The sequence below is a fragment of the Sphingobium sp. FW305-3-2-15-F-TSA7 genome (assembly GCF_058787155.1).
Genome location: NZ_JBYSZM010000004.1, coordinates 60782 through 118452, shown reverse-complemented (window position 1 = coordinate 118452; position 57671 = coordinate 60782). Strand labels below are relative to the sequence as shown.

The following is a 57671-nucleotide window of genomic DNA, read 5'->3' as shown; positions in this document are numbered from 1 at the left end:
ATCGGCGGCCGGCGGACCTGAAAATGTCATTATTGCGAGCGATTCCTAAACATGGCCCGATCACGATAGCATTAGACCTATGGTGAAACGCAGCCCGCCCGCGTCGGGAGTAATCTTTCCGTCATGATCCGGAGAGGTCTTCTAACAACATTTCGTCAAAGGGGGTTGGCATGGCTGTTTATTATCGAGCATCGAGGATGTTGCTGCTGAGCGGGGTCGCATTTGCCGGTTTCGCAGTTGCGCCGGCGATGGCGCAGGATACGGAGACGGCGAAGAGCGGGTCTGCGCTGGAGACGACGCGAACGACCGTCGACGGCGAGGATGTGATCGTCGTGACCGCGCGCAATTACGTGCCCGAGGGCAGCGCGACGGCGAGCAAGACCACCATCCCCCTGATCGAGACGCCGCAGTCGATCTCGGTCATCAGCCGAGACCAGATCGACCTGCTCAACTTCATCGATGCACAGCAGGCGGTGCGCTACACGTCCGGCGTCTTCGGCGAGAATTACGGGCCCGATCTCCGCTTCGATTTCTTCACCGTCCGCGGTTTCACGCCCAAACAATATATTGACGGACTGGCCGCGCCGATCTCGACCTCGATCTTCTCGGTCGGCGTCGATCTCTATGCCTTCGAATCCTTCGATGTGCTCAAGGGGCCGGCCTCGGTGCTTTACGGCAACGCACCCCCTGGCGGCATCTACAACCAGACATCGCGGCGTGCATCGAACCGGTTCGGCGGCGAGATCAGCCTCAAATATGGCGAGGATGATTACAAGCAGTTTGGCACGACGATCACCGGCCCGGTTTCGGACTCGCTCGATGCGCGCTTCACATTGCTCTATCGCGACCGGGACTCCGAACGCGATCTCGTCTCCGCGCAGCGCCTGACTGCGGCGCCCACGGTCACCTGGCATCTGGGGGATCGCACGACACTGACCGGGCTCGCCTATTACCAATATGACAAGGTGAAGGGCGATACCAACGGCTTCCTGCCGGTCTTTGGCACGCTGCTTCCCAACCCGGTCGGCAAGGTCAAGCGCCGCACCAATCTCGGCGATCCCGCCAATCTCTACGAGCGGCGTCAATATGCGCTTGGCTGGGACTTTTCGCACGCCTTCTCCAGCGCGATCGCGTTCAAGTCCAACGCCAAATGGAGCGCGTATGACGAAGATACGCCGATCGGCATCTATGGCGGCGGTGGCCTCGTCAACACCACAGACTCGACGCTGCCCAGCTATTACCGCACCGTCCAGCAGTATAATTTCAGCTATAAGGAGCATGTGACGAGCTTTGCGACCGACAACCGGATCGACGCGAAGTTCGAGACCGGCAGTGTCGGGCACAAGATGCTGCTGGGCGTCGATTATCGCAATGTCTTCAATAAGGCGGATTTTGGCTTCATCTTCGCCAACACGATCGACCTGTTCAATCCGGTCTATGCCCCGCAGGCGACCTATGAGCCGGGCTATGGCTTCGCGTTCAACAACCAGCGGCTGAAGCAGACCGGCATATACGGCCAGGATCAGCTCCGTTTCGGCGATCTCTACGTCACGCTGGGCGGCCGGTACGACTGGGTGAAGATCGCCAATCTGGCGACCAGCCTGACCACCAAGCAGGACAAGTTCACCTGGCGGGTCGGTGCCAATTACGTCACCGAAAGCGGCTTCGCACCCTATATCAGCTATGCGACCTCGTTCGAGCCGGTGCTCGGCATCGACAGCGTGACCAATCAGGAATTCAAGCCGAGCAGCGGCAAGCAGATCGAAGGCGGCATCAAATATGATGCGCGCGGGCTTGGCGACGGCGTCAGATTGTTCGTCACCGCGGCGATGTTCGACATCAAGCAGAAGAATGTCGTCACCACCCAGCCATCGGTCACGCCCGTGTTCGGCACGCAGAGCGGCGAAGTCGAAGTCTGGGGCGGGGAGATCGAACTGGTCGCGCGCATCCGCGATCAGATCTCGATCAACGGATCGTACAGCTACAACCACAGCGAAGTGAAGAAATCGAATTTCGCCGGAGAGGTGGGTGCGCCGTTGCCGACGACGCCCAAGCACAAGCTGTCGCTGTTCGTCGACTATACCATCCAGCAGGGCGGACTGGGTGGCCTGGGCTTCGGTCTTGGCGGCCGCTACACCAGCAAGAGCGCGGGCAGCCTGCCGGGCGCCTTCAATCCGGTGGTCTATTATGGCGAGAGCGCGACCCTGTTCGATGCGATCATCCATTACGACACGCCCGAATGGCGTTTCGCGATCAACGGATCGAACATCCTCGACAAGAATTATGTCGCGCGCTGTGCCGGCCCGGCCGGATGCAATTACGGCGCCGGGCGACAGGTGATCGGCACGGTGACGCGCAAATTCTGATCGACGAACCTCCGCCGGAGCCCTGCACCACGGGTTCCGGCGCCTCGTCCGCAAAAGGGGAATGATGGTCATGCGCTTCGCCGCAATTCCGGCGCTTGCCGTCCTCATGCTCGCCGTACCCGCAGCGGCGCAAACCGCTGCACCGGCCCGGGAGTTCCCGAAGAGCCTGGTCGAGATTTATCGCATCGCGCCCGGCCAGCAACAGGCATTCCTGGAATTCATCGCGCGCGCCGATGCGGTGAATGTCGAGGCCGGCCTGCCGCCCCGTCAGCTCTATGTCCATAGCGACGGCGAGAGCTGGGATTTCATGCTGATCCAGCCCGCGGAAACGCCCAAGGACAAGGCGGCCGCGCTCGACAAGGCGTGGGAGAAAAGCGGCCTGCCATCGGGCGCCGATTTCTTCTTCGAGATCCGCAAATATATCGCGGAACACAGCGACACCTTCGCCAAAGGGCCCACGACTGCGGCCGATTATCTGGCGTCGAGAAAACCCTGATCGGAGCGGGCCGGTTTGCCGTGATCGTGTCGTCCGCTGCTTGGAGCGATTTGTAGTTCGATGGAATCATCGAACGACTCGAAAATCGCGTTTAAACAACACCTAGAGCAGGCTGCGATCCGCTTCCGTCGGATCACAGCCTGCTCTAGGACGGATCGAACAGCGACGCATCCGGGCCGCGCCAGCCGGTGATATACTGGCTGGGCGGCACGCCGAAGGATCGGTGGAACATCGCGGTGAACGCGCTCGGGCTTTCATAGCCGATATCGAAGGCCACTGTCGTGATCGACGTGCCCGATGCCAGCAGCGACAGCGCTTCCATCAGGCGAACCTGTTGCCGCCAGGTCGCCAGCCCCATGCCGGTCTGCTGCTTGAACAAACGAGTGAATGTGCGTCGGCCCATGCCGGCGACGCTTGCCCAGTCGTCGATGTCGCGCGGGTCGGCGGGATTGTCGAGAATGGCCTGGCAGACGCGCACCAGCCGGCGGTCGTCGGGCATGCGGACGCTGACCGAGATGTTGGGCATGCGCTCGATCTCCTCGAGCAGCAATCGCACGATGCGCCCTTCGCGCCCCGCTTCGTCATAGGCGGGATCGAAACCGAACACTTCCCCGATCAGCGCGCGGACCAGCGGCGATACCTCGAACACGCGGCATTCGTGCGGCAGGCTCTCGATTTCGGGATCGATGAAGAGCGTGTGGATGTTGACGGGGCCGCGGCAGATCGCCTTGTGCGTCATGCCGGCGGGCAGCCAGATCGCGCGGCGCGGGGGCAGCACGAAGCTCGATTTCTCGGTGACGACCAGCATCACGCCCGAATTGGCGTAGGAAAGCTGCGCGCGTTCGTGCGAATGGAAGGGGTCGACGAAGCCCGCCGGATAATCGTCTTCGAAGCCGACGACCGGCCGGATCTGCAAGGGATAATCGACGCTTCGTTTCATCGGCCCATATCCAATAATGAAGGCCTGTATAACGCGTTCGGGCCATGATGTCATCCGGCCCGAGCGCAACGCCAATTGCCGCTCGGGCCATCGATATCAGCGTGTTCCGGCATGGCATGAAATTGGCCGCCGGCTGCGATCCTTGCCCAGGTCCCGCGCGAGGTCGGCAATGGTGATGGCCACCAGATCGGGTTCGTCATCGGGGATCATATGACCGCTCTTCGCGGCGTAGATCAGCTTTCCGCTTGTGCGTGCCGCCAATTCCAGATGGCCATCCCTCCAGAGCTTCAGTGCCGGGCTGGTCGTTTTGCGATCCTCAGCGCCCTGGGTCAGGACGACGACTGGTACGCCGCATGGGGCGGGGTGCTCCATCATCGTCTTCATCGTCCGCACATAGCCTTCCGCCAGCCGGATATCGTTGAAGCGGTTCGTGCCGTCGCGCACCGCCGCCAGCGTGGAATCCCTGAAGCGTTCGGCGCCGCCAATGCCGTCCAGACCGATGACCGTGTTGGCATCGACATAGATCAGGGCGGCGACCTCCTTGGGGTACAGCCGGGCGTAGAGCTGGATGAGGAAGCCGCCATAGCTGTGACCGGCCAGCACCAGATTGTTTGCGAAGCCGAGCCGGCGAAGGCCGCGCCGCAATCGTGAAACCTCTTCACTGATGTCATAGGTCGTGTTCAACGGCTGGCTGCGCCCCATGCCGGCGCGATCATATGCGACGATGCTGCTGTCGGTCTGCGCCGAGAGCCGCTCGATCACCGGTTCCCATTCGCGCGAATCCAGCGTGGCGCCTGCCTCAAGGACGATGACGGGCGCATCCGCCCGTCCACGGCGAATCTCGAAATGCAAGGTCCGGCCGCCGATCGCGATATCATGCCGTTCGGGCCGGGGCTGTTCGGGCCGGGCATTGGCTGGGTTACGCGAAACCACGCACAGCAGGAGAGCCGCGAAGATGGCCGGTACGATCTTGTGTGCATGCGGCATTCGTCACCTCGCAATCCCGTCTGAATGCAGACTCTAGCGGAGATTTTGAACCCGGCTTGATCGAAGCGTGACCGGACTTGACCTGCAAGGCGGAACGGGGGCGCCCGTTTGTGCTCTTGTCCCGGGGCAAAGCGCTAAAATCGATCCCCAATCCGAGAAGCGGCGCGACGCCGCATTGCTCACATACCGCAGACTGCGGAATGCTGTGGAGGGGCTTGGTATGAAGAGCGGGTTTTGGACTGCAACGGCGTTTCTGGTCCTCGGGTCGGCGGAAGCGGCATATGCGGCTGAATCGGAAACCGCCGCGAGCATCACATTGGTCAGCGATCGGGTCTGGCGCGGTCTTTCGCAGACCGCCGGCGATCCCTCGATCACGGGCGAGGCCAAATGGAATCATGCGGATGGGCCGTTCGTCGGGATATTGGCATCGAATTACCGATCGGATCAGACCGGTGATTCCGGTATCGCGCTGACGCCCTTTTTCGGAATCAACCGCACCGTCGGAGCCGTCAATATCGACGTCGGATATCTGTATCGCGCCTCGATCGGGGCGTCGGACCGGGATTTCGGGGAAGCGACCATCTCCGCGGGATACAAGATCGGCCCGCTGACGGCCCGCGCCGGCATATTCTATTCCTGGCAGCATTACCTGCTGGGCCAGAATACATATCTCTATCTCGACACCCGCATGCCGGTCGGAACGGTGCGCGGCGTGCCCGTCTCCCTGTCCGGGCATGTCGGCGCGTTCGATGCGCGCGGCACGGCCGACGATTACCGGGATTGGAAGCTGGGCCTGTCTGCAAAGCTGCGCCGGATAAGCCTGAGCGCAAATCTTTCCGATGCGAATGTGGATGCGGGCCGGTCCCGGCTCGAGGGCGCCCGCCATGGCGGAACCCGCTTTGCCCTGTCGGCCTTCATGCTGTTCTGAACGGATAGGGCGGGACGAACCCTCCGCCTTGCGGACGACAAAGCGCGCAGCGATCGGGTGATCGCTGCGCGCTTCGTGTTTCCGGCCAAACGGTCTCTCAGAATTTCCAGCCGAATGTCGCGCGCCAGATGCGCGGTTCGCCCGCGACCACGAACAGATCACCGAACGCGCCCGAGATATATTTCTTGTTGAAGATGTTGTTGACGTTGAACTGCACCGAGAACGGCCCGCTATTATAAGCGATGTTGCCGTTCACCAGCGCATAGGATGGAATGGTATAGGTGTTCGGCAGCGAGCCCTGCTGCTTCGAATAGGCGCTGCCGCCCAGGCTGACGCTCAATCCCTTCAACTGCCCGTCGACAAGGGCATAGCGCGCCCACAGGCTCCCCTGATGACGGGGGACGCCGATCACGGTCTGTCCGGCCGGGACGGCGTTGTCGGAGACGACGACGGCATGGGTATAGGCATAGCTTGCGATAAGCTGCAGGCCGGTCATGACCTCGAACTGGCCGTCGAGCTCGAAGCCTTTGCTGCGCTGCTTGCCCGTCACCGCATAGACGCCCGGCGTGCTCGGGATCGGCGTCGCGACGTTCGAACGCGTGATCTGGTAGATCGCGGCCGTGCCGCTCATCCGGCCACCGGGCGCCGCGAACTTGATCCCCGCTTCATAGGCTTCGCCATTCTCGGGGGCGACCGGATCTCCGGCGAGATCATAATAGCCCGGCTGCGGCAGGAAGGAGCGTGCGAAGCTGAGATAGGCCGAAACGCCCGGATGGAATTCATAGGTCAGGCCCGCGCGCGGCGAGAATTTGTTATAGTCCAGATCGTTGATCTTGACGGTGTCGTAGCGGCCGCCGAGCGTCAGGTTGAGTTTCGGGGCCAGCGTGACGGTATCCTGCAGGTAGAATCCGAACGCTTCGGATCGGGTATAGGCGCTGGAATAGCTTCGCGGCTGCGCCACGAAGACGCTGTAGTCGGGATTATAGACGTTGAAGGTGAACAGCGGCGCGAAGCCGAGGGCGAGACGCGACGGCAGTTCGCGGCGCTGAAACTCCGCGCCGATGGTGACGCGGTGCCGCAAGGGGCCGGTCATCGCATCGATCTGGAAACCGTTGTCGATCGAATAGATCCGCCGCTTCTCGAAGGAATCATTCCCATATTGGGTCTGAAGCCCGGTGGTGGGGTCATAGGACAGCGGCTGGTAGAGATTGAGATAGGCCAGATCGAGATCGGAGTATCGGGCGTTGGCATAATAGGACAGCTTGTCGCTGAAGCTGTGCTTGAATTCGAACCCGGCGGTGATGAAGGTCTGCTCGATCTTTCCCTTGTTATCGGGGTCGCCGATATAGACCGACCTGTCGTAGAAGCCGAGCGGACCTTCATAGACGAGACCGGCGGCCGGCTGATCGGGAATGAGCTCGCTCCAGTCCCGTGACAGCGACGCCAGGAAGGTCAGGCTCGTCGACGGGCCGATGTCCCAGGTGAGTGATGGCGCGATATACAGGCGCCGTGTCGCGGGATGGAAATCGATGAAGCTCCGATCGTTGCGATAATTGGTGACGATCCGTCCATAAAGATTGCCGCTATCGGTCAGCGGTCCCGAAACATCGACCATGGTCGAGTAGGACTGATAGCTTCCATAGCTACCGGTGACTTCGACATGCGCGTCGCGCGTCGGGCGCTTGCTGACCAGATTGACGAGGCCGCCGGGCGAACCCTGGCCGAACAGCACCGAGGACGGCCCCTTGATGACTTCGACCTGCTCGAGGCCGGCGAGTTCGATGTTGATCGCCACGCCGCGCGGCAGGCCGTCGACATAGGTGTAGCTGCTCGCGTCGAAGCCGCGGATGCGGAAGAAATCATAGGATCGTGCGTAGCTGCCGGTCATGACGCCCGCCACGTTCTGCAGGGCGTTCTCGAGCAGGTTGGCGCCCTGGTCGCGCAGCAGCTTGGCGGACAATATCTGGATATTCTGCGGCATTTCCAGCAACGACACATCGGTCTTGTTCGCCGTGGTCAGCCGTGAGCCGGTAACGATGATATCCTGTGCCGCAGGCGCTCTGTCCTGCGACGCGTCATCTTCCTGTGCCATTGCCGGCAGTGAGGTGCCCGCCGCAAGCATTGCGAGCATCCCGGCGACCGAAGAACGAACAACCATCTTTTTTCTCCCCCTGATAGGCACGGCCGCCCATTCCCCCTTTTCATTGATTGAGTCGGGATGGGCGATGGTCGGAGATTGAGCCGCTATCCCGTACCCCGCTTTGCGGATGCGTGCGCAGGATTTGCTGCACAGCACAGCCGCTCGCATCCGGCACAGCCGGCGACCGGATCCGTTAAGGCCGACCGCCCGATCGTTGAAGCATGCCGGGGTCGGACCGCCGGTGCGGGCCCGATCGGCAAAGTGTGCGACCCTTCCGGTTAAGTTGTCGCGCGCGGTGTCCTTATTCTGTAACATGGATCGAGCCCCGCTGGAGAGCGGGACATGATCGTGCCCGCCGGTGATACCGGCGGTTGCGGGAGAGAGTTTATGGCGAGTCTGGACGTTCGCACCCGGATACCGATCACGCGCAGTATCGAGGATATGAAGCGCATGTATCGCTCGATCCACGATACGGGCGGGCGAACACCGGTCCCCGACGACGGTTGGTTCAAGCCGCTGGGCGAGGCGGGCTTCCGCTACGATTATGATATCAACATCGCGCGCGGCGGCTGGGAGTTTCACGAACTCGGCGCCGGGCTCAGCCTGATCGTCACCGATATGGTCGCGGTGATGCCGACGCCCCGTTGCCACCACATGACCGATCATCTCGTCATGTCGATCGTCGTCGATGGCGTGATCCCCTTCGCCGATCCCCGCGGCATCACGCCGGCCGATCCGATGAGCAGGGGCTTCTGCACCGTTTACGGCCTGCGCGAGGGCAGCGTCGTGGAGACCTTCTACGAGCCCGGCAAGCATTTGCGCTGGCTCAGCATCGTCATCGAATGCGAACGTTTCCACGACGCGACGGGAATCGATCCGCGGGAACTGCCGCTCGATCTGCAGGCCTTTCTGACGGAAGGCGCGGAGCTTCGCGCGCGCCATGTGCCCGTTACCCATCCCGCCGTCTCCCTGGCCGCCGTCCACCTCCTGGAATGTCCTTATGAGGGTACGTTCCGCAGCGCCTATATGCGGTCGAAAGTCACCGAGCTGATCTGCCATGTGCTGGCGGCGATGGCGGATTCGGCGCATGTCCATCTGGGCGAGCATCTTTCGTCGGCCGATCTCCGCAAGCTGGAACGCGCCATGCAGATCCTGCGCGCGAGTCCGCAGACGCCCGTGCGCGTCGACGATCTGGCGATGGAGGTCGGACTGTCGCGACGCCGGCTCCAGCACGGTTTCCGTCAGCTCTATGGCGATACCGTCTGCAATGTCCGCGATCGCCTGCGCATGGATCTTGCGCTCGACCTCGTCGTCGATTCGAGCATGTCGATGATCGAAATCGCGATGGAGACCGGATATGAACATCCGGCGAGCTTCACCCGCGCGTTCAAGGCGACGTTCGCATCCTCGCCCATCGCCACACGCAATGCCGCACGGGCGGGGCGTGTCGCGCGCAGGCGACAGGATGTCGCGCGGGCGCGGGCCGTCACGTCCTGACGCGACGGCCCCCCGGACATTGCGGCCTGAACGATCCGCCCCGGCCCGATCAGTCGAGCAGCCTGTCGACGATCCTTGCCGGACCGTGCAGCAGGGGATCGCAGCATGGCAGCCCCGTTTCCGCCTCGATCCGTTCGATCAGCGGCATGACCTCATCGGCGGGAAGCGCGCTGCTGTTGATGCTCACGCCGACGACGCGCACGGCCGGATTGGTCAGGCGCGCTGCGGCCAGCGCCATTTCGGCCAATTCCATGATGCCGGGCACGGGATAGTCGAGCCCGAGCAGATTCGGCCGTGTCGGTTCGTGGCAGATGACCAGGGCGTCGGGCTGGCTGCCATGGACGAGCCCGAGAGTCACGGCGGCATAGGCCGGATGCGAAAGCGATCCCTGACCCTCGATGATATCCCAATGATCGGGATCTGCGTCCGGGGACAGCCACTCCGCGGCGCCGGACACGAAATCGGCGATGACGGCATCGATCACGACGCCGCGGCCGGCGATGAGCAGGCCTGTCTGTCCGGTGGCGCGGAAATCCGCCGCAAGCCCGCGTGCGCGCATTTCGCGCTCGATCGCCAGCGCCGTATATTTCTTGCCCACCGCGCAATCCGTGCCGACAGTCAGCAACCGTTTGCCGGTCCGCTTGACGCCGGTCCCCGGCGCGAAGCTGCGCGTGGGCGCGCGGACGTCGTGGATTGTCCTGCCCAGCCGCGCCGCGGCATCGGCGACCGCCGGAATGTCGGCGAGCCGCTGATGCATGCCCGATGCGACATCGAGCCCCGCTTCCAGCGCCTCGATAATGCTGGCGAGCCATTTGTCGGGAAGGATGCCGCCGACATTGACGACGCCGACGATCATCGTCCCTGCGCCTTTGGCGAATGCCTCGGCGGGATTCATCTCGGGCAGGCCGAGATCGGACGTGCAGCCGGGCAGCCGGAACTGCCCCAGGCACAATTCCCCCCGCCACTGGCTTATGCCCGCGCCCATCTTGTCCATTCCGACGAGATTGGCGTCCCCCAGGAAGAGGAGATAGGGGCTTTTCATGGTTCGAATCCTCGGCTGAATGTGATCGTGCCCGTTGGTGGCCGAGCCGGAGGCGGGGTGCTTAGCCGTATGGAGCCGAATCTGTACGGTTCAGGCACCGGGCGAGCATGACGATCCGCGATGAGAAGACGGCGCCCGTTCCTGCATGGTCGCGATTGCCGGCGACGCTAGAGTAAGCGGACAATGGGCGGAGACGGGACATGGGTGCTGCGATTTCGAACGAAGGCGGGCATCCGCAGCGCGCCATGCTGCTTGTGCTGCTCAGCGCGACCTATGCCGTCAACTATGTCGATCGCCAGATCCTCGCCATCCTGCTCGAACCGATCAAGCATGACTTCGGCTTGAGCGATGCCATGCTCGGTCTGCTGGCTGGGCCGGCATTCGCGCTGTTCTACGCCACTATGGGCGTTCCGATCGCGATCCTGGCGGACAGCCGCAACCGCGCGCATATCATCGGCGCCGCTTTGCTGTGCTTCAGCCTGGCGACGGCGGCTTGCGGACTGGTCGTGCAGTTCTGGCAACTCGTGGCGGCACGCGTGCTGACCGGCGTGGGAGAGGCGGGGACGGGCCCGGCCTCGCAATCGATGATCACCGACCTTTTTCCGCCGGAAGCGCGCGGCCGGGCACAGGCGCTCTACGCCGTGGGCGTCAATATCGGAATCATGGTCGCATTCCTCGCCGGCGGCTGGATCGCCCATCGTTTCGGTTGGCGTGCCGCGTTTCTCTGGGCGGGAGTGCCCGGGCTGGTGCTGGCGCCGCTTTTCTTCATGAAGGGGCGCGAACCGGCGCGCCAGACATCGCCCCAGGACGGCGATACGCCATCGCTGGCCGCCAGCGTGCGGTTTCTGCGCGGGCAGCGCGCCTATTGCTGGCTGGTTCTGGGCAGTGGTCTCAGCGCGTTCGCCGGATATGGCGTCGCCACCTTCGTTCCGGCGTTCCTGATGCGCTCGCACGGCCTCGATACGCAGCAGGTGGGAACCATCTTCGCCTTGATCCTCGGGGTGGGTGGCGGATTATGCACTTTCGGCGCGGGGATGATGGTCGATTGGCTCGGCCGGCGGGACGTGCGCTGGTATATGCGGGTGCCGATCGTCGGCATCCTGCTCGCGCTGCCGTTCTGGCCGCTGTTCCTGCTCGCGCCGAGCATCACGGTCGCGGTTGCGGCGGCGATCGTGCCGCTGTCGGTCAGCGCCGTCTATATCGGCCCCTGTATCGCGACCATCCAGATGGTGGCGCCGCCCAAGATGCGCGCCCGGGCGGCGGCGATCCAGCTTTTCATCGGCAATCTCATCGGATTGGGGCTGGGGCCGCAAGTGATCGGCATCCTCAGCGACACGCTCGCGCCGCGCTACGGCAATGATTCCCTGCGCTATGCGCTGCTGGCCGGCGTCGGCGCCAGCATCTGCGCGATTTTCGCCTATTGGCGGGCCTCGCGCAATCTCGTGGCCGATCTCGCTCGGCTCGAGGCGCGGCGGGGTTAATGCTTTCGGTATGCGCGGGCGGCGGCTTCGAGTCCGTGAGCGACACGCGGTCCGGATCGGGCCGCCTTATTCGATTCCCCCGGAAGCGGTCAGCTTGTCATGGCGACATCCTGCGCCATCCGCCCCGCGAGTTCCTTGACGAGCTTGGCCGCGACCGCTGCGGTCATGCCGTTGATGTCGTGGACTGGATTGAGCTCGACGATGTCGACGCCGATCACGGGCCCGGAAAGCCTGTCGATCAGGTCGAGCACCTCGCGCACCGAAAGCCCGCCCGGTTCATGGTGCGAGACGCCCGGCGCGTAGGCGGGATCCAGGCTGTCGAGATCGATCGAGACATAGGTCGGGCCGGCGGGCAGCGCGGCGATCGCTTGGCTATATTGGCGCGCGGTGAAGGCTTTGACGCCGTAGCGCTCGATCTGCGCCTTTTGCGTGGCGTTGATCGTGCGGACGCCGATCTGCGTCAGGCTTGCAGCCAGGCCGCGTTCCTTGATCCGCGCCATGGGCGAGGCGTGCGAGTGCGGATTGCCGTCGAAATCGGGATAGAGATCGGGATGCGCATCGATATGCACGAGATGCGGGGCGGGTGCCCCGCGCAGCGCAGGCCTTCCAGGATCGGCCAGGTCACGAAATGGTCGCCGCCCAGGAAGATCGCGGGACCGTCCGCGAACAGGCCGGCCGCCGCGTCCGCGATCCCGTCGAGATCGGCCGGGGTTTCGGTGAGCGCCGCATCGCCGCGATCGCGCAGCAGCCCGTCGCTTTCCAGGTCCCAGCCATTTTCGGACCACATATTGGACGATCCGGACGTGAGGCTCGCCCGGATCGCGGCCGGTGCCGTCGCGGGCCCGCGCAAGTGCGACGAGTTGACGTCGGTCGGAAGGCCCAGAAGCGATATCCTGACGGACATTGGGTTGCGATCCTCGGCTGGAGTTGATGACGATACACCAATGGCGGATCAAGCGCCCGCAGCTACGCCCTTATGCTCGGCGATCTTCGCCTGATAGGTCGCGACCGCCGCTTCCTTGACCGGTCCGAAGCCCCGGATCATGTCCGCCAGGCTCAGCAATTGCGTCGCCGATCCGTGGGTGTCTGGCGTCAGCCGCTGCAATGCGGTTTCCACCAGTGCTTCATAATCGGCGATCAGGCGCCGTTCCATACGGCGTTCGGCGGTGCGGCCGAACGGATCGAAGGCGGTGCCGCGCAGCCCCTTGGCGGATGCCAGCAGCTTCAGGAACGGTCGCAGCTTCGCCGCACCGAATTCGCGCTTGCGCGGGCGACCGTCGGGTGTGCGGCCCGGCAGCATTGGCGGTGCCAGGTTGAACGACAGTTTCGCGCCATCGGCGAAGGTCCGGTCGAGTTCGGCCCGAAGCGACGGATGCGTCAGCAGCCGCGCCACTTCATATTCGTCCTTGTAGGCGAGCAATTTTGCGTAGTTGCGCGCGACCGCCATGGTCAGCGCGTCGCTCTCCGGCAGGGTGGCCCGCTCGATCTGGCGAACGCGGTCCACCAGGTCGCGATAGCGGCGGGCATAGGCTTCGCCCTGATAATCGGTCAGATGCGCGCTGCGGGCCGCGATGACCGCGTCGAGCGAATGATCGGGTTGCGGTGCCGCTTCGCTACGCCGCATCACCGCCACCCGATCGGGCTGCTCGGCATAGAGGCGGCCGAGCCGGAACGCCATCAGGTTGAACGCCACCGCGGTGTTGTTGAGCGTGACGGCCTGTTCGATCGCGGCGGTGCCCACGGGCAGCAGGCCGCGCTGCGCGGCGACGCCGACCATGAACATATTGGCGGCGATGCTGTCCCCAAGGATCTCGGTCGCCAGTGCGGTCGCATCGATTCGCTGGATCGCGTCCTCGCCGATCAGCGCGGTCAGCCTTTGCACCAGCGCGCCGCTGTCGACCGTCGCGTTGCGATCGAACTGGAACGCCACTGTCGAGGTGACATCGCTATTGACGAGCGCGCGGCTGCGGCCAGGTTCCAGCGTGGATGCCGCTTCGTCGGAGAGCGCGGCGACGAGATCGAAGGCGAGCAGGACGTCGGTTTCGCGCCGGCCGATCTTCTGGCTGGAGATGCGTTCGGGCGTGTCGGCCAGGCGGATATGGCTGAACACGGCGCCGTTCTTCTGCGCCAGCCCGGTCATGTCGAACATCGATGCCGCGCGCCCTTCCAGATGCGCGGCCATGCCGATGATCGCGGCGACGGTAATCACGCCGGTGCCGCCGATGCCGGCGACCATGATGTTGTAGGTGCCGCCCGCGATCGGCGCGATCGGCGTGTCGGGCAGGCTGTCGAGCAGGGTCGTGTCGAAATCGAGCCGCTCGCGCTTGCGCGGTTCGGCGCCATGGACGGTGATGAAACTGGGGCAGAAGCCGTTCAGGCAGCTATAGTCCTTGTTGCAGCTCGACTGGTCGATGCGGCGCTTGGTGCCGAATTCGGTTTCGACCGGCGCCAGGCTGACGCAGGTCGACTGGACCGAACAGTCGCCGCAGCCCTCGCACACCGCCTTGGAGATGAAGAGCCGCTTGGGCGGATCGGGATAAAGGCCACGCTTGCGCCGCCGCCGTTTCTCCGCCGCGCAGGTCTGTTCGTAGATCAGCACGGTGCAGCCGGGAATCTCGCGCAGCTCGCGCTGGACGCTGTCCAGGCTGTCGCGATGCTCGATCCGGATGCCGGCGGGCAACTCGGCATTGCCGCGATGCGCGTCGGGATTGTCGCTGACCAGGATGATCGTGCGCACGCCTTCATGCGCCACCTGCTGCGCGATCTCGGCCACCGAGATCGGGCCATCGACCGGCTGCCCGCCGGTCATGGCGACGGCGTCGTTGTAGAGGATCTTGTAGGTGATGTTGACGCCCGAGGCGATCGCGGCACGGATGGCGAGCAGGCCCGAATGATAATAGGTGCCGTCGCCCATATTCTGGAAGATATGCTTGGTCTCGCTGAACGGGGCCATGCCGATCCAGTTGGTGCCTTCGGCACCCATATGCGTGGGGAGAAGCGCCTCTTTCGGCCGCACGAAGGTCGCCATCGTATGGCAGCCGATGCCGGTCATGCTGATGCTGCCGGCGGGGATCTTGGTCGATCGGCTGTGCGGGCAGCCGGAGCAGAAATAGGGCGCGCGCCGTGGCAGCGCGGCATTGCCCGTGCTTGTCGCCGCCCTGGGCGCCAGTGCCCTGCGCGCGGCGCGGATAGCGCGATCGTCGATCCCCAGCCGGTCCAGCCGCTCCGCGATCGCCAGCGCGATCGCGATCGGTTCCAATGGCATGGCGGACGACATCAATATCGCCCCGTCCTCGTCACGCTTGCCGATCAGGTGCGGGCGTTCGGGCCGGTTGACCAGGATCGATGCGATCTGCGCCTCGACGAAGCTCACTTTCTCCTCAACGACGAAGATGGTTTCATGGCCGGTGGCGAATTCGGCGATGCCCTCCGGTTCGAGCGGCCAGATGCAGCCGACCTTGTAGAGCGACAGCCCCAGCCGTGCCGCCGATCGGTCGTCCAGGCCCAGAAGCTCCAGCGCCTGGCGGGTGTCGCTATAGCTTTTGCCCGCGGTGACGATGCCGAGGCGCGGCGATTTGGCGCGGAAGAGCGTGCGATCGATGCGGTTGGCGCGGACGAAGTCCTGCACCAGCGGCAGCCGGTGATCGGCGACGATCAGTTCCTCGCCCAGCGGATTGAAGACGCCGGACTGGGCATGCACGCCTTCGGGCGGCAGCGGGGGATAGGGCGGGGTGACGGGCGCGAAGCCGGGCAGGTCGATATCGGCCGACACCGTCTGTTCAACCACTTCGGTTACGCATTTGATGCCCACCCATGATCCGCTGTAGCGCGACATGGCATAGGCGAGCAGGCCGTAATCGAGGATCTCGGCGGCATTGGCGGGATAGAGTGAGGGGATGAAGGCGGCCGCCATCGCCTGTTCGCTGTGATGCGCGATCGTCGATGATTTGCCGGCATGATCGTCGCCGTAGAAGATGGCGACGCCGCCATGGCGGTGCGCGCCGCCGAAATTGCCGTGCTTCAGCGCATCGCCCGACCGGTCGACGCCCGGCCCCTTGCCGTACCAGGCTGCGAAGACGCCGTCATATTTCTGGCCGGGCACCGCGCCGATCTGTTGCGTGCCGCGCACCGCCGTCGCCGCGATATCCTCGTTCACGCCGGGCTGGAAAACCACGTTCGCCGCCTCGAGCCGCCTGGCGACCGACCAGAGCGTGGTGTCGACATTGCCGAGCGGCGACCCGCGATAGCCGGAGATATAGCCTGCGGTGTTCAGCCCGTTCGCCGCATCGATGGCGTGCTGCGCCAGCAGCACGCGCACGATCGCCTGGGTGCCGTTGAGCAGGATACGGCCCCTGTCGACGGTCCATCGGTCGTCCAAGCTGGCAGGACGTTGTCCCTGCGGATCCTTGGCTGCGGATGCCATTTTTTCTCTCTCCAACTGTCCTGCGGTTCCCAAACGCCGCTCGTCGTCACCCTGATCGCGCTACCGGGCGTGGATGTGCGCAACAACCATGCAAAACACCATAGAGGTAGCGGCCCGGCGCGCGCCAGCCGCCCCGAAACCCCTGCAATCTGTGAGATTGTCGATCATCGCCGCCATCGGGAAGATCGGCACCGGGGGATGCCGCAACCGGCCGATAATCGATCCGGGCCGGAAGCGGCGATCGGGAGGCGATCAACCAAGAGGGAGGAACGAATGCACGGGTACAAGGCATTGAGCATTTGGGGGCGGGGCGCCAGCATGCTGGCGCTGGCGACGGCGGCATCGCTCGCATGGGCGGGCGGCGCGCTGGCACAGGCGGCGCCGGACCAAGGGAATGCGGCGAACGAGGGCGATAGCGAGATCGTCGTGACTGGTTCGCGTATCGAACGCGCCGGCTTCGACCAGCCGACGCCGACCACTGTGATCGGCACGACCGAGCTTCGTCAGGGCGCGCGGCCCAATCTGCAGCAGGTCCTCAATGACTCGCCGCAGTTCAGGCCGACCACGACCCCGCAGGTTTCGGTGGGCAACACATCCAGCGGCAATGCGCCCGTCGATCTTCGCGGCCTGGGCGCCGCGCGGACGCTGACATTGCTCAACGGACGCCGCTTTGTCGGCAACAACAATCTCAACTATCTGCCGCTCAACATGATCGAGCGGGTCGAAGTGGTGACCGGCGGCGCGTCCGCCGCCTATGGCTCCGACGCGGTCGCCGGCGTCGTCAACATCATCCTGAAGGATAAGCTGGAAGGCCTGAGTATCGGCGGGCTGACCGGCATCTCGTCGCGCGGCGACGGCATGCGCTATGGCGCGGACCTGAGCTACGGCACATCGTTCGCTGGCGGCAGGGGCCATGTCATCTTCGGGGCCGAATATGTCAATGACAAGTCGATCCCCGATCGCAATTCGCGCCGCAATCTGGGCAGCGCGCAGATCGTCCGCATCAATCCGCTGAGCACGACCGATCAGCGGACGATGCTGGTTCGCGACGTGAATTTCGGCGACCGCGCGTCCGCCGGCCTGATCACCAGCGGGATCCTGGCCGGACAGGTATTCAACGAGGATGGCACCCTTCGCGCCTTTCGCGGCGGCACGCTGGTGCCCAGTTCAGCGAACCCGACATCGCGCTTTCCCGCGCAGATGATCGGCGGCGAGGATGGCGTCGGAACCTATGACGCGATCGCGGTGACCACGCCGGTCGAGCGGATCAGCGCCTTTGGCCAGCTGAGCTACGATCTTGGCGGCGTACGCGTCTGGGCGCAGGGCAGCTATGGGCGATCCGCGTCCAGTTACGGGCTGCTCGCCGATTCGGGCGTGGCGGCGACGACGACGATCCAGGCGACCAACCCGTTCCTGTCCCCCGCGATCCGCGCCCAGCTTGCCGCAGCCGGGGAAACCAGCTTCACGCTCGGCAAATTCTACGATGGCGCCTTCGAACTCGGCTATCACGGCGTTCGCGAGCAGAAGGAAGGGGCGATCGGGATAGATGGCGATATCGGCCGCTGGAAGTTCAACGCTCACTACAGCCACGGTCAGGTCGATTTCCGCCCCTATGTAACCAATGCACGCGTGGTCTCGCGATACAATGCGGCGATCAACGCAGTGTCGAGCGGTGGGCAAATTGTCTGTGCGATCAACGCGGACGCTAATCCTGCCAACGATGATCCTGCGTGCCGACCGCTCAACCTGTTCGGGCGCTATGGCGCTTCGACCGAGGCGCTCGACTATGTCATGGACACGCAACGCACCCATATCCGCACCAAGCTCGATGCGATGGCCGCGCAAATCCAGGGCGATCTGTTCTCACTCTGGGCTGGGCCGATCACCGTGGTAGTCGGCGTTGAAGCGCGATTCGAGGAACAAGTGCAGGAAAGCGGCACGCTCGATCGCGCTGGTGCGTTCGGGCCGCTCAACCTTTATGGCAATCCGGTCAATGGCGGCTTCAACGTCAAGGAAGGCTTTGGCGAGATCGCGGTGCCGCTACTCGATGTTGAGGGCACCGCGAAAATCGATCTCAATGGTGCGGCGCGTTATTCTGATTATAGCCGCAGCGGCGGAATCTGGTCATGGAAGGCTGGCGGCACCGCGCGGCTGTTCGATACGCTGACGCTACGCGCCACGCGATCACGCGATATTCGTGCACCATCCATCACCGACCTGTTTTCCGTCCGCAGCATCGGCATCGGTTCGGTCAACGACCAGGATTTCGTGGGACGTCAGGGCGTGATTCCCGGCTATATCCAGGCACCGGCGCAGGTGACGAGCTATTCGGGCGGCAATCCGGACCTGAAGCCGGAGATCAGCAAGACGATCACCTTCGGCGCGGCCTTCACGCCATCGTTCATCCGCGGCTTCAATCTTTCGGTCGACTATTACAATATCAGGATCGCCGGCGCGATCGCCACGCTGTCGCCCTCGAACCTGACATTGGCGTGCCGGAACGGCAGCACGGCCGCGTGCGATCGGATCACCCGCGATCCGACGACGCAAACCGTGATTGAAGTGCGATCGAACGCGCAGAACATCGCGTCGTTCCAAAATAAGGGCTTCGATTTCGAAGCGTCATATGTGCTGCCGATGAACGCGATCGCACAGGATATGTCGGGCTCGCTGCGCATCCGTGCGCTGGCCACCTATGTGAAGACCTTCATCTTCGATACCGGCGTTGCGCGCGTCGATACGGCCGGTGACGTGAATGCGGCCAATTCCACGCCGAAATGGCGCGGTACGCTCAGCCTCAACTATCAGGGCGAGTCGATCGGCCTCGATGCGCGGGTGCGCTATGTCGGCGGCGGTCTCTACGATCATCTCAACGTCAACCTCGTGAACAACAAGGTGAAGTCCAGAACCTATCTGGATCTTGGCGCGCAGTTCAGGATCGCCGGGAAATTCACGCTGTTCGGAAATGTGAACAATGTGTTCGATCGCGCACCGCCGATCAGCACGGGTGGCCCGATCTTCTACGACGCCGTGGGCACATATTTCAGCGGTGGCGTGCGCGTGAACTTCTGAAGGCCGCCGCCTTCCCGGTTTCGATCGGGAAGGCACGCGCATCGCGCGATGGATCTGCTCCAGGTTGCCCTTTTTTCCTGGAGCAATGGCTCGGGGTATCGGTCCCCGGCGCCGGTTGGCCGGCTCGTGTATTCCTCTTCACGAGCCGGCCTTTTTTGGTTTAGCGCCCGCACGATCCGGCCGGGCCGGGATCGAGATCCAGGCAGCGGCCGTCTATCTCTTCGCCGGCGATGTCGAGGCCGATCAGCGCTGCGAGCGTCGGCAGGATATCGACGGTCTCGACCGACAATGGCTGCTCGAACCCGGTCATGCCCGGGCGGTAGAAGAGGATCGGCACGCGGCGGTCGTAGCCCCAGGGCGAACCATGCGTCGCGACGGCGCCCATCGCCGGATCGGCGATCGGCGTCACATGCGGTTTCAGCAGCACGACCAGATCGCCCGACCGTTCCGAATCGAACGAGGCGCGGGCGCGTTCGGCCAGCGTCCATTCCTCCACCGGCGGGGCAGGGTTCGGCATGCGCCTCAACTCATCCGCGCTGAACACGGTCGCGACCTGCGGATGGGCGAGCAATTTCGACCGGGCCAGCGCGATCGCGCGCGCGCGCATCTCCGCCGGCACTTTCCGCGACAGATACCAGTCGCCGAACGGGCCGTCCGAATAGAAGAGCGGTTCGGCGATGCCCAGTTGCAGCGTGTCGGCAACCGCCTTGCCGATCGCGTCGGTCGAAAGGTCGCGCGCCACCCGCTGTGCACCCGCAAAACCGCGCGCCACATTGCGCTCGGGAAGGTCATGCCCGCCATGGTCGGCGGTGAGGACGACGACATAGTCAATCTTGCGTGCATCGAGCGCGGACAGGATCCGCCCGATATCGGCATCGAGGCCGAACATCCGGGCGCACATCTCAGCGCCCTCCGTCCCGAAGATATGGCCGACATAGTCGGTTGCCGACAGGCCGATCGTCAGCAGGTCGGTCGAGGGCCCCTGGCCGAGCTTCAATTCGTCGAGCAGGCCGATTGCGAGATCGGTGGTTGCCGCGTCGAACGCCGCCGTCGCGCGGAACAGGCTGGCATCCCCGGCCTTGCGTTCGGTGAGCATGCCCACCTGCTGCCCGTTGCCGAGCGGCACCGGTGCGGAATAATGCGCGCATTGCGCGGGCAGCGTCGCCCGGCCCGGCCTGGCGAGAATGGCTGCGACCTGCGCGTTGATCCGCCCGACGGTCGCGGGCGCCGGCCCGGTGCTATCGGCGAGCGTGACATAGCTCTTGCCGCCCCAGAACCACATCTGGTCGGTGCGGTGCCCGCCCATCATCACCGCCGCGCGATCCTTGCCGGCGACCGCGACGACCCGGCTGGCGGGATCGGCTGCCTTCATGCGATCGCCAAGCGTCGGCGCCTTGAGCTGGGCCGGGCTGACGGTATAGCCGCCAGCCGCGTCGCGGGCGATCGCGGGATCCTCGGCGCAATAGACGAGCTTGCTTGCCCGGGGCGACGACAGGTCATACCAGAAATTCGCGATGATCCCGGTTCGCGCGGGATGCGATCCCGTCAGGATCGTCGAATGGCCGGGGCAGGTTTCGGTTGCGGCATGGCTTTGATAGCCGGACGGAAACACCGCGCCCTCCGCCAGGCGCCGCATGCCCTTTGTATAGAGCTGCCGATATTCCGCGAAGAGATCGGCCGAGAACTGATCGACGGATATGGCCACGATCAGCCTTGGCTTCTCCGGAGCACGGGCATGGAGCTGCGAGGGCAGGACGGCGGCGATCGCGATTGTCGTCATCAGAGATAAGCGGTTCATTATACTGGATTCTTTCTGAATCTGGATGGAATGGCGCTCCACGAGCGCTATCGGGCCGCGGATCGCGCAACAACCGTGCAAAAAACCATAGAGCCGCCATCGGCGGACGCGTCCGGACCCTGCAATCTGTGAGATTGTCGATCGCCGGCCGCGCCGGGAAGATCGGCCCTTCAGGAGGGCCCAGGTGACCGCGACGATAGAAGCATTTCATACCATCGATATCAGCCGGCATGCCATCGCGCTGCGCTCGGCGGGCCGTTCGATCATTCATATGGAGTTCGGCCAGCCTTCGACGGGTGCGCCGCAGGCCGCGATCGACGTCGCGCACCGCATCCTCGATACCGATCCGCTCGGCTATTGGGAAAGCCCGGCGCTCAAGGAACGCATCGCGCTCCATTACCGCCAATCCTATGGCGTCGATGTCCGCCCCGAACGGATCATCCTCACCTGCGGGGCGTCACCTGCGCTGATCCTGGCGCTGAACATCGCCTTCGCCCCCGGCGCGACCGTCGCGACCGCGCGTCCGGGCTATGTCGCCTATCGCAACAATCTGCGCGCGCTGCATATGTGGGTGCAGGAGATCGAGTGCGGCGCCGAACAGCGCTTCACCCTGTCGGCCGATGCGATCGCCGCGCTCGATCCCGTGCCCGACGGCATCATCGTCGCCAGCCCCGCCAATCCCACCGGAACGATCATCGCGCCGGACGAGATGGCCCGCATCGCGCGGCTGTGCGCGGACCGGAACATCCGCGTGATCTCCGACGAGATCTATCACCGGCTGAGTTTCGGCGAACCCGCCAATTCGATGCTGCAATATCTCGACGATTGTTTCGTCGTGAACAGCTTCTCCAAATATTTCAGCATGACGGGCTGGCGGCTGGGCTGGCTGGTGGTGCCGGAGGACCAGGTGGCCGCCGCCCGCGCGCGCATGGGCAACATGTTCCTGACGCCGCCCTCGCTCAGCCAGCATGCCGGGCTGATGGCATTCGAATGTACCGAGGAACTCGACGAGCATATCGAAACCTATCGGCGAAACCGCCAACTCTTGCTCGATGCGCTGCCGTCACTCGGGCTGGGTTCGATCGCGCCGCCGGATGGCGCATTCTACATCTATGCGTCGATCGCACATCTGACCGACGACAGCCTGGGATTCTGCATGAGAATGCTCGACGAGATTGGAATCGCGACCGCGCCGGGCGTGGATTTCGATCCGGTCCACGGCAACGGCTTCATGAGGATCAGCTTCGCTGTGGCGACCCCCTTAGTTGAGGAGGCTATTGGCCGGATGAAGACGTGGTTCCCGAAGCAGGCCCGATGCGAAGCGGATGATGTTGCGATTGCAAATGGAATCGGTCGATGGGCCTGACGCTTCATCATCTCGATGATTCCCGGTCGCAGCGTATCCTCTGGGCGTTGGAAGAGATTGGCGTTCCCTACGATGTCCGGCATTATCACAGGGATCCGGAAACCAATCTTGCGCCTGCCGATCTTCGCGACGTGCATCCGCTTGGAAAGTCACCGATCATCGAGGATGACGGTCGAATAATCGCTGAATCCGGCGCGATCGTTGAATATCTTTGCGCGCGATATCGCTCGAATGGCTTGGTGCCGCCCCCCGGCTCCGACGATCATGTTAGGCACCTTCAGCTCATTCATTTCGCCGAAGGTTCGGCTATGCTGCCTATTCTGCTCGAGTTGTATGCGGGACGGCTTGGGCACGCTGCCGCGCCTTTGCGGGCAGGCATCGACCGTGAACTGAATCTCCACTTCGATTTCCTCGAAGCCGAGCTTCGGCCCTCGGGCTATTTTATCGGCGAAACATTGAGTGCGGCCGATATCCTCCTGAGTTTTCCGGTCGAAATAGCGGTCAAGCGGGGCTGGTGTGGTATGCGGCCGAGATTGTCCGCTTTTGTCGCGATGATCCAGGCGCGCCCTGCCTTCAGGCGGGCGCTTCAGATCGGTGGCCCTTACCGCTTCACTCTTGATCAAGCGACACCCTGAAGGTGCGGCAACCGGATACGCCGCACAACAGCTTGCCTAGCTGCTTCGATCCACTCCCAGCCTTCACGCCTGGTGGAGATCAATTCGCACATGAACGACGAACGGACCGGGAAAGGTCTCGCCTATCCAAGGGGAAGAAGAATGAGAATGATCAAGACTCTGTTGTCCGCCTCGATGCCTCTGGGCTGGCTATTGTGCGTGGCGCCAGCCCACGCCCAGCAACCCGACACTGACGCGGAGCACGATACGATCATCGTCACCGCGCAGAAGCGCGAACAGACATTGATAGACGTGCCGCAATCGGTGTCGGTCGTCTCGTCCGACACGCTCGAGCGCCAGCAGGCGACGAGCTTCCGCGACTATCTGAAGCTCGTTCCCGGCCTGCAGCTCAATGGCGGCAGCGCGGGGCAGGGGCGGCTGACCCTGCGCGGCATCAACACCGGCGGCGGTGGCGCGACGGTCGCCACCTATGTCGACGAGACCCCCTATGGATCGAGCACATCGCTGGTCGATGGCGGTTCCTATGCCGCGGATGTCGATACGCTCGATATCGCGCGGGTGGAGGTGCTGCGCGGACCGCAGGGCACGCTGTACGGCGCGAGCTCGCTGGGCGGCGTCGTCAAGTTCGTGACCGAGGCACCCGATGTCAGCCGGCTCTCCGCCCGGGCGCGGGCGACGGCCGAGACCACCGATGGCGGCGACATGAGCTATGGCGCGGCGGGCGTGCTCAACCTGCCGCTCGGGGACACCTTGGCGGTGCGCGGCTCGGGCTTTTACCGCAAGACCGGCGGCTATATCGATTCCGTCGGTACTGCGGGCTCGGACGTCGCGAAGAACATCAATGGTTCGGCAAGCTATGGCGGCCGCATCTCCGCGCTGTTCAAGCCGAGCGAGGCGCTGTCGATCCGCGCCTCCGCCGTGCTCCAGGATATCCGGAGTGACACCGACAATGTGGTCGAGGCGAACCCGAACGATCTTTCGCCGCTTTATGGCGGGCTGACCCAGGCGCGCTATGTGCCGGCCTTCACCAACCTGTCCTACCGCATCTACAATGCCACGATCACCCTCGATCTCGGCTTTGCAGACCTGCTCTCATCGACGAGCCGTTCGACGCTCGATGTCGACAACCGGCAAGAGCTGACCCCGCAATATGGCGCGCTGATCGGCGCGGTGTTCGGCGTGCCCGCCGATGTCTATGCGCACAACGTGACCAGGCAGCGCAAATTCACGCAGGAAGTGCGGCTGTCGTCGCATGCGAACGACAGCATCGAATGGCTGGTCGGCGGCTATTATACGCGTGAGACCGGATTGCTCGACCAGACCTATGTCGCAGCGAAGCCGGGTACCGTCGATCAGATCGCCGGCATTCCGCTGCTCGCCAAGGCGCGGCTCGCTTCGATCTACAAGGAATATGCGGGCTTCGCCAATGCGACCGTCCATTTCGGCGATCGCTTCGACATCACTTTAGGCGGACGTTATAGCCGCAACGAGCAGAGCGCGAGCCAGGATCTCGAAGGTGCGCTGGTCGGCGGTTCGATCGGCTATCCCGAAGAAACCTCGGCGCAGAATGTCTTCACCTATTCGGTGGCGCCCAAATTCAAGATCAACGATCATGTCTCGCTCTATGCGCGCGTTTCCAAGGGCTATCGCCCTGGCGGTCCCAATGTGCTGGCACCGGGCACGCCGGCGGGTACGCCCACCCAGTTCAAAGCGGATACTTTGGTCAGTTACGAGGCCGGGGTGAAGGCGGAGACCGCCGATCGCCGCTTCACCATCGATCTCGCCGCCTTTCATCTCGAATGGAAGGACATCCAGCTTTTCGCGCGCGTCAACGGCGTCGGTCTGACCGCCAATGGCGGCCGCGCCGAAAGCGACGGTTTTGAATTCACCTCCACCTTCCGGCCCGGCCCGGGCTTCGATATCTCGGTCAACGGCGCCTATACCCGCGCGCGGCTGAGCGACGATACCGATCCGGTCGTCGGCGGCCGATCGGGCGATCGCCTGCCGTTCACGCCCAAGGTCAGCATCGGTCTGGACGGCCAATATGAATGGGCGGTCGGCGGCGGCGCCAATGCCTATCTTGGCGGTTCGCTGCGCTTCCTCTCGAAGCAGCCGGCGGATTTCGATCCCGCCTATATCGCCGCCACCGGCCGCCAGCGCATGCTGCCATCCTATGAGGTGATCGATCTGCGCGCGGGCGTCCGCTTCGATCGTTTCTCGATCGAGGCCTTCGCCAAGAATCTCGGCAACAGCCGTGGCATCGTCGATGTCGCGGGCGTCGGCCGCTATCCCAATGGCGCGATGGGGACGGCGGTGCTCAGGCCGCGCACGATCGGGCTGACATTGGGCGCGGAGTTCTAGACAAGTGCGCGAAGTGGCCGAGACACGACTCCGATCCGCGGATGCGTGTCCGGCACTCAGCCATTTTGTCGAGGGGAATGCCACATGAAATCCAGCCTGATAGCGATGGCCAGCCTGATCGCGATCGCGGCCGCGCAACCGGCGGCGGCTGCGGAAAAGCCGGCCTATGACCTGCTCATCACCGATGCCATAATCTATGACGGATCGGGCAAGGCGCCCTTTGCCGGGGAAGTCGCGGTCAAGGGCGATCGCATCGTCTATGTCGGTCCGCGTGCGCCGCGACGGGAGGCGGCACGGACCGTCCATGTCGATGGGCAGGCGGTCGCGCCCGGCTTTATCAACATGCTCGCCCATCCCGAGGAATCGCTGTTCGCCGATGGGCGCGCGCTCAGCGACATCACCCAGGGCGTCACGCTGGAAGTGATGGGTGAGGGGAGCATGGGGCCGCTTTCGCCCGACATGATCCGCCTGGGCCAGCAGCGCCAGGGCGACATCAGATATCCGATCACCTGGACCACGCTCGATGGTTATCTGCGCACGCTGGAGAAAAAGGGCATCGCGCCCAATATCGCCAGCTTCGTCGGTGCGGGCACCGTCCGCGTCAACGTCATGGGCGAAGGCAGCGGCAAGCCTTCGGACGAACAACTCCGGGCCATGCAGGGTCTGGTTCACAGTGCGATGGAGGATGGCGCGCTCGGCTTGACCACGGCGCTGATCTACACGCCCGATTCCTACGCGACGACGCCCGAACTGATCGCGCTGGCGCAGACCTCCGCTCAATGCGGCGGAATGTATATCGCGCATATGCGCAGCGAGGGCGATCGCATCCTGGAGGCCGTCGACGAGACGATCGAGATCGCCAGGGGCTCGGGTGCGCCCGCAGAGATTTATCACCTGAAACAGTCGGGCCGCGAGAATTGGGGCAAGCTGGATGCGGTGATCGGCAAGGTCGAGGCGGCGCGCGCGGCGGGCACGCGGATCACCGCCGACATGTACACCTATACTGCGGGCGCGACGGGCCTCGATGCGGCGATGCCGCCCTGGGTGCAGGATGGCGGGCTTGAGGCATGGATCGCGCGGCTGAAGGATCCGCAGATCCGCGCACGCGTGGCCGCCGAGATGCGCGTGAAGCCGAAGGACTGGGAAAGCGCCTATTTGGCCGCCGGGCCGGACGGCACGCGCCTGCTTGCCTTCAAGTCCGAGAAACTGAAGCCGTTGACGGGCAAGACGCTGAGCGAAGTCGCGGCGATGAGAGGCGTCACCCCCGAAGAGGCGGCGATCGACCTGGTCGTCGAGGACGGATCGCGCGTCGAGATCGCCTATACGATGATGTCGGAAGACAATGTCCGCCGCCAGACCGCGCTGCCCTGGGTCAGCTTCGGATCCGACGGTGCGGCGCCGGCGCCCGAGGGCGTGTTCCTGAAATCGAGCGATCATCCGCGATCCTATGGCAATTTCGCCCGGATCTTCGCCAAATATGTGCGCGAGGATCGGACGATGACGGTCGCGGAGGCGGTGCGCAAACTCACATCGCTGCCCGCAGCCAATCTGTCGATCTCCGATCGGGGCAGCCTGGCGCCCGGCAAGTTCGCGGACATCGTCATATTCGATCCGGCGACGATCCAGGATCATTCGACCTTCGCCGATCCGCACCGGCTTTCGACCGGTGTTCGGCACGTCCTGATCAACGGGCGCTTCGCGCTTGAGGACGGCAAGGCGACGGGGGCGGCGACCGGTCGCGTGGTGCGCGGCCGGGCATGGACCGGAAACAAGGATGGCGGCTGCCGCAAATCCGCGACCGACTGGACCTGGTCGGGGTGAGAGGGGAACGATGAGGGAGACGGAATCGATGTGGATGCGAAAGCTGGCGGGCCTGCTTGGCCTGCTATCGGCAGCGATGGTGCTGATGGCGCAAGCCCCCGCCGGTGCGCCGCTGCCCGCACCACAGGGCGCTTTGGCCACGGCCGCTCCGGTGCCAGCGGCTGGAATCACCCCGGTGCTCGACACGCAGGATGCGTCCGCGTTCCTCGACGGGCTGGTTCCCGCATTGATCCGGCAGGGCAATATCGCCGGCGCCGTCGTGGTCGTCGTGCGCGACGGCAAGGTGGTGACGCAGAAAGGCTATGGCTATGCGGATGTGAAGCGCAAGATCAGGGTCGATCCGGAGACGACGATCTTCCGGCCCGGATCGATCTCCAAGACCTTCACCTTCACCGTGCTGATGCATCTCGTCGAGACCGGCCGTGTCGGCCTGGACGACGATGTGAACCGCTATATCGATTTCCGCATTCCCGATCGCGACGGAAAGCCGATCACGATCCGTAACCTGATGACGCACACGCCCGGCTTCGAGGAAGCGTTGATCGGGCTGGGCACCAACGATCCGAAGAAGCTGCTCTCGGCCGAGGCCTATCTGAAGCGCTGGATCCCGCGTCGTATCTATCCCGCAGGTACGACGCCGGCCTATTCCAACTATGGAACGACGCTCGCCGGATACATCGTCCAGCGCGTCGTGGGGAAGCCGCTCGAGCAATATCTCGAGGAACGCATCTTCACGCCTTTGGGCATGACGCGCTCCACCTTCCGCCAGCCCTTGCCTGCGCATCTGCGTCGCGACATGTCGCAAAGCTATGATGTGGCGACAGGCGAGCCCCAACCCTACGATCTGATCGGCGTTGCGCCGGCAGGGGCGCTCGCTGCCTCCGGCGGGGATATGGGCCGCTACATGATAGCGCAGCTTGCCGGCAATGTGCTGCTCAAGCCCGAGACGACGCGCGCCATGTTCGGCACGACGTTGCGCCTGTTCCCGCGCGTGAACCCGGTCGCGCTCGGCTTTTTCCGGAGCGACACGAACGGGCAGATGATCGTCGAACATGGCGGGGACACGCTGACCTTCCACAGCCGGATGTTCCTACTGCCCGAAAGCCGGACTGGCGTGTTCGTATCGTTCAACAGCAGCGGCCGCGATTATGCGGCGGGTCCCGCACGCGAGGAACTCTTCGACGCGTTCATGGATCGCTATTATCTTGCAACCCCCGCGCCGGTAAAAGCATTGCCGAAAGCGGTTGCCGCCGAGCACGCCCGGATGATGGCGGGCAGCTACATGACGAGCCGCCGGTCGGAGAGCAGTTTCCTCGAGGCGCTGCAACTGGTGCAGCAGCAGAGCATTTCGGTACGCGACGGAACGATCGACGCGCCTTTCCTCGAGGGGGCGGGTGGGCGACCGCGCACCTGGGACGAGATCGCGCCATTCGTATGGAAGGATCGCGATGGCCCCACATTGCTCGCGGCGGACGTGCAGGGCGGTGAAGTGCGGCGTTTCGGCGTCGATCCCTGGGCCGGCATGCTCGTTTTCATCCGCGTGCCCTGGCATGAATCGGCGGTCTGGCTGCGCCCCGCCTTGCTCGCCAGCTTCGCGCTGCTTGTGTTCACATTGCTTGGCTGGGCGGTCGCGGCGCTGGTCCGCCGCTATTATGGGGTTGCCGCGAAGCATCCCCCGGCGCGCATGCTGCCATGGCGGATCACCCGTCTCGCCGCGATCCCGGTGCTGGCGGTGCTGACCGGGTGGGCGATGCTGCTGCCCGCGATGATGGCGAATATCGCCAAGCTCGACGGCCGGCACGATCCGATCCTCCATGTCCTGCAATTCGTCGGCACGCTCTCCTTCGTGACGCTGTTCGCCGGCACCGCGTGGAACCTGGCGGCCAACTGGAAATCGGCGCGCTGGCCGGCACGGTTGTGGAATATCGGCTTGGTCGCCGCGGCGGTGATCATCCTGTGGGTCGCGATCGTCTTCCACCTGATCGGCTGGAGCACGGCCTTCTGATGCCGGCTCTCGATGGCGCGGCTCGTTGGCCGCCCATCGAAATCTCCCTGGCGCGGAAAGCCATTCTTCCGCGCCCACTCCAGGCTCGTACCGGTTCTGCCTGAACCGGCGCGGGCCTGGATTTTTCAGGCGCCAGTCAGGCTTTCCAGGAACAGGTTGAAGAGCTGCGCCTGCGAATGGATGTTCAGCTTCTGATAGATGTTGCGCTTGTGGTTGGAGACGGTGCCGTCGTCGATGTTGAGCACCCGCGCGACCGATTTCGTCGAATGGCCCTTGAGCATCAGTTCCACCGTATCGATCTCACGCGCGGTCAGTTGCGCGCCGGGCAGGGCGGCGATCTTGTCCCGCAGGTCGAAGGTGTCGGCGCGGTTGGGCGTTTCCTGATATCTTTGCCCGGAACGATCGAGATGCATCCGGCAATATTCGGAGACCAACGGCTGGAAGGCGCCGAGCAGGTCCAGCTCGAAATCCTGGAAGCCGGATGAATCGCCCGCTCGTGCCGCCAGTATCTGGATCGATCCTTGGCCATCATCGTCGAGCGGCACGATGAAGCGCGTCTCGTCGACGATGTTCGTGTGCTTGTAGAAGTGATTATAATATTCGGAGTCAAAATACTCCTCCGGGCTGATGTCGGACAGCCGATGAAAGCCGCTCTCGCGGGTGATCGCCTTCTGGTAGAAGGGATCGAGCAGATACAGGCCCCCACTATATTCGGACAGGCGATCGGTCAGCCATTCCATGCCGAGATTGGTCGTCAGGATCAGCGGTCGCGAATGGCGTCGGTACAGGAAGACGATGAAATCGCTGAACGGACAGATTTTCTGAAGCGCTTCGCCCAATCCGTCGAGCGCGCCGTCGGTGGCGGCATTGCGGAAAAGGTGGACGGAAATATCGACGATATCGGCGATGAGCGCGGTGCCGCTGTCGGTCAGTTTCTTCGCTATCATGATCGCCTCCGCGAATCCCCCTCGCCCAGGCTTTCCTTACGTCGGATGGTCGCGCCGCAACAGGCGGCCCGAGCGGACCGGGGCGACGCCCAATGTCGGCGAATAGCTGCTGACGCCGTTGACCCAGACCTCGACGATGCCCGTCGCGGGCTGGGCAGGATCGGCATAGGTCGCGCGATCGATCACGGTGGCGGGATCGAAGAGCACCAGATCGGCGAATGCGCCGGTCCGGAGGATACCCCGATCGGGCAGGCCGAAGACCTTTGCGGACAGCCCGGTCATCTTGTGGATCGCCGTCTCCAGCGGGAACAGCCCGACATCGCGTGCATAATGGCCGAGCACGCGCGGGAAGGTGCCCCAGAGACGCGGATGCGGAATCTGGTCGTGCGGCAGGCCGTCGCTGCCGATCATCGTGCGTGGATGGGCCAGGATCCGCCGCACATCCGCCTCGTCCATCGAAAAATAGACGGCGCCGGCGGGCTGAAGGCGGCGGGCCGCATCGGCCGGCGAAACACCCCATTCTGCGGCGAGATCGGCCAGCATGCGCCCCGCCGCTGCCGGCTCCGCGAGCGACCAGGTGATCTGCACCGGCAGATCGTCATGCAGAAGCTCGACGAGCAGGGCGGTCGAGGATGCGGCATAGGGATAGGCATCCAGGTCGACGGGCTGATCTGCTGCCGATCGTTCGATCAGCGCAAGCGTTTCGATCGACCGGCCGAAATTCTCGCGCAGCGCGCATTTGTGATGGCTGAGGACGACCGCGCAGTCGAGCGCCCGGCCGATGGCGAGCGCCTCTTCGATGCTTTCCATGACGCGCGGACCTTCGTCGCGCAGATGCGTGACGTACAAGCCGCCGGCCGCGCCGAGCGGCGCGCCGATGCCGATCACCTCTGCCGTCGTGGCGGCCGTCGCCGGCGGATAGGCGAGCCCCGTGGAGAGGCCCGCCGCACCCTCTTTCAGCGATGTTTCGAGCAGCCCGCGCATGGCGGCGATCTCGGCCGTGCTGGCCTCGCGCGACAGGTCGGCGCCCATCACCGCGACGCGCAGGCTGATATGCCCGACGAACACCAGCGCATTCACCGCCGGTGCGCGGGCGTCGAGCGCATCCCTGTATTTGGCGAAGCTGTCGAACACCCACCATCGTTCGTCGCCGAGCAGGTCGAGCGGCGCGATCGGGCGGGTTTCGGAGAAAAGCGGCGCCAGGCTGACTCCGCAATTGCCCGCGATGACGGTGGTGACGCCCTGGGACAGTTTGCAGGCCATGTCACCGGGGTCGCCGAGCAGTGCGCGGTCGTCATGCGTATGGGAATCGATGAAGCCGGGGGCGACGGCAAGCGCGCGGCAATCGATCTCCCGATCGGCGGACCAGCGGAACAGATCGCCGATCGCGACGATCCGATCGCCCGCGACCGCCAGGTCGCCGCGCGACGGCGGTGTTCCCGATCCATCGAACAGCTGTGCGTTTCTGAAGATCGTGTCGGCGTGGTCCATGGTTCATCCCGGTCGTTTCGAAAGGCACCGGCGTTGCAAGGGTGCCCATTTTGATCCGCGACGTTCCAGGATATCGGGCCATGTCGTCTTAACCCATCAGGTCGCACGATTCGCTTTCGGCCCAATCCGGCGATGATATTGGCGATGTCGCGTCATTTTGCCAATGCGATGTCCGTTTCCGCAAAGCGCATCGACGGCCCTGACGGCGGAGGTCTATTTCCCCTGACAGCCCATGCGCATGTCGGACGGAGTCATGCCGAAACGGCGGCGGAACACCAAATTGAACCAGGATATGTCGCCGAAACCGGCCATCAGCGCGAGGGTGGCGATGTTGCGATCGGCAAGGCGAAGATCGGTCAGCAACCCGCACACATGATCGAGCCGTGCGTTCATGAGGTAGTCGGTCAGGCTGGTGCCTTCGTCGTAGAATAATGTCCGGATATAGGAAGTGCTCACGCCGTGGCGTTTCGAAAGCCAGTTGAGCGACAGTTCCGGCGCGTTGAGATTGGCCAATATATCCGCCTTGATCGTCTGGCGCCGCGCCGCACGGGCGCCGTTGCGCCGGGCATGTTCGCCGGCATCGCGCGTGGCGCCGAGCATCAGCGCGACAAGATCGACGATATGGGCGGAGAAGGTCGTCTGCTCGTCGGCGGTGAGCGCCCGGCCATCGTCGAGCAGGGTCATGACGTGATTCTGCAACAGCCTGGCCGCGGGCAGCGAGGACGACAGCGTCTGCAACAGGCTGTCGCTGCTCGCCAGGCGGGGGACGATGCGGGCGCGGGGAATCGCGATGCTCAATATCGTGCTTGGCCGGTCAGCGATCGTCACGCATTTCCGCTCGCGGCGCATCACGTTGATGTCGCCCGCCTTGACCGTCCGGCCTTCGCCCAGCGCATCGATCACGCCGCCGCCCGCGGCGGCGATGCCCAGATAGAGTATGCCGGTGTCGTCGGGCGGCGTGACGATCCTGACGGGGGAAGTCTCGACCGAGGCGAGATGGATGTCGGCGACGCTCCGCAGGCACATCTCGGCGGCGATCGGCTGGCCATGCGGGAAATCGATCGAACCCTGGACATGCGCGCTATAGGCGGCCTCGACGACGTCCCGGCGCCGGGCGGCGGGAATGTCTCTGGTCGAGAATCGCATGAGGGACATTGGCGGCTCACGGACGATGCGGAAGCCGCATCAATATCCCGCATTCCGGTCCGCTCCTATAGGTGAACGACGTTACCAAATGCCCTCTTTTCGGGGCCCGGAAAGAAATTTCACTGAATATGTCGGTTTTGTGAAACGCGTTCGTCTTCCCTGTGAAGGCCCCGGGGCAATGGACCGCCGGGCCGAACACAGGGGGTTCATATGATGCGATTTGGAACTGTAATCGGCGCGGGCATGGCGATCTTCGCGTCGGCCGGCGTTTCGGCACAGACGACCGCGCCGGCGCAATCGGCTTCGGGCAGCGCGGCATCGGTCGAAGAGGAAGGTGAAGCGATCGTCGTCACCGGATCGCGTATCGACCGCGCCTTCGACGCACCGACGCCGACCCTGCAGGTCACCGCATCCGATCTCAGCGTCGCGGCGCGAACCAACGTCGCCGCCGCACTCAACGATCTGCCGCAGTTCCGCGCGACCACCTCGCCGCAGACCACGGGCACCAACACCAGCGCGGGCCAGGCGCCGGTCGATCTGCGCGGCCTGGGCATCAGCCGCACGCTCGTGCTCGTGAACGGTCGCCGTCTGTCGAGCGACAATGATCTTAACGCCATCCCGACCGTGCTGATCAAGAGCGTCGATATCGTCACTGGCGGCGCATCCGCCGCCTGGGGCTCGGGCGCTGTCGCCGGCGTCGTCAACGTCACGCTCGACGGCAAGTTCACCGGCGTGAAGCTCGGCGCGCAGGCCGGTATCTCGAGCTATGGCGACGCCGCCGAGCATCGCTTCGAGGGGGCGTTCGGCACCGCATTCGCCGATGGCCGCGGCCATTTCGTGATCGGCGGCGAATATCTGAACAATGAAGGCGTCATCCCCAAGGTCAGCCGCCCCAATGTCGGCCGTTGGGCGACGATCTCCGCCGGCGGCAACAGCTTCAAGCTGTCACCCGATGTCGGTTTCTCCAACGCGGCCTATGGCGGCATCATCCTGTCGGGCGTGCTCGCGGGCAAGGGCTTCAACGCCGATGGTTCGCTGCGCCCGATCAACTATGGCGTGGTCAGCGGCACCAACATGATCGGCGGCGAAGGCCCGTCGAACGACGATCTCAGCCCGCTGGTCACCCCGCAGCGCCGCTACAGCATGGCGGCGCAAGCCAGCTTCGACCTGACCGAAAATCTGACGGTGACCGCCGAGTTCCGCCATTCGCGGATGTGGAACAACTATATCTGGTTCGGCGACCACAATCGCGGCAATCTGACGATCAAGGCCGACAACGCATTCCTGCGCCAGGACATCCGCGACGCGATGGCCGCCGCCGGACAGACCAGCTTCACCATGGGCCGGTTCAATTCCGACCTGTCCTATTCGACGATCGATTTCGAACGGAAGAACACGCAGGCGACGCTCGCGATCGACGGCAAGTCGAGCGACGGTCGCTGGCGCTATGGCGCCTATTACAGCCATGGTCAGTTCGACAACAATATCGACACGCCGGGCTTCCTGCTGACCACCCCCTATGCGCAGGCGGTGGATTCGGTCATCAGCCCGACCACCAACAAGCCGATCTGCCGGATCGCGCTGACCAACCCGAACACCAACTGCGTCCCCATCAACCTGTTCGGCCTGGGGGCGCCGTCGCAGGAGGCGATCGACTATGTGACGGGCACGCCCCGGTCGCGGTCGCGCACCAAGCTGGATACGGCGGGCTTCAGCCTGAGGGGCGAGCCGTTCGATCTGTGGGCCGGTCCGGTCTCGATCGCGGTTGGCGGCGAGTGGCGCAAGGAATCGATCAATGCGCGTGTCGGCGATCTCGACCTCGCCAAGGCCTTCCAGACCTTCAGCTTCTCGCCCTTGAAGGGCAGCTTCACCGTCAAGGAGGCCTTCGCCGAAATCCTCCTGCCGCTGGCACGCGACCTGCCCATGCTCAACAAGCTCGAGTTCAACGGCGCGGCGCGCATTTCCGACTATAACACCACCGGTTCGATCTGGTCGTGGAAGCTGGGGCTGACCAACGAGTTCTTCCCCGGCGTGAAGGGGCGCATCACGCGCTCGCGGGATATCCGCTCGGCGAACCTGGCCGAATTGTACACCCAGTCGACGACGGGCTACAACACGCTGACCGATCCGAAGACCAACACCAGCGTCTATGTGCTGAACAATGGCGGCGGCAATCCCAATCTGCGGCCCGAAACCGCCGACACCTTCACTGCCGGCTTCGTTCTGTCGCCGCTGTCGCGCCTCAACCTGACGCTCGATTATTACGACATCCGCATCAAGGACGTGATCACGACGATCGCCGCGCAGGACCTGGTGACGCGTTGCTTCAACGGCAATCTCGACCTGTGCACCAAGGTCGAGCGCGATGCCTCGGGCACGATCGTCCGCACCGTCGCGACCTTCATCAATCTCGCCGAATATCAGACCGACGGCATCGACGCGGAACTGAGCTATGTCCTGCCGGTCAGCGCGGGCAACCTGACCTTCCGCCTGCTCGGCACCTGGGTCAGTCGCCTCAGCACCAACGACGGCGTCAGCAAGATCGATTATGTGAAGTCGCAGGGCTATTCGTTCGGCCTGGGCGTTCCGGAATGGCGCGTGAATGCCAGCATCGCCTATCAGGACGAGACCTTCGGCGCGTTGCTGCGGGCACGCTATCTGTCGGCGGGCAATTACAACACCACCGTCAATCTCGTGAACAACCACATTCCGGCCTATACCTATTTCGATCTCCAGTTGAACGCGCGCATCCCGGTGTCGCAGGGGCCGCAGCTTGAGCTTTATGCCAACGCGACCAACCTGTTCGACAAGGATCCGCCGGTCAGCGCGCTCTACTCGCCCTATTACGATGTGGTCGGGCGCTACATCACCGTGGGCGCACGCGTCCGCTTCTGACCGTCAGTTCGCTGACGATCTCGCCGCCGGCCGGTTCCCTTGCCGCGCCGGCGGCACCCAGTTCAGGGAGACGATCATGACCGTCCGTCGCTTCATCGCCATTGCCCTGCTGACCTCCGCCACACCCGCCCTGGCGGATGTGCCGAAGCCCGCTGCGATCGTGACCGATGGACCGCCGCCGGTGGCGGATGCGCTCGCCAGCGAAACACGGCCTTATCTCGAAGCCCGCAAGGCGGTGTTCCAGGGCTGGAACCCGGTTGACCGGTCGATGCTGGTCAAGACGCGCTTCGGTGGTACCGATCAGTTGCATAGCGTCGCGGCACCGTCGGCGATGCGTCGCCAGATCAGCTTCGAGCAGGAGCCGGTGCTGGCGGGCTTCCGCGCGCCGGGCGGGGACGGCGCTCTGGTGATCCAGAAGGATGTCGGCGGCGGCGAATTCTATCAGCTCTATCGCCTGGAGAATGGCCGGCCGGTGCTGCTGACCGACGGCAAGAGCCGCAACTGGTTCGGCGCGTGGAGCCCAGACGGGCGGCGGATCGGCTATATCTCGACGCGGCGCAACGGCGCCGACACCGATCTGTACGTCATGGATCCGCGCGATCCGAAGACCGACCGGCTGGTCGCGCAGGTCGAAGGTGGCGGCTGGAGCATCACCGACTTCTCGGCGGACGGAAAAACCGCGCTCGTCCTCAATCGCAAGTCGGTCAGCAACGCGATCGTCCATGAGCTCGATATCGCCAGCGGCAAGCTGACCGCGATCGCGGGGGACAAGGCGCCGGCATCCTATGTCGATCCGCGCTACGGCCCTGACGGCCGGATCTGGGTCGCGTCCAGCGTCGCGTCGGACTTCATCCAGCTCGGCACGCTCGACCGCAAGGGCCGATTCACGGCGGTGTCCAAAGAACCGAAATGGGACGTCAGCGATTATGCGATCGCGCCCGACGGCAGCTTCATCGCCTATGCGATCAACGAAGCCGGTGTCAGTCGCCTGCGCGTCATGGATGTCGCGACCGGCAACACCCGTCCGGTGACCGGACTGCCCGCCGGCGTGATCCCTTACGCGATCGGTTCCGCGATCGAGATCGCCCCTTGGGGCGCGATCGGGCTCAGCATCTCGTCGGCGCGCGTCGCCGGCGACGCCTTCTCGGTCGATCCCAAGACGCTGGCGGTCACGCGCTGGACCGAAAGCGAGACCGGCGGGCTCGACGCCGCGCGCAACATCGAACCCGAGCTCGTCCAGGTGAAGAGTTTCGATGGGGAGATGGTCTCGGGCTTCCTCTATCGTCCCGATCCCAGGCGTTTCCCGGGCAAGCGGCCGATGATCATGGATATCCATGGCGGGCCCGAAGGCCAGGTGCGGCCCGATTATCGCGGCTCCGACAATTATCTGCTCAATGAACTCGGCATCGCCTTGTTCTTCCCCAATGTCCGCGGCTCGACGGGCTTCGGCAAGCGCTTCGTCAATCTCGACAACGGCCCGGACCTGCGCGAGAATTCGGTGAAGGATATTGGTGCGATCCTCGATGCGCTGGGCCGGGACGGCACGCTCGACGCCGGCCGCTTCGCGATCTCCGGCATGTCCTATGGCGGCTATATGTGCTATGCCTCCGCCGTCCATTACGGCGCGCGGATCAGAAGCGCGAGCTGCTATGTCGGCATCTCCAACTTCGTGACCTTCCTCGAAAGCACGCAATCCTATCGCCGCGACCTGCGCCGCGCCGAATATGGCGACGAGCGTGACCCGAAGCAGCGCGCCAAGCTGATCGCGATCTCACCGTTGACCAGCGTCGACAAGATCGACATCCCGATCCTGATCGCGACCGGCGGCAACGATCCGCGCGTGCCCGCGTCGGAAGCCGAGCAGATCATCAAGGCGATCCGCGCCAGGAACGGCACCGCCTGGCATCTGCTCGCCCAGAATGAAGGGCATGGTTTCCACAAGAAGGAGAATGAGGACTATTATTTCTGGACCGCCGTCCAGTTCTGGAAACGGACTTTGCTCGGCGACGCCGCGAAATGACCCTCATCCGCGCGCTCGCGATCGTTGCGGCCACCCTGTCGTTCGGGGCGCCGCTGCATGCGGCGCGTGGCAAGCCCGTCTCGGTGACGGTCGATCATCATGTCCATGTCCGGTCGCCGGCGATCCAGGCGATCATGCCCGCTTATTGCGCGAGCGCCGGCAAATCGAGTTTTTGCGACACCGCGCTCGCCGGCTCGCCGAGCGTGACGGACCTGCTGCAAGACATGGACGCGGCGGGCATTCGTCGCGCACGGCTGATGTCGACCGCCTATATGGCGGAAAGCCCGATCATGGCGACGCCCCTGGCCGACCATGTCGAGATCGTGCGCGCCGCGAACGATTTCACGGTCGCGCTGGCGCGTGCCCGGCCGGATCGGTTCGAAGCCTATATCGCGGTCAATCCGGTGACGCCGACCGCGCTGCCGGAAATTGCGCGCTGGCGTGGCGACCCCCATGTCGCCGGCCTCAAGCTGCACCTCGCCAATTCGCGTTTCGACTATCACAAGGCCGATCATGTGAAGGCGTTGGCGGACGTGTTTCGCGCCGCCGCATCCGCGCATTTGCGGATCATGGCCCATATCCGCCAGGGTGCGACCGGTTATGGCGCGGACGAGGCCCGGATCTTCCTGAACGAGATCCTTCCCGCCGCGCGCGGCACGACCGTGCAACTCGCCCATATCGCCGGCTGGGGCAACATCGACACCCCGACGCTCGATGCCCTCGGCGTTTTCGCCGATGCCTGCGAGCGGGATCGCAAGCTGTGCTCCAATCTCTATTTCGATCTGGCGGCGATCGATCCCGCCATCGCTTCGGACGATCAGAAGACGGCGCTCGTTCGCCTGATGCGCAGGATCGGCCTCAGCCATTTCGTGCCCGCGTCCGACTGGCCGGTGACGCGCGACCTGGCCGCCTATTATGCCGCGCTCGCCACGCTGCCGCTGACCTCCGCCGAATGGAAGCGGATCGCACATAATGTCGGACGCTGAACGGCCATTGCGACCGGTTCAAGCGAATTATGTCGGATTTGATCGATCGCATCGTCTAGGCCATGTGCGAGGAGCACGATGAATCACTTGAGCGAGATGTTGCGGCATGTCCGAGCCACACTGCGCCGCCGCGGCGTCGCGGATCAGGATGCCGACGATCTGGTGCAGGAAGCCTTTCTGAAAGTGGAGCGCTACGAACAGAAGCATGCCGTGCGCTCGCAGGAAGCCATGATGGTCAAGGTTGCGGTCAATCTGTCGATCGACGAGGGACGCCGCGAACGCCGGGCGCCATTCTCGACCGGCAATGTCTTTTCGATCGCCGACGCGGCGCCCGATCCGGAACAGATATTGCAATCCCAGGCACGGCTGAAGCATGCCGCCGCCGGCCTGGAGAGATTGCCCGAACGCACGCGCCGCATCCTGCTTCGTCGCAGGCTCGATGGCGCAAGCTATGCTGTGATCGCCAATGAAGAAGGGATGTCAGTCCCCGCTGTGGAAAAGCAGGTCGCCCGAGCGACCCTGGAGATGATGAACTGGATGGAGACATGGTGATCCGCTCGAAGGAGGAGCGCGCCCGGTTGAATGCCGAGGCCTCGGCATGGCTCGCCCGGCTTCATGGCCCGCGCGGCGCCGATGCCGAAGTGCCGCTGCAGGACTGGCTGAGGTGCGATCCCGCGCATCAGGAGGCGTTCGAACGCGCCACCGAATTGTGGGAATTGCTGCCCGGCGCCGCCGCCATCGCCACACAGGACGTGCGCGCGCCGAGACGCTTCATGCCGCTGGCGATCGCCGCATCGCTCCTGGCGGTCGTCGTCACCGGTGCGATGACGGTCTATCTCAGCCAGGCACCGGCCTTCGATACCGGCGCCGGCGAGCAGCGCAGCACGACGCTGGATGACGGCAGCCGGATCGCGCTCAACACCGACAGTCACGTGACGGTGAAATTCGACCGCGATCAGCGACAGGTTTCGCTCGATCGCGGCGAGGCGATGTTCGAAGTGGCGCATGACGCGGCAAGACCGTTCGTCGTGATGGCCGGCGACGAGCGGATCAGGGCGATCGGCACCAGCTTCGTCGTCCGGCGCGACGGCGATCGTGTGCGCGTCACATTGCTGCGCGGCAAGGTCGAGGTGACCAGAGCCGGCGAGCGCCCACAATTGCTGGCGATCCTGGCGCCGGGCGAGCGCGTGTCAGCGGCCCCGCAGGTGGCGCCGGTGCTCGACCGGCCCGCGCTCGATGCGGTCACGGCCTGGCGCCGCGGCGAGATATTGTTCCGCGATACGCCCCTGTCCGAAGCCGTGGCGGAGGTGAACCGCTATGGCCAGGACCGGGTGGTGGTGAACGACGCCCGTCTTGGGGCGCTTCCCATTTCGGGCGTATTCGCGACCGACGATTCGGCGGAATTCGCGGCCGCCGTCGCGCAGCTCCATGGGTTGCGGGTGCGGCGAGAGGGCGAGACATTGCTTTTGACGCTGTGAGACCGATCCGGCACTTCGCTGGTCCGTCGCAGGGTGTCGCCGAGCGGATCGGCCAAGGCTAATTGACGGAACGATCCAGGGAGTCGGGGGACGGCGCATGATACGAGGGGGCATTTCGATATGGCTGCCTGCGCTCGTCTGCCTTACGGCCACCGCTGCCGCGGCGGAGACCGCCCCGACATTCCGTTTTTCGCTGCCGCGTCAGCCATTGCCCCGGTCACTAGAAGCGGTTGGCAGCGTCACGCGTTCCAACGTCATCTTCACGCCCGCCGCCGCGAAGGGCCGCGTCGCGCCGGCGCTCAAGGGCAGCTATAGCGTTTCCGAGGCGTTGCGCCGTCTCCTGCACGGATCGGGCCTCGGCTTCAGCGTCACAGCCGGTGGTTCCTATGTCATCTCCAGCCGGTCCGGCGAGCGGCTGGCGGATGATACGACATCGTCGACGGCCGTGGTGGAGGAGGGCGCACCGATCATCGTGACCGGCTCGCGTATCGACACGCCGGGCTTCGAGGCGCCGACCCCGACCCTGCATATGACCAGGGAAAGCCTCGACATCGGCGCGCGGCCGAATGTTGCGGCCGCCCTGAACGACCTGCCGCAGTTTCGCGGGACGATTTCGCCGCAGACGACGGGTACCAATACGAGCGCCGGCCAGGCGCCGGCGGACCTGCGCGGCCTGGGGATCAACCGCACATTGGTGCTGCTCGATGGACGGCGTTTCTCAAGCGAGAATGATCTCAACACCGTGCCGACGGTGCTGATCAAGTCGGTTGACATCGTCACTGGCGGGGCATCGGCCGCCTGGGGATCCGGGGCGGTCGCCGGTGTGGTCAATATCGTGCTCGATGACGATTTCAGCGGATTGAAGCTGGGTGCACAGGCGGGAATATCATCGCGCAACGATGCTGCGGAGCATCGTTTCGAAGGGGCGTTCGGCGCGGCATTTGCCGGTGGTCGCGGCCATGTGACGATCGGTGCCGAATATCTCGACAATCAGGGCGTCATTCCCAAAGTGTCGCGCCCGACGGTGGGGCGCTGGTCCACCGTGTCGGTCGGGGACGGCAATTTTATGCTCTCGCCGGATGTGGGGTTCGCGAATGCGGCGCATGGCGGGCTGATCCTGAGCGGCGTCCTTGCCGGCAAGGCGTTCAATCCCGACGGATCGCTGCGCGACTTCGACTATGGCACGGTCATCGGCAACGATATGATCGGCGGCGAAGGCCCATCGAACGACGATCTGAGTCCGCTCGTCACCCCGCAGCGCCGATACAGCGCGCTTAGCCGGATCAGTTTCGCGCCCGGTGCCGGTCTCAGGATCACGGGCGAACTGCGCCATTCGCGCATGTGGAACGACTATATCTGGTTCGGCGATCACAATCGCGGCAACATCACCATCACCAGCGACAATGTTTTTCTGTCGCCGGCCATCAGCGAACAATTGCTCGCGGCCGGACAGTCCAGCTTCCGGATGGGGCGGTTCAATTCCGACTTCCCCTTTCCGCGCATCGATTTCCAGCGCGTGACGACACAGGGGACGATCGCGCTGGACGGGACGATCGGCGCCCGCTGGCGCTGGAGCGGTTATTACAGCCATGGCGAGTATCGCAACGATCTCGACACGCCCGGTTTCGTCATCGGGGCCAATTTCAACCAGGCCATCGATGCCGTGCGCGATCCGGCGACCGGTCAGCCGATCTGCAGGATCAAGCTGACGGATCCGTCGAGCGCATGCGTGCCGCTCAACCTGTTCGGCGAAGGCGCGCCGTCGCCCGAAGCCTTGGCCTATGTCATCGGCGCGCCAAGCCAGCGTGCCAAGACCAGGCTGGATGTCGGCGGGGTCAGCTTGCGGGGGGAGCCCGTCATGCTGCCCGCCGGGCCGGTCTCGATCGCCATGGGTATCGAGGCGCGCCGTGAAGCGATCCGGCAGACGGTGGGCGCGCTCGATCTGATCAAGGCGTTCCGCACCTTCAACTTCACGCCGATGTCAGGCAGTTTCACGGTCAAGGAGGCGTTTGGCGAAATCCTTGTCCCGCTGGTGCGGGATCGTCCGCTGCTGCGGAAATTCGAGGTCAACGCGGCGGTTCGACTGTCGGACTATGACACCACCGGTTCGATCTGGTCGTGGAAGCTGGGTGCGACCAACGAATTCTTCCCGGGGTTTCGCGCGCGCTTTACGCGCTCCCGCGATATCCGGTCGGCCAATCTCTCCGAACTCTACATGCAGCTTTCGACGGGCTATAATACGATCATCGATCCGGTGAAGAATATGAGCGTCTATGTGCTCAGCCACAGCGGCGGCAATCCGGGCTTGCAGCCCGAAACCGCTGACAGCCTTACCGCCGGGTTTCACTATGCGCCGCCCGCGATCCGCGGTTTCAACCTATCGCTCGATTATTACAGGATCCGCATCGACGACGTGATCACGACGATCCCGGCGCAGGATCTGGTCGTCCGCTGCTTCAACGGCAATCAGGCGCTTTGCGCGCATGTCGAGCGTGACGCCGACGGCAATATCACGCGCACCATATCCACGTTCCTGAACCTTGCCGAATACCGGACCGACGGGATCGACGTCGAGCTTTCGCAGCGCCTGCCGCTCGATACCGTCTCAGATCTGCCCGGCACGATCACGTTCCGCCTTCTGGCCAGCTGGGTTCACAGTCTGACCACCAATGATGGCGTCAGCAGGATCGACTATGCCGGATCGCAGGGGAACTCATTCAGTTTCGGCGTCCCCAGATGGCGGGTCAATGCCAGCATCGGCTATGACAGCGAACATTTCGCGGCGCTGGTGCGTGCGCGCCATATTTCCGCGGGCAATTACAATTCGACGGTGCGGCTGCTCAACAACCACATCCCGGCCTATACCTATGTCGATCTGCTCGCACGGGCGCGCGTCGCGACGGGGTCGCAGACGATGGAGGTCTATGCCAACGTCACCAATCTCTTCGACCGACAGGCCCCCGGCGGCTCGCTCTATTCGCCCTTCTACGATGTCGTCGGCCGCTATTTCACCATCGGCGTCAAGCTCGGTTTCTGAGGTACCTCCTCTTTCGTCTTTCCCGCGTGCGCGGGAATGACGAGATGAGTTAATCTGCCTGGATCAGGCTTTAATGCAGATGCTTGAGCTTGTCGGGATTGCGCATCACGTAGATCGCGGTGATCTTGCCGTCCTCGATATCGAGTGCGGTGGTCTGGAGTTCGCCGTCGGCCTCGCGCGTGACGAAGCCGGGCAGGCCGTTGATGAGGCCGGCATGGACGAGTTCCGATCCATATTTGCGGAACAGCACGGCCAGCGCCTTGTGCAGCGTCATCACCTGGCCATAGCCGATCGCCGGCCGCACCGCTGCGGGGCGTTTGCCACCGCCGTCCGAGTGGACGCTGACGTCCGCCGCCAGCATCGCGCCGAGCGCAGTCATATCGCCGCTGCGTGACGCCGCGAAAAAGGCATTGGCAAGATCGAGGCCGCGCTGTTTCTCTACCTTGAAGCGCGGCCGGGCTTCGCGGACATGGGCGCGGGCGCGGTTGGCCAATTGGCGGCAGGCGGCCGGATCGCGCTGGATCGTCTTTGCCACTTCGTCGAAGCCCAGGCCGAACACGTCGTGCAGCAGGAACGCCGCCCGCTCGAGCGGGGAGAGGCGTTCGAGCGCGAGCATCAGCGGCAGGGTGACGTCGTCCTCCTCCTCTTCGTCAACGATCGGGTCGGGAAGCCAGGGGCCGATATAGGTTTCGCGCTGATGCCGCGCCGACTTGATCTGATCGAGGCACAGCCGCGTCACCACCCGGCGCAGGAACGCCTCGGGCTCGCGCACCTCGGTGCGGTCGGCGCCCATCCAGCGGATGAAGGCGTCCTGCACCACATCCTCGGCATCGGTGACCGAGCCGAGCATGCGATAGGCGACGCGGGTGAGCCGGGGACGCAGCGGATCGAAACTCTCCGCCGCGTCCTCCATTGCCGCATCGGGCATCAGGCGGCCGCCTTGGCCGGTGCCATGTCCAGCCACAGGCCGAAGCCCACCGCGAGGCGGTTCCAGCCGTTGATGACATTGATCATCAAAGTGAGCTTCACCTGCTCCTCCTCGCTGAACTGCGCCTTGAGTGCGTCATAGGCCGCTTCGTGACTGTGCCCTTCGGACAGCCGCGTCAATGCCTCGGTCCAACCGAGCGCCGCGCGTTCGCGGTCGGTGTAGCAGGGCGCCTCGCGCCAGGCGGAGAGCAGGTAGATGCGCTGTTCGGTCTCACCCTGCGCGCGCGCTTCGACAGTGTGCATGTTGATGCAATTGGCGCAGGCATTGATCTGCGACGCGCGGATCTTCACCAGTTCGATTAGACTCGGTTCGAGGCTGGCGGCGACGGCGAGCGAGGTTCCCATCCAGTTCTTCATGAGCGCGGGAGCGGCGGCGAAGGGATCGAGCTTGGTCGTCATGGTCGGGTTCCTTTCATTGGGTCCGACGATATGACGAGCCAGGATCGGCGCGTGTGACATTGCGCGAGAAAAATATCGAAGGGCGCTGCCGATGCCCTGTCGCGGTCACGTCCAGCCGTGCGCCAGGATGCGCGCGACCACCGCATCGACGTCCAGCGCGCTGCTGTCGATCCGCAGCCCGATATGCGGCCTTGTGTCGGCAACCGCGTCGGCGAGGATCTCGGGTGGGAAATCGGGGCCGTAGCCGGTCTTCGCGCGGGCCCGGTCGCGCGCGGCGAGCGTGCGCGCATCGGGCGCCAGCACCACCACGCGCGGTGCGAGATCGGCAAGCCTGGCCGTGACCGCGGCGAGATCGGGGCCGAGAATGATATCCTGATAGACGACGGCGAAACCCGCGCCGCGATAGTGCCGCGCAGCGTCGCAGGCGAGCGCGTGGCGCAGATCTAGCTGGCGGCGGGCTTCCTCGTCCAGTTCCGGCCCCATGGCGACCGCGCCGTTCACGATCATCCGGCGGAACAGATCGCCGCGCAGATGCACCGATTTCGGCAGGGCTTCCGCCAGCGCCTGGGCGACGGTGGATTTGCCCGCCGCCATAGCGCCGGTGATGACGAAGAGCGGCGGAGTCTCGGTCATGGCGGATCTTATAGCGGCCTGGGCGGGCCGCCTACCAGTAGATGCGGACGCTCAGCGCGCCGTTGATGCCTTCGCCGATATTGCTCTGTCCCCAATATTTCTTGTTGAAGAGATTGTTGACGTTGCCGGTGAAGGCGACACGGCGCTCGCCGATCAGCGTCTCGTACTGGAAACCGAGATTGGCGATCGTGCGCGAGGGGATGTAGAGCGTGTTGAAATCACTGGTCGGCGCCTTGCCGAAATAGCGGACATTGCCGTGGACGCTGAGGCCCTTCAGGCCGGGGATGTGATATTCGGCATTGCCGACCACCTGCCATCTTGCCGCCTGTTCGGGAATATTGCCGCGGATCGCTTCATTGCCTGATGAAACATTGCGGATGCTGGGGTCGAGATAGACCGCGCCGAGCCCGACCCTGAGCAGATCATTGACGCGGTAGCTGCCGATCGCTTCCAGTCCCTTGTAGACGGTCAGACCGTCCTGGGTCAGGTAGCGCCTGTTGTCGATCATCTGATCGATCTGGTTGGCGCGTTCGACACGGAAACCCGCCGCGGTGAAGCTGATCCCCCGATGCTCGTATTTCAGGCCGACCTCATATTGCTTGCTGACGGTCGCCTTCAGGATCTCGCCGAAATTGGCATATTCGCCGCCGACACGCGATCCGCCCTCCATCGATTCGACATAGCTGCCATAAAGGCTGACATGATCGGCGGGCTTGAAGATGAGCGCGAAGGTGGGCGTCACCGCCGATGTGCGATAGCCTGAATCGGTCGCGGGATCGCCGTCCAGATCGAGCAGCTCGTAGCGCGTATAGCGGGCGCCCAAGATCGCCTGGACATGATCGCCGATATAGAGCGTGTCGCTCAGAAAAGCCGCGCGCTGCTGCTCTTCGGATGGAGAACCGGCGGTGCTGAACCCGATATCGCGCGTGACGAGAAAATCCTGCCGCTGGTAGATATTGCCGTTGAAATCATTGTTCCAATAATAATCGTCAATGCCGAAGGCCGCCTTGCTGATCTGGAGGGACAGGCCGGCGACGATCGCATGGCGGACGGGGCCGGTCTCGAATTCGCCCTGCAGCATCGTCTGCGCGAAATGGTTTCGATCGAGTTCGGCGAAATTATAGGCATAGCCTTCGTAGTCGCCGGTTTCGTCGAGCATATAGACGAACATCTTGTTCGAGCGGTGACGCTTGCTCGTATAGCCATAGGTCAGGCTGGCCGACCAGCCTTGCGCGAACGCCCAGTCGAGGCCGGTCGCGGTCGATAGCGTGTTCGATTTGTAGAAGCTGTTGTCGATGTTGAGATCGCCATATTTGTAAGTCGGCCGGGGCAGCGCCGTGCCCGAATAGCTGCTCCAGTAGATCTGGAGCGGTTCGTGTTTGAGGTTGCTGTCCTCATAATTGGCGGTGGCATGCCATTTGAGTGTCGGGCTGAACGCATATTCGAGCGCGAGCGAACCCACCCAGCGATTGACCCCGGCCTGATTATAGGCGGTGCCCTTTTCTCCGGCCACGTTGACGCGATAGCCGAAGCTGCCGTCCCGATTGAGCGGTCCACCGGCATCGACATGGCCGTAGAACACGCTGTTGGTGCGATAGCCGATTTCGGTGGTGAGCAAGGGTTCGGCCGTCGGCCGCTTGGTCTTGTAGCTGATCACGCCGCCGGGCGATCCAAAGCCGTACATGAAACCCGAAAGCCCCTTGAGCGCCTCGACGCTTGCCACGGATTCCAGCGGATAGTCGCCGCCCCAGTAGAGGAGCAGCGGGATGTTATCGACATAATAGTTGCGCACGCCCAGGCCGCGGATCTGTGTGCCCCACCAATTGGTCGTGCCCGCCGTCGCGAAGGAGGAGACCGAAGGGTCGTTCGCGAATATCTGGGCGATCGTCGTCGCCTGACGCATGGAGATATCGTCTGCATCGATGACGGTGACGGAGAAGGGGGTGTCGAGCAGCGTCTTGTTGCCCAGCGCGCCGCTGCTGGTGGCGATATTCTGTCCCTGATCGGGCGCGATGCCGGTCACGATGATGTCAGGCGCGGTCTTGTCGGTGTCCGCCGGGCTCCCATCGCTCGCCGCCCGCGCGGCATGGGCGGTCATCAGGCCGGCGATCGCCGACACGCCGATCAGCAGGCGGTTACGCATCAACATCATCGGACACTCCAGCATTGCGCATCGCCACCGGAAGCGCGGGCTGGCCCGATAGGCTTATATGATAATGCGAGTCAATTGCATATATAGGGCGCTGCTGTCAGGTGAGCCTCGCGGCAAGCCAGGCGGCGAGGCCGAGCGCGCTGCCGATGAGGGCGAAGGCGGGCAGCGTGCGGGCGCGATAATGGAGCGTCAGCACGACCAGGCCAGCCGAGGCGCCGAGCAACCCCACCCATTCGACCAGCGCGAAGCGCCAGTTGGGCGCGCCCAGCGTCGCGACGAGCGACAGCGCGATGAGCAGCCAGCCGGCGGGCCGCAGCCAGCGCGCCCGGATCGCGAATGCGGCCTGGCGGGCATGGCGATCCATCGACAGGCCGGTCAGCGCCATCCCGCCGAACGCGAGCGAGAATGATGCGAGCGCGCTCATGCCATGGCCGCCTGGCTGTGCCGACGCGGGACGGGGGCCTTGTGGATCGCGACCTTGCGCGCGACCGTCGCGAAGAACGCTGCCAGCGCGAACATCATCAGGTCGAAGCCCAGGAACAGCCAGTCGCCCGCCATGGCCGCCCGGCACAGGCCGCGTCCGGTCAGGACGAAGGATGCGATGGGCAGCAGGCCGGCGCCGAGCGCGGCGAGACCGAATGCCTCGATCCAGGCACGCCGCGGCGGGCGGACAAAGGCGAAGACGATCGCGGCCCCCCAGGTCCAGAAAAACACGCCGACCTCCGCCGCATCGCGCCCGGCAAGGCCGAACGGCAGCAGCCGATTGCTCCAGAAAAAGGCCAGGGTCGCGATCGGCAGGCCGGCGATCGCGCCGATATTGAGCCGCGCCACCAGCCTGTGGCCCAATCCGCTCGCGCCCTTGCGTGCCTCGATCCACAGCACCAGTCCGGTCGCGATCGTGCCGGCAAGGGCGAGCCCGCACAGGACATAGAGCCAGCGGCTGACCCAGGGCGCGAACCGTCCCATATGCAGTCCGTACAGCACGTCATGGGGCAGCCGTGCGGGCCGCGCCTCGGTATATTGGCCGATGACCTTGCCCGTCGCACCGTCGAAGCTGATCGTGGTCGCAGCATAAGCGAGCTGGTCGCCGTCGTGCCTGCTGACCGTCACCACCGCATTCGCGTCGCCGGGATTGGCGATGCTGACCCGCCCGATCCGCCCGCCCGCGAAGCGCCGTTCGGCTTCGTCCAGCATCGCGCCTACCGGCGCGAGCCTGGCCGGCTTGCCCGCGGCCTCGCGGCTGATCAGGCCCGGTGACATCTCGGCAAAGGCGGTGGCGAGATCGTCACCATAATTCGCGGTCAGGCCCCAGGGCATGGTGAGCGTGATCAATGTGACGATGCCGGTCACGGTGATCATCAGGTGGAAGGGGAGGGCGAGCACGCCCAGCACATTATGCGCGTCGAGCCAGCTTCTCTTGCCCTTGCCGGGGCGCAGCGTGAAGATGTCCTTGAAGATGCGGGCATGGACGATGATGCCGGTGATCAGCGCGATCAGCATCAGCATCGCCGCGGCGGAGGCGAGAATGCGTCCCCAGGGATAGGGGAGCTGCAGCTCGAAATGGAAGCGATAGAAGAATTCGCCGCCCAGCGTGGCGCGGATCGCGTCGGGGCTGCCGGTCAGTGGATCGAGCGCGATATCCCGATAGCCGAGCGGTGCGGTCATATCGTCGAAGACCGCCTGGACCGTTGCGCCGCGATCGTCGGGCGCGGTCAGATACCAGCCGGCGGCCTTGGGATGGCTGCGTTCGAGCCATGTGATCGCGGCTTCGATCGCCTTGGCGGGCGGTGCGGTCCCGGCCACTTCGGGGCGCATCCAGCCGCTGATCTCCAACCGGAACATCGTGACGGTGCCGCTCAGAACGATCGCGAACAGGATCCAGCCGAGCAGCAGGCCCGACCATGTGTGCAGGCCGGACATCGACTGCCGGAAACCCGCGCTCATGCCGGCCGACCCAACAGCCACGCGATACAGCCGAGCAGCGCAGCCAATCCGACGATGTCGGCAATGGCCCGCCAGGCGCGCTGCGCGGCGAACGCCCAGATCGCGGCGGCAGGCATGACCAGGATCGCGGCGAGCGAAGCTGCGGTCGTCGCCTCGGCCCGGCTCAGCGGCAGGCCGCGTGCCAGGGCGAAGGCGGCCGCGCTGGCCAGGAGATAGCCGCCCAGCGACGCGCTGAATATGCGAGTGGCGATCGCGAGACGTGCACGCGTCGCCGGGGAATCGAAAGAGCGGGTGGGGCGATCCATGCCCCTCCCTATTCGCTATTGAGACTGATTTTCAACGGCGATCGCATTGGCGGCCGGAAGGGTCGATTCGAGGCGATCGCCGGTGCATTGTCGAGATGATATGCCGGTCAGGCTTGCGGTGCGGGCGATCAACTATAACCTGAAAATGCCGTCGGCGAAGTCCATGATCAACATCGTGAGGCTTTGGGTTTTGTGGTTGTAATCGTTCAGTCGTCATTGCCGGAAATTGTGACAGAATACTGCGTTCATGATCTATATGTATTTGCCGAAAGATCACCAGTTTCGTGCGATATTCGATCGGGCCATCGGCAACATGCCTTCGCAAAATTCATCTTTGTTGTAGCGCTTTACATTCATTTTCCGTTCATTGCGAATGCGGTTCATTACGCACCGGGAACGGAGCACGCCGAGTATGGCGGCTCCCTGTCGTTCCCCTGTTTGCTTAAAAAGGTAGCGTATCATGAAACCAGTATCCCTGCTTGCGGCCGCGCTTGTCGTTTCCGGCGTCGCCGCCTCTACCCCCGCATTCGCACAATCCGATGAAAGCTGGACCGGCGGTTATGTCGGCGTCCAGGGCGGCTATCGTTTCCAGCCGAACGACAAGAATGAAAAGATCGAGTTCGACACCAATCTCGACGGCAAGTTCGGCGACACTGTCTCGACCGCCGCGGCGCCCACGACCAACATCTTCTCGCCGGGCTTTTGCGGCGGCAAGGCCAAGGGCAGGGCGCCCAAGGATGGCTGCTCGGACGACAAGAACAAGATCGATTGGGGCGTCCACGCCGGTTACGACGTCCAGATGGGCAGCCTCGTGCTGGGTGCCGTGGCCGAATTCAACATGTCGAACATCCGCGACAGCGTCTCGGCGTTCAGCACCGGCCCCGATAGCTATGTCATGACGCGCAAGCTCGGCAAGAATGCCGGTCTGCGTCTGCGCGCCGGTTTCGCGACGGGTGACACCCTGTTCTTCGTCACGGGCGGCGGCGCCTGGGCCAAGATCAAGAACCGTTTCGAGACCACCAACACCGGCGTTGCCGGTGCTCCGACCTACACGACCAACGGCAATGACGATGCCTGGGGTTACAAGCTGGGCGGCGGTGTCGAGCAGCGTCTCGGCGGCGGGCTCTCGGTTGGTCTCCAATATATCTACACCAGCCTGAAGGATGACGGTTATCGCGTGAATGCGGCGGGCGGCGCTGCAGGCAACGCCTTTATCCGCAATGGTGCGAAGGGCACCGACTTCCGCCGTACCGGCGAACGGTTCAACTCGTCGGCGGTCTCCGCCACGGTCAATTATCGCTTCTGACCGACGCGCTGCAGTTTCTGTCGGGTGAATGCCTGACCGAAATTTGCGGAAAGCGAATGAAACCGAGGGCGCTGAACGATCTAAGCCGGTCGTTCAGCGCTTTCGCTAATCGGCTGTGGCGAGTTCATCCTGCCCTGATCGCGATGGCCGAATGATCCTCGTTGATCGGAATCGGCATGCCCGCGGTCTTGCGTTCGGAATAGCGGTCGACGAGCTGGTCTGCATGCGGGCGCGTCAGCACGGTGAAGCGCACAAGCTCCTCCATCACGTCGACGATCCGGTCGTAATAGCTTGATGGTCGCATCCGGCCCGCGGCGTCGAATTCCTTATAGGCCGTGGCGATCGAGGACTGGTTGGGGATGGTGAACATCCGCATCCAGCGGCCGAGCAGGCGCAGCGTGTTGACCGCATTGAAGGATTGCGATCCGCCCGAGACCTGCATCACCGCCAGCGTCCGGCCCTGGGTAGGGCGCATGCCCTTCATCTCGAGCGGCAGGTGGTCGATCTGCGCTTTCATGATGCCGGTGATCTGGCCGTGACGCTCCGGGCTGCACCAGACCATCGCCTCGGACCAGAATGCATGGCCGCGCAGTTCGTGGACGGCGGGGTGATCGTCCCCCGCGATCTGGTCGGGAAGCGGCAGTGTCGACGGATCGAAGATCCGGGTCTCCGCGCCGAAATGGCGAAGCAACCGCGCCGCTTCCTCGACGGCGAGCCGCGAAAAGGAGCGTTCGCGCAGCGAGCCGTAGAGCAGCAGCACGCGCGGTGCGGGGACTGGCGCGCCGAGCCCGAGTGCCGGCTGCTCATGGGCGAAACGCCGGTCGAGATTGGGCAGGTGGTCGGGGTCGGGCAGCGTGCGGAGAGGCATCGATCTGTGTCCTGATGTTTGGGGGGAAATGGTGTCGGGGATGATCCATCCCCGATGATCAGGCGGATATGGCGCCGCGCTCGTACCAGGGCCGAGATCGTTTCACGATCGCCACCACCGACAGCATGACCGGCACTTCGACCAGCACGCCGACCACGGTGGCGAGCGCGGCGCCGGAGTTCAGCCCGAACAGGCTGATCGCCGCGGCGACCGCCAGTTCGAAGAAATTCGAGGCGCCGATCAGCGCCGATGGCGCGGCCACGCACCACGCCACGCCGAAATGGCGGCTGAGCCAATAAGCGAGTCCGGCGTTGAGATAGACCTGAACCAGGATCGGCACCGCGATAAGCGCGATGACGAGCGGCCGCGCCACGATCGCTTCACCCTGAAAGCCGAACAGCAACACCAATGTGGTGAGCAGCGCCGCCAGCGAAACCGGCCCGAACATGCGCAGCAGACGATCGAGCGCGTGCTGGCCGCCCCGGGCAAGGACGCGGCGGCGGATCGCCTGCGCGACGATAACGGGCACGACGATATAGAGCAGGACCGAGAGCAGCAGCGTATCCCAGGGCACGGTGATCGACGCCACGCCGAGCAGCAATCCGACGAGCGGCGCGAAGGCGACGACCATGATCAGGTCGTTCAGCGCGACCTGGCCGAGCGTGTAGCCGGGATCCCCGTCGCAGAGGTTGGACCAGACAAAGACCATCGCGGTGCATGGCGCTGCGGCGAGGATGACGAGGCCCGCAATATAGGACGGAATCTCGCCCGCCGGCAGCAATGGTGCGAACAGCCCCGCAAGGAAGAGCGTGGCGAGCAGGGTCATCGAGAATGGCTTGACCGCCCAGTTGATGAAAAGCGTGATGCCCACGCCTTTCCAATGCTGCCGGACCCTGGCCAGCGCGCCGAAGTCGATCTTCAGCAGCATCGGCACGATCATCAGCCAGATCAGGATCGCGACGACGAGATTGACACGGGCGACCTCGGCCGCGGCAATCGCGGCGAACAGGCCGGGAAGGGCGTAGCCTAGCCCGATTCCGGCGACGATGCACAGCGCCACCCAGACCGACAGATAGCGTTCGAAGGTGCCGATCGCCGGGTGTGGATCGGTGGCCATGTCAGGCCCCGCGGAGAATCTGGTTGCCGTCGGCGTCGACAAGCTCTTCGCCATCCTCCTTGGCGAAGGCGCCTTGCTGTCGATCGGGCAGCAGGTCGAGCACGGCTTCGGACGGGCGGCACAGCTTCACGCCGAGCGGCGAGACGACGATCGGACGGTTGATCAGGGTCGGATCCGCCATCATCGCATCGACCAGCGCCGCGTCGGAGAGCGACGGATCGCCAAGGCCGAGTTCGGCATAGGGCGTGTTCTTTTCACGCAGCAGCGGGCGTGGTCCGCCACCCATCCTGACGATCAGCGATTCCAGCATCGCACGTGACGGCGGCGTCTTCAGATATTCGACGATGTGCGGCTCGATCCCGGCGTTGCGGATCATCGCGAGCGCGTTGCGCGAGGTGCCACATTCGGGATTGTGGTAGATGACGATGTCGGTCACGGATTGTCCCTCAGCAACAGGCGAGTTCGGCGAGCAATGGCTCGCAAAGTTCGGCGCGGCCCTGACAGCAGTCCCTGGCGAGGAAGAGCATCAGTGCGCGGAGCGCGTCGATGTTCGCGCGCTGGATCATCTGGCGACCCCGCTTTTCGGCAATGACGAGATCCGCCTTCGCCAGCACCGCGAGATGCGTGGAGAAAGTGCTCTGCATCAGCCCCGATGCATCGACGAGCTGGCCGGTCGAAAGACCCTCGGGCTCGTGGCGGATCAGCAGCCGGAACGTGGCCAGTCGTGTCGGGTGGGCCAGGGCCGCGAGTGCGGCAAGCGCGATTTCCGTATCCATTCATCGGAAATTACCGATGGGATGTCCGGCTGTCAATTCCTATCGGAAAATTCCGATGGGTTTCGCGCCAAGCGGGCAGGGCGGCGCGTGCGTCAAAAGGCGATGCCTGGTCTCAGGACGCATTGAAACAGGGTGAGCGTCACGCCCAATGCAAGCGTCGGCCCCAGGAGGCTGATGGCCTGGAGACCGCCATCGTCGGCCCGATATCGCGTGATCGCCATGCCCATGATCAGCCAGCCCACGCCCACCAGATTGACGATCAGGGGGATCAGGACGACCTCGATGATCTCGCGCGGCAGTCGGAACGGGATGATGAGCATGACCGACAGCAGCGCGGCGATCAGCATCTCGATCGCGAATGCCCGTGACCGTCGGGACGGTGGGGATTCAGCCAACGGAAAGGCGCTGGCGAGTGTCGTGCCGGCAAATGCCATCGCAACCACGGCGGCGATCAGGAGCAGTGCCTTGCCGGTGCCGCTCACCGCGAGATAGGCCAGTGCGCGGCCGACATCGTTGCCGGGCAGCAACGTGCCGATCGCGAGCTGCGTCAGCGCCTGATACAGGCCCTGGAAGGCCATCCAGAAGAAGAACAGCCGCCAGCTGATCGACATGCTTCGCGCAAGAGAAAGCGCTCCCAGAAACGTCAGTCCACTGGCAAGCGTCGCGATCGCACCACTGCCCTGCAACAGTTCGGCAATCCGGACCTTGCCCGTCCAGTCATGATCATTGTGATAGAGGATCGGGTGCAGCCCGGGGGTGAGCGCCTTCGGGATGACCAGCCACAATTCCTGCCAGAAGAATGTCAGGGTGAAGGCCAGCGCACAAAACAGGATCGAGCCGATTCCATCGCGCCGGACCAGCGGGATGGCCTGGGCACGCGGTTTCAGCAGCGCCAGCCCGGCGACGAGCGGCGCCAATCCGACCGCGATCAGGAGCAGAAGCAGCGTCATGGTGGCGTTTTGCCGAATCCGCGCGAGATCGGCCAGAGGCCAGTGATCGACGCGGTGCCGATCCAAATATTCCATCCCAATATAGCGGCGCGATAAATTACTATTATTCTGATATAGGTGCACTTGTTAGTTCCCCCCGACGGCAAGCCACCCGATCGCACAAAGGCCTCGGCCTCGGCGGCGCCCGGGAGTGCGCATTGCGATAAAATGGGGGGATATGAATGGTTTTGAGTCGATCGACGCGGCGCATGTGTCTGGCGACTGCCGCGGTGATGCTGGTTCCGGTTTCGGCGGCGGCGCAGACCGCTGGCGAAGCGAAAGCGACCGAGGCGGCGGGGATCGCCGACGAGATCGTCGTGACCGCCCGCAAGCGCGAGGAAAGCCTTCAGGACGTTCCACTCTCCGTCCAGGCGTTCAGCGGCGCCACGCTCGAGCGCGCGGGCATCCGTGACTTTTCGGAGATCGCCTATCGCGTGCCGGGATTGAAGCTGAGCGCCGAGCGCGCGGTCGATACCGAGCTTTTCATCCGCGGCATCGGATCGGATATCCAGGGCGCGGGCGCCGATGGCGCGGTCGGCATCTTCGTCGACGGCGTCTATATGTCGCGCGGTTCGGGCTCGCTGGTCGACCTGTACGATCTGGAGCGCGTCGAGGTGCTCAAGGGGCCGCAGGCGCTGCGCTTCGGCAAGAGCGTCGTCGGCGGCCTGATCAACTATATCACCAAGAAGCCGACCCGCGAGTTCGAGGGCAGCGTCGAGGCGACTTACGGTAATTACAACAAGCTCGATATCGCGGCGGCGGTGCGTGGCCCGATCTCCGATACCGTCGGCTTCGGGCTGACGGCCAGTTCGCGCACGCATGACGGCTATGCCAAGAATATCCGCGGCGGCGACGAGGAGGATCAGAATACCCAGGCGATCCGCGCCCAGCTTCGCTGGCAGCCCGACGCCACGCTGGATGTGAATATCGCGGCCGATTATACGCGCCACCGCGACGGCGCGCGCTGGGTCGACATCATCGATCCCCGCGACAGCCATGAAGTGACGTATAACAGCTTCTTCGCGCCGCCGATCCCCGGATTACCCGGTTTCGTCCTGCCCAATCGCAACGCACCGTTCAAAAGCGCGAACCATCGCAAGGGTGCGCATAATTTCACCGGCTTCCAGAATTCGGACATGTACGGGCTGAGCGGCACCGTCGCCTGGGATCCGAGCGACAGCGTCAGCGTCACCGCGCAGACCGCCTATCGCGATTCATCGCTGTCGGCGCGCGAGGACGGGGCGGGGATGTTCTTCAATTTTCCGATCGATCCCGCGACCAATGCGCCCGATATCACCTCCGCGATGCTGGCGGGGATCAACACCTATCTCAAGACGGTGCCGGACAGCTATTTCGACAGCGCCAAGACCGACGACGTGAAGCAATTCTCGCAGGAAGTCCGTGTGCGCTGGAATGATGGCGGGCGGCTCCATCTCGAAGCCGGCGGCTATTATCTGCGCGAGAAGATCCGCCGTTCCGAAACCGTCAATTTCCTGTTTCCCGATTTCCAGGCGATCACCGAATTCGCCTTTGCGATCGCCTATGGCGGTACGCCCGCCTCGCCGTTTCCGGGCACCAACAACACCGTCACGACTTCGCACAACGACAATATCGGGCTGTTCGGAGAGGTCAGCTACGATCTGACCGACAGGCTCTCGGTCGATGCCGGCGTGCGCTACGCCTATGATCGCAAGGCCTATTCGAACGCACGGTCGGGCGTGTCGTTCGAAGGCGAGCCGGTGGGCTTCACCGTCACCGACAAGCGGAGCTGGGATGCATGGCTGCCCAGCGCGACGATCCGCTTCGAACCGAGCGACGATGCGACCTTCTATGCGCGCTATGCCAAGGGCTACAAGCCGGGCGGCTGGACGGGCGAGGATGCGAACAATCCCGCCGAGGCGCTGGTCTCGTTCGATCCCGAGACCGCCGACAGCTTCGAACTGGGTGCCAAGCTGGCGCTGGCCAATCGCCGCGTCTTCATCAATGCCGCAGCCTATTACACGCTGTACGACAATCTGCAGACCAACCAGTTCCTGTCGCCCGGCCCTGGTGCACCGCCCGACAATTTCGTCGTCAATGCCAAGAACGGCACGCGCGCCTATGGCCTGGAACTCGACATCCAGGCGCGCCTGACCGACGCGCTCAGCCTTTCGGGCAACTATGCTTTCTCCAAGTGCAATTTCACCGGCGAACTGATCATCGACGATGAGGGCACCGATCTCGACGGCAAGAGCTGCCGCCGGACGCCCAAACATGCCTTCGGCCTGGCCGCCAATCTCGACCAGCCGATCAGCGAGCGGCTGGTGCTCGTCGGCGGCAGCGACTTCCAATATACCGGCGCGCATTTCTTCGACAATCCGAACACGCCGGCGCTGAAGTTCGATAGCGAGATCCTGCTCAACGCCCGGCTCGGCATTCGCGACGAGGCGCGCAAATGGGAGCTGACGGCCTGGGTCAAGAACCTGACCAACGAGCTCAATTACACCAGCAAGCTCGATCTCTTCGGGACAATCTACGGCACCTATATTCCGCCGCGCACTTACGGCATCACCGGCAAATGGCGCTTCTGAACATGCTTCTGGGGAATTCGGCGATGACCGATACGGGTAAAGGATCCTGGCTTCGCATGCTGCGCGTCACCCTGGCCGCCGGCGCGCTATGCGGGATCGCCGGTGCCGCGTCCGCCTCTGGCGGGGAGGCACCGGCGGGCCCGGTCAACATCACCGATCCCTGGCTCAAGGCATGGCATGACCTGACCCGCGACAATCCGCCGCCACCCCCGGTGCCGGGCAAGGATTACGGCATGGATGCCGCGACCGGCCGCTTCAACGCGCCGG

General features: G+C 64.1%; 44 protein-coding genes (2 of these 44 running past the window's edge). 21 read left to right on the top strand and 23 right to left on the bottom strand.

Going from position 1 to position 57671, the window contains the following annotated elements:
• From AC3WN8_RS04120 to AC3WN8_RS04110, 3 genes are all read left to right on the top strand, one after another.
• Positions 1-49, top strand: partial view of an alpha/beta hydrolase gene (locus tag AC3WN8_RS04120; protein ID WP_492668117.1) — the end only. It extends 953 nt beyond the left edge of the window; only the last 49 of its 1002 coding nucleotides appear in the window; its start codon lies beyond the left edge, outside the window; it ends in the stop codon at positions 47-49.
• A gap of 121 nt (positions 50-170) precedes the next feature.
• Positions 171-2366 carry a TonB-dependent siderophore receptor gene (locus AC3WN8_RS04115; protein ID WP_492668116.1) on the top strand — a complete coding sequence of 732 codons (2196 nt, stop codon included), beginning with the start codon at positions 171-173 and terminating at the stop codon, positions 2364-2366.
• Positions 2367-2436: 70 nt separating this feature from the next.
• Complete coding sequence (locus tag AC3WN8_RS04110) at positions 2437-2862, top strand: hypothetical protein (RefSeq protein ID WP_492668115.1); 426 nt, start codon at positions 2437-2439, stop codon at positions 2860-2862.
• A 145-nt stretch (positions 2863-3007) separates the two neighbouring features.
• On the opposite strand, the gene AC3WN8_RS04105 is transcribed toward AC3WN8_RS04110, so the two are convergent.
• Positions 3008-3802 (bottom strand): AraC family ligand binding domain-containing protein, encoded by a 795-nt coding sequence (locus AC3WN8_RS04105; protein ID WP_492668114.1) that lies wholly within the window; start codon positions 3800-3802, stop codon positions 3008-3010.
• A gap of 96 nt (positions 3803-3898) precedes the next feature.
• Positions 3899-4789, bottom strand: coding sequence for an alpha/beta fold hydrolase (locus AC3WN8_RS04100; RefSeq protein ID WP_492668113.1), 891 nt, complete (start codon positions 4787-4789; stop codon positions 3899-3901).
• Positions 4790-5009: 220 nt separating this feature from the next.
• On the opposite strand from AC3WN8_RS04100, the gene AC3WN8_RS04095 reads away from it, so the two are divergent.
• The gene (locus AC3WN8_RS04095) at positions 5010-5717 is read left to right on the top strand and encodes a TorF family putative porin (protein ID WP_492668112.1); all 708 of its coding nucleotides are present in this window, start codon (positions 5010-5012) and stop codon (positions 5715-5717) included.
• A 97-nt stretch (positions 5718-5814) separates the two neighbouring features.
• Here AC3WN8_RS04095 and AC3WN8_RS04090 read toward each other — a convergent pair whose 3' ends face one another.
• The gene (locus tag AC3WN8_RS04090) at positions 5815-7875 is read right to left on the bottom strand and encodes a TonB-dependent siderophore receptor (protein ID WP_492668111.1); all 2061 of its coding nucleotides are present in this window, start codon (positions 7873-7875) and stop codon (positions 5815-5817) included.
• A 369-nt stretch (positions 7876-8244) separates the two neighbouring features.
• Between AC3WN8_RS04090 and AC3WN8_RS04085 the strand changes: the two genes are divergently transcribed.
• On the top strand, positions 8245-9354 hold the full coding sequence (locus AC3WN8_RS04085; RefSeq protein WP_492668110.1) for a helix-turn-helix transcriptional regulator: 1110 nt from the start codon (positions 8245-8247) through the stop codon (positions 9352-9354).
• A 49-nt stretch (positions 9355-9403) separates the two neighbouring features.
• Here the strand turns inward: AC3WN8_RS04085 and dgcN are convergent, their stop codons facing one another.
• Positions 9404-10396, bottom strand: coding sequence for an N-acetyltransferase DgcN (gene dgcN, locus AC3WN8_RS04080; protein ID WP_492668109.1), 993 nt, complete (start codon positions 10394-10396; stop codon positions 9404-9406).
• A 200-nt stretch (positions 10397-10596) separates the two neighbouring features.
• Here dgcN and AC3WN8_RS04075 point away from each other — a divergent pair, with 200 nt between their 5' ends.
• Positions 10597-11877, top strand: a complete 1281-nt coding sequence (locus tag AC3WN8_RS04075; RefSeq protein ID WP_492668108.1) for a spinster family MFS transporter — start codon at positions 10597-10599, stop codon at positions 11875-11877.
• An 89-nt stretch (positions 11878-11966) separates the two neighbouring features.
• Here AC3WN8_RS04075 and AC3WN8_RS04070 read toward each other — a convergent pair whose 3' ends face one another.
• Genes AC3WN8_RS04070 through AC3WN8_RS04060 form a run of 3 tightly spaced genes read right to left on the bottom strand, consistent with a single transcriptional unit; the run spans position 11967 to position 16300 of the window.
• Positions 11967-12446 carry an arginase family protein gene (locus AC3WN8_RS04070; protein ID WP_492668107.1) on the bottom strand — a complete coding sequence of 160 codons (480 nt, stop codon included), beginning with the start codon at positions 12444-12446 and terminating at the stop codon, positions 11967-11969.
• Complete coding sequence (locus AC3WN8_RS04065) at positions 12338-12781, bottom strand: arginase family protein (RefSeq protein ID WP_492668106.1); 444 nt, start codon at positions 12779-12781, stop codon at positions 12338-12340. The genes AC3WN8_RS04070 and AC3WN8_RS04065 overlap by 109 nt, the downstream gene beginning before the upstream one ends.
• Before the next feature lie 48 nt (positions 12782-12829).
• Positions 12830-16300: an indolepyruvate ferredoxin oxidoreductase family protein gene (locus tag AC3WN8_RS04060; protein ID WP_492668105.1), complete on the bottom strand. Its 3471-nt coding sequence runs from the start codon at positions 16298-16300 to the stop codon at positions 12830-12832.
• Positions 16301-16573: 273 nt separating this feature from the next.
• Between AC3WN8_RS04060 and AC3WN8_RS04055 the strand changes: the two genes are divergently transcribed.
• Positions 16574-19372: a TonB-dependent receptor plug domain-containing protein gene (locus AC3WN8_RS04055; protein ID WP_492668104.1), complete on the top strand. Its 2799-nt coding sequence runs from the start codon at positions 16574-16576 to the stop codon at positions 19370-19372.
• A 160-nt stretch (positions 19373-19532) separates the two neighbouring features.
• On the opposite strand, the gene AC3WN8_RS04050 is transcribed toward AC3WN8_RS04055, so the two are convergent.
• Positions 19533-21170: an alkaline phosphatase family protein gene (locus tag AC3WN8_RS04050; RefSeq protein WP_492668103.1), complete on the bottom strand. Its 1638-nt coding sequence runs from the start codon at positions 21168-21170 to the stop codon at positions 19533-19535.
• A 184-nt stretch (positions 21171-21354) separates the two neighbouring features.
• Between AC3WN8_RS04050 and AC3WN8_RS04045 the strand changes: the two genes are divergently transcribed.
• The 5 genes from AC3WN8_RS04045 (at position 21355) to AC3WN8_RS04025 (ending at position 29358) form a co-directional block, all read left to right on the top strand.
• Positions 21355-22536, top strand: coding sequence for a pyridoxal phosphate-dependent aminotransferase (locus AC3WN8_RS04045; RefSeq protein WP_492668102.1), 1182 nt, complete (start codon positions 21355-21357; stop codon positions 22534-22536).
• Entirely contained in the window at positions 22527-23171 is a 645-nt protein-coding gene (locus AC3WN8_RS04040; RefSeq protein WP_492668101.1) for a glutathione S-transferase family protein, read from the top strand. Before AC3WN8_RS04045 ends, AC3WN8_RS04040 begins: the two co-directional genes overlap by 10 nt.
• A 147-nt stretch (positions 23172-23318) precedes the next feature.
• Positions 23319-25532: a TonB-dependent receptor gene (locus AC3WN8_RS04035; protein WP_492668100.1), complete on the top strand. Its 2214-nt coding sequence runs from the start codon at positions 23319-23321 to the stop codon at positions 25530-25532.
• 84 nt (positions 25533-25616) lie between these two features.
• Positions 25617-27353 carry an N-acyl-D-amino-acid deacylase family protein gene (locus tag AC3WN8_RS04030; RefSeq protein WP_492668099.1) on the top strand — a complete coding sequence of 579 codons (1737 nt, stop codon included), beginning with the start codon at positions 25617-25619 and terminating at the stop codon, positions 27351-27353.
• A 28-nt stretch (positions 27354-27381) separates the two neighbouring features.
• On the top strand, positions 27382-29358 hold the full coding sequence (locus tag AC3WN8_RS04025) for a serine hydrolase domain-containing protein (protein ID WP_492668098.1): 1977 nt from the start codon (positions 27382-27384) through the stop codon (positions 29356-29358).
• A 125-nt stretch (positions 29359-29483) separates the two neighbouring features.
• Here AC3WN8_RS04025 and AC3WN8_RS04020 read toward each other — a convergent pair whose 3' ends face one another.
• The 3 genes from AC3WN8_RS04020 to AC3WN8_RS04010 all read right to left on the bottom strand — a co-directional run bounded on the left by AC3WN8_RS04020 (position 29484) and on the right by AC3WN8_RS04010 (position 32951).
• On the bottom strand, positions 29484-30305 hold the full coding sequence (locus AC3WN8_RS04020) for a response regulator transcription factor (protein WP_492668097.1): 822 nt from the start codon (positions 30303-30305) through the stop codon (positions 29484-29486).
• A gap of 36 nt (positions 30306-30341) precedes the next feature.
• Complete coding sequence (locus AC3WN8_RS04015; protein WP_492668096.1) at positions 30342-31796, bottom strand: N-acyl-D-amino-acid deacylase family protein; 1455 nt, start codon at positions 31794-31796, stop codon at positions 30342-30344.
• Between the two features lie 213 nt (positions 31797-32009).
• Complete coding sequence (locus tag AC3WN8_RS04010) at positions 32010-32951, bottom strand: helix-turn-helix domain-containing protein (protein ID WP_492668095.1); 942 nt, start codon at positions 32949-32951, stop codon at positions 32010-32012.
• A gap of 201 nt (positions 32952-33152) precedes the next feature.
• On the opposite strand from AC3WN8_RS04010, the gene AC3WN8_RS04005 reads away from it, so the two are divergent.
• From AC3WN8_RS04005 to AC3WN8_RS03980, 6 genes are all read left to right on the top strand, one after another.
• Positions 33153-35837: a TonB-dependent receptor domain-containing protein gene (locus tag AC3WN8_RS04005; RefSeq protein ID WP_492668094.1), complete on the top strand. Its 2685-nt coding sequence runs from the start codon at positions 33153-33155 to the stop codon at positions 35835-35837.
• 76 nt (positions 35838-35913) lie between these two features.
• On the top strand, positions 35914-37857 hold the full coding sequence (locus tag AC3WN8_RS04000; protein WP_492668093.1) for a S9 family peptidase: 1944 nt from the start codon (positions 35914-35916) through the stop codon (positions 37855-37857).
• On the top strand, positions 37854-38843 hold the full coding sequence (locus AC3WN8_RS03995) for an amidohydrolase family protein (protein ID WP_492668092.1): 990 nt from the start codon (positions 37854-37856) through the stop codon (positions 38841-38843). Before AC3WN8_RS04000 ends, AC3WN8_RS03995 begins: the two co-directional genes overlap by 4 nt.
• A gap of 78 nt (positions 38844-38921) precedes the next feature.
• Positions 38922-39395: an RNA polymerase sigma factor gene (locus tag AC3WN8_RS03990; protein WP_492668091.1), complete on the top strand. Its 474-nt coding sequence runs from the start codon at positions 38922-38924 to the stop codon at positions 39393-39395.
• Positions 39389-40321: a FecR family protein gene (locus AC3WN8_RS03985; RefSeq protein ID WP_492668090.1), complete on the top strand. Its 933-nt coding sequence runs from the start codon at positions 39389-39391 to the stop codon at positions 40319-40321. Before AC3WN8_RS03990 ends, AC3WN8_RS03985 begins: the two co-directional genes overlap by 7 nt.
• A 97-nt stretch (positions 40322-40418) precedes the next feature.
• The gene (locus AC3WN8_RS03980; RefSeq protein WP_492668089.1) at positions 40419-43358 is read left to right on the top strand and encodes a TonB-dependent receptor; all 2940 of its coding nucleotides are present in this window, start codon (positions 40419-40421) and stop codon (positions 43356-43358) included.
• A 70-nt stretch (positions 43359-43428) separates the two neighbouring features.
• On the opposite strand, the gene AC3WN8_RS03975 is transcribed toward AC3WN8_RS03980, so the two are convergent.
• The 7 genes from AC3WN8_RS03975 to AC3WN8_RS03945 all read right to left on the bottom strand — a co-directional run bounded on the left by AC3WN8_RS03975 (position 43429) and on the right by AC3WN8_RS03945 (position 49778).
• Positions 43429-44286: a sigma-70 family RNA polymerase sigma factor gene (locus tag AC3WN8_RS03975; RefSeq protein ID WP_492668088.1), complete on the bottom strand. Its 858-nt coding sequence runs from the start codon at positions 44284-44286 to the stop codon at positions 43429-43431.
• The gene (locus AC3WN8_RS03970) at positions 44286-44744 is read right to left on the bottom strand and encodes a carboxymuconolactone decarboxylase family protein (protein WP_492668087.1); all 459 of its coding nucleotides are present in this window, start codon (positions 44742-44744) and stop codon (positions 44286-44288) included. The genes AC3WN8_RS03975 and AC3WN8_RS03970 overlap by 1 nt, the downstream gene beginning before the upstream one ends.
• Positions 44745-44849: 105 nt before the next feature.
• Positions 44850-45377, bottom strand: a complete 528-nt coding sequence (locus tag AC3WN8_RS03965; RefSeq protein ID WP_492668086.1) for a P-loop nucleotide/nucleoside kinase family protein — start codon at positions 45375-45377, stop codon at positions 44850-44852.
• A gap of 31 nt (positions 45378-45408) precedes the next feature.
• On the bottom strand, positions 45409-47529 hold the full coding sequence (locus AC3WN8_RS03960; RefSeq protein WP_492668085.1) for a TonB-dependent siderophore receptor: 2121 nt from the start codon (positions 47527-47529) through the stop codon (positions 45409-45411).
• Between the two features lie 97 nt (positions 47530-47626).
• The gene (locus AC3WN8_RS03955) at positions 47627-47953 is read right to left on the bottom strand and encodes a DUF3325 domain-containing protein (RefSeq protein ID WP_492668084.1); all 327 of its coding nucleotides are present in this window, start codon (positions 47951-47953) and stop codon (positions 47627-47629) included.
• Positions 47950-49473, bottom strand: coding sequence for a PepSY-associated TM helix domain-containing protein (locus AC3WN8_RS03950; protein WP_492668083.1), 1524 nt, complete (start codon positions 49471-49473; stop codon positions 47950-47952). The genes AC3WN8_RS03955 and AC3WN8_RS03950 overlap by 4 nt, the downstream gene beginning before the upstream one ends.
• Complete coding sequence (locus AC3WN8_RS03945; protein ID WP_492668082.1) at positions 49470-49778, bottom strand: iron transporter; 309 nt, start codon at positions 49776-49778, stop codon at positions 49470-49472. Before AC3WN8_RS03945 ends, AC3WN8_RS03950 begins: the two co-directional genes overlap by 4 nt.
• Before the next feature lie 460 nt (positions 49779-50238).
• Between AC3WN8_RS03945 and AC3WN8_RS03940 the strand changes: the two genes are divergently transcribed.
• Positions 50239-51084, top strand: a complete 846-nt coding sequence (locus tag AC3WN8_RS03940; RefSeq protein ID WP_492668081.1) for an outer membrane protein — start codon at positions 50239-50241, stop codon at positions 51082-51084.
• Positions 51085-51208: 124 nt separating this feature from the next.
• Here AC3WN8_RS03940 and arsH read toward each other — a convergent pair whose 3' ends face one another.
• The 5 genes from arsH to AC3WN8_RS03915 all read right to left on the bottom strand — a co-directional run bounded on the left by arsH (position 51209) and on the right by AC3WN8_RS03915 (position 54795).
• Entirely contained in the window at positions 51209-51952 is a 744-nt protein-coding gene (gene arsH, locus AC3WN8_RS03935) for an arsenical resistance protein ArsH (protein WP_492668080.1), read from the bottom strand.
• A 58-nt stretch (positions 51953-52010) separates the two neighbouring features.
• Positions 52011-53069 (bottom strand): ACR3 family arsenite efflux transporter, encoded by a 1059-nt coding sequence (gene arsB, locus AC3WN8_RS03930; protein WP_492668079.1) that lies wholly within the window; start codon positions 53067-53069, stop codon positions 52011-52013.
• Between the two features lies 1 nt (position 53070).
• The gene (arsC, locus tag AC3WN8_RS03925) at positions 53071-53505 is read right to left on the bottom strand and encodes an arsenate reductase (glutaredoxin) (RefSeq protein ID WP_492668078.1); all 435 of its coding nucleotides are present in this window, start codon (positions 53503-53505) and stop codon (positions 53071-53073) included.
• Positions 53506-53515: 10 nt separating this feature from the next.
• Positions 53516-53845: an ArsR/SmtB family transcription factor gene (locus AC3WN8_RS03920; protein ID WP_492668077.1), complete on the bottom strand. Its 330-nt coding sequence runs from the start codon at positions 53843-53845 to the stop codon at positions 53516-53518.
• A 92-nt stretch (positions 53846-53937) separates the two neighbouring features.
• Positions 53938-54795, bottom strand: coding sequence for a hypothetical protein (locus tag AC3WN8_RS03915; protein WP_492668076.1), 858 nt, complete (start codon positions 54793-54795; stop codon positions 53938-53940).
• Between the two features lie 221 nt (positions 54796-55016).
• On the opposite strand from AC3WN8_RS03915, the gene AC3WN8_RS03910 reads away from it, so the two are divergent.
• Both AC3WN8_RS03910 and AC3WN8_RS03905 read left to right on the top strand, forming a co-directional pair.
• Positions 55017-57404, top strand: coding sequence for a TonB-dependent receptor (locus AC3WN8_RS03910; RefSeq protein ID WP_492668075.1), 2388 nt, complete (start codon positions 55017-55019; stop codon positions 57402-57404).
• 23 nt (positions 57405-57427) lie between these two features.
• Positions 57428-57671: the beginning of an LVIVD repeat-containing protein gene (locus AC3WN8_RS03905; protein WP_492668074.1), read on the top strand. The gene runs 1523 nt beyond the window's last position; 244 of the gene's 1767 nt are visible here — the first part of the coding sequence; its start codon is at positions 57428-57430; its stop codon lies beyond the right edge, outside the window.

Excerpts from the sequence above, each read along its gene's own strand:
- AC3WN8_RS04075 (WP_492668108.1), top strand. The coding sequence starts at position 10,597 with ATGGGTGCTGCGATTTCGAACGAAGGCGGGCATCCGCAGCGCGCCATG.
- AC3WN8_RS04010 (WP_492668095.1), bottom strand. The coding sequence starts at position 32,951 with ATGTCCCTCATGCGATTCTCGACCAGAGACATTCCCGCCGCCCGGCGC.
- AC3WN8_RS04050 (WP_492668103.1), bottom strand. The coding sequence starts at position 21,170 with ATGAACCGCTTATCTCTGATGACGACAATCGCGATCGCCGCCGTCCTG.
- AC3WN8_RS04040 (WP_492668101.1), top strand. The coding sequence starts at position 22,527 with ATGGGCCTGACGCTTCATCATCTCGATGATTCCCGGTCGCAGCGTATC.
- AC3WN8_RS04085 (WP_492668110.1), top strand. The coding sequence starts at position 8,245 with ATGGCGAGTCTGGACGTTCGCACCCGGATACCGATCACGCGCAGTATC.
- AC3WN8_RS03990 (WP_492668091.1), top strand. The coding sequence starts at position 38,922 with ATGAATCACTTGAGCGAGATGTTGCGGCATGTCCGAGCCACACTGCGC.
- AC3WN8_RS04060 (WP_492668105.1), bottom strand. The coding sequence starts at position 16,300 with ATGGCATCCGCAGCCAAGGATCCGCAGGGACAACGTCCTGCCAGCTTG.
- AC3WN8_RS03920 (WP_492668077.1), bottom strand. The coding sequence starts at position 53,845 with ATGGATACGGAAATCGCGCTTGCCGCACTCGCGGCCCTGGCCCACCCG.
- AC3WN8_RS04105 (WP_492668114.1), bottom strand. The coding sequence starts at position 3,802 with ATGAAACGAAGCGTCGATTATCCCTTGCAGATCCGGCCGGTCGTCGGC.
- AC3WN8_RS03965 (WP_492668086.1), bottom strand. The coding sequence starts at position 45,377 with ATGACCGAGACTCCGCCGCTCTTCGTCATCACCGGCGCTATGGCGGCG.
- AC3WN8_RS03955 (WP_492668084.1), bottom strand. The coding sequence starts at position 47,953 with ATGAGCGCGCTCGCATCATTCTCGCTCGCGTTCGGCGGGATGGCGCTG.
- AC3WN8_RS03945 (WP_492668082.1), bottom strand. The coding sequence starts at position 49,778 with ATGGATCGCCCCACCCGCTCTTTCGATTCCCCGGCGACGCGTGCACGT.
- AC3WN8_RS04090 (WP_492668111.1), bottom strand. The coding sequence starts at position 7,875 with ATGGTTGTTCGTTCTTCGGTCGCCGGGATGCTCGCAATGCTTGCGGCG.
- AC3WN8_RS03980 (WP_492668089.1), top strand. The coding sequence starts at position 40,419 with ATGATACGAGGGGGCATTTCGATATGGCTGCCTGCGCTCGTCTGCCTT.
- AC3WN8_RS03960 (WP_492668085.1), bottom strand. The coding sequence starts at position 47,529 with ATGATGTTGATGCGTAACCGCCTGCTGATCGGCGTGTCGGCGATCGCC.
- AC3WN8_RS04020 (WP_492668097.1), bottom strand. The coding sequence starts at position 30,305 with ATGATAGCGAAGAAACTGACCGACAGCGGCACCGCGCTCATCGCCGAT.
- AC3WN8_RS03950 (WP_492668083.1), bottom strand. The coding sequence starts at position 49,473 with ATGAGCGCGGGTTTCCGGCAGTCGATGTCCGGCCTGCACACATGGTCG.
- AC3WN8_RS04065 (WP_492668106.1), bottom strand. The coding sequence starts at position 12,781 with ATGTCCGTCAGGATATCGCTTCTGGGCCTTCCGACCGACGTCAACTCG.
- AC3WN8_RS03975 (WP_492668088.1), bottom strand. The coding sequence starts at position 44,286 with ATGCCCGATGCGGCAATGGAGGACGCGGCGGAGAGTTTCGATCCGCTG.
- AC3WN8_RS04015 (WP_492668096.1), bottom strand. The coding sequence starts at position 31,796 with ATGGACCACGCCGACACGATCTTCAGAAACGCACAGCTGTTCGATGGA.
- AC3WN8_RS04025 (WP_492668098.1), top strand. The coding sequence starts at position 27,382 with ATGTGGATGCGAAAGCTGGCGGGCCTGCTTGGCCTGCTATCGGCAGCG.
- dgcN (WP_492668109.1), bottom strand. The coding sequence starts at position 10,396 with ATGAAAAGCCCCTATCTCCTCTTCCTGGGGGACGCCAATCTCGTCGGA.
- AC3WN8_RS03940 (WP_492668081.1), top strand. The coding sequence starts at position 50,239 with ATGAAACCAGTATCCCTGCTTGCGGCCGCGCTTGTCGTTTCCGGCGTC.
- AC3WN8_RS03970 (WP_492668087.1), bottom strand. The coding sequence starts at position 44,744 with ATGACGACCAAGCTCGATCCCTTCGCCGCCGCTCCCGCGCTCATGAAG.
- AC3WN8_RS04115 (WP_492668116.1), top strand. The coding sequence starts at position 171 with ATGGCTGTTTATTATCGAGCATCGAGGATGTTGCTGCTGAGCGGGGTC.
- AC3WN8_RS04100 (WP_492668113.1), bottom strand. The coding sequence starts at position 4,789 with ATGCCGCATGCACACAAGATCGTACCGGCCATCTTCGCGGCTCTCCTG.
- arsB (WP_492668079.1), bottom strand. The coding sequence starts at position 53,069 with ATGGCCACCGATCCACACCCGGCGATCGGCACCTTCGAACGCTATCTG.
- AC3WN8_RS04110 (WP_492668115.1), top strand. The coding sequence starts at position 2,437 with ATGCGCTTCGCCGCAATTCCGGCGCTTGCCGTCCTCATGCTCGCCGTA.
- AC3WN8_RS03910 (WP_492668075.1), top strand. The coding sequence starts at position 55,017 with ATGGTTTTGAGTCGATCGACGCGGCGCATGTGTCTGGCGACTGCCGCG.
- AC3WN8_RS04005 (WP_492668094.1), top strand. The coding sequence starts at position 33,153 with ATGATGCGATTTGGAACTGTAATCGGCGCGGGCATGGCGATCTTCGCG.
- arsH (WP_492668080.1), bottom strand. The coding sequence starts at position 51,952 with ATGCCTCTCCGCACGCTGCCCGACCCCGACCACCTGCCCAATCTCGAC.
- AC3WN8_RS04000 (WP_492668093.1), top strand. The coding sequence starts at position 35,914 with ATGACCGTCCGTCGCTTCATCGCCATTGCCCTGCTGACCTCCGCCACA.
- AC3WN8_RS04055 (WP_492668104.1), top strand. The coding sequence starts at position 16,574 with ATGCACGGGTACAAGGCATTGAGCATTTGGGGGCGGGGCGCCAGCATG.
- AC3WN8_RS03985 (WP_492668090.1), top strand. The coding sequence starts at position 39,389 with ATGGTGATCCGCTCGAAGGAGGAGCGCGCCCGGTTGAATGCCGAGGCC.
- AC3WN8_RS04030 (WP_492668099.1), top strand. The coding sequence starts at position 25,617 with ATGAAATCCAGCCTGATAGCGATGGCCAGCCTGATCGCGATCGCGGCC.
- AC3WN8_RS03995 (WP_492668092.1), top strand. The coding sequence starts at position 37,854 with ATGACCCTCATCCGCGCGCTCGCGATCGTTGCGGCCACCCTGTCGTTC.
- AC3WN8_RS03915 (WP_492668076.1), bottom strand. The coding sequence starts at position 54,795 with ATGACGCTGCTTCTGCTCCTGATCGCGGTCGGATTGGCGCCGCTCGTC.
- AC3WN8_RS04095 (WP_492668112.1), top strand. The coding sequence starts at position 5,010 with ATGAAGAGCGGGTTTTGGACTGCAACGGCGTTTCTGGTCCTCGGGTCG.
- AC3WN8_RS04035 (WP_492668100.1), top strand. The coding sequence starts at position 23,319 with ATGATCAAGACTCTGTTGTCCGCCTCGATGCCTCTGGGCTGGCTATTG.